The sequence below is a fragment of the Xanthomonas euroxanthea genome (assembly GCF_900476395.1).
Classification (GTDB): Bacteria; Pseudomonadota; Gammaproteobacteria; order Xanthomonadales; family Xanthomonadaceae; genus Xanthomonas; species Xanthomonas euroxanthea.
This window is the reverse complement of the sequence record NZ_UIHB01000001.1, coordinates 863,956-921,626: the sequence shown is the minus strand read 5'-3', so window position 1 is coordinate 921,626 and position 57,671 is coordinate 863,956. Positions and strand designations below refer to the sequence as shown.

Genomic DNA, 57,671 nt, shown 5'->3' with positions numbered 1-57,671 from the left:
GGTTGTTGCTCGGCCACGGGTACGGGGGCTGGGTGGGCGCGCCGTTACCGAACAACGCGTCCCAGGCAGCGCTTGCCCCATGCACACCGACCATCTCGACTGGTCCCTGTCCGCCCACCGCCGCGGGACCTTGAGCGGCATGGATGCCGCGTAAGAGCCTACAAGGACGTACTTGCGGCGTGTCCCGCGATGGTGAGCGGGCGAGGGCCCTGCAGCCAAGCCGCAGATCCGCCGCTCTCAGCGCTACGACTGAATGACCCGCATTGACCAATCGGGACCAGCTGCCGAGATTTGCATGTTGGCGTCACCTGGCATTCCAAAAACGCTGCGCGGAAATCCCACAGCAATTGATGCATGGTGTTTCGACCCGCGCACCGCATCGGGCATCATGTCGCGATGAAGATCTATCTCGTTGGCGGCGCAGTCCGCGATGCCCTGCTTGGCCAGCCCGCTGGCGACCGCGACTGGGTCGTGGTCGGTGCCGATCAGGCGCAGATGGAACGCCTGGGTTTCAAACCGGTGGGGAAAGATTTCCCGGTGTTCCTGCATCCGCGTAGCGGCGAGGAATATGCGTTGGCGCGTACCGAGCGCAAGTCCGGGCGCGGCTATCGCGGCTTTGTGGTGGATGCCGATCCGTCGGTGACGCTGGAAGAAGACCTGCTGCGCCGCGACTTCACCATCAACGCGATTGCACGCGACGAAGACACCGGCGAGTTGTTCGACCCATATGGCGGCGCGCGCGATCTGCAAGCGCGCGTGCTGCGGCACGTGGGGCCGGCCTTTGTCGAAGATCCCGTGCGTGTGTTGCGCGCTGCCCGCTTCATGGCGCGGCTGGCGCCGCTCGGTTTCACTCTTGCGCCCGAAACTGCCGCCTTGATGCGCGAGATGGCCGCCAGCGGCGAGCTGGACAGCCTGGTACCCGAACGCGTGTGGCAGGAATTACGCCGCGTGCTGGAGAGTGCGCAGCCGTCGGCCTTCCTGCGCACGCTGCACGACACCGATGCGCTGCGCGTCATCCTGCCCGAGATCGATGCGCTGTATGGCGTGCCACAACGTGCCGAGTTTCATCCGGAGGTGGATACCGGCATTCACCAGGAAATGGTCAGCGACATGGCAGCGCGACTGGCGCCCGGCGATGCGCTGGTGGGCTTTGCAGCACTGACCCACGACCTGGGCAAGGCGCTCACGCCGCCGGAGGAGTGGCCGCGCCACATCATGCACGAACAGCGCGGTGTCGCCCCGCTGCAGACAGTGTGCGAGCGCCTCAAGGTGCCGCAGGATTATCGCCAGCTCGCCATCACCGCCTGCCGCGAGCATCTGAACGTGCACCGCCTGGCCGAGCTGCGAGACCGCACCGTGCACGAGCTGCTGGTACGCTGCGATGCCTTCCGCCGCCCCGAGCGTATCGCGCAACTCGCGCTGGTGTGCGAAGCCGACAAGCGTGGCCGGCTGGGCAGCGAAGAGGCCGCGTATCCACAGCGCGACCAACTCAAACGCCTGCATGCTGCTGCGCTGGCCATCAATGCGCGCGACCTGGCCGCAGAAGGCCTGCAAGGCCCGCAAATCGGCGAGGCGTTGGCGAAGGCACGGATTGCGGCGATTGCAGCGGCGCGCAAGACCAGCGCATAGCCAGGGCGTCGCGCATACCGTCGTAGCAACGCAACAAAAATGCGAGAGCGCCAGGCAGGACGTGGCTGCACCGCTCCGGGCTGGCGACCACCCAACCCGGTCGACGTCAGGGATGCGGGGCACACGTAGGGTGTTCGCCATTCAACCAGGCGGCTGCAGAACAGCAGCCGTCTGGCCATGCGTCACAGCTTGAAGTTCAGACTCAGCATGAAGGAGCGGCCGTTCTTGTAGATGTAGTACGGCTGGTTCTTGTTGCCGATGTAGCTGAAGTAGGTTTCGTCCAGCAGATTGGTGGCTTCCAGCGCCACGCGCAGCCGCTCGGTGGCCTGGTAGCCGAACGACGCATCGACCTGGGTGAACGCATCGGTCATCTGCTGCCCGTTGAGGCGACCGATCTGGGTGAAATATTCCGAGCGCCAGCCCAGGTTCACCCGTGCGCTCCATTTGCCCTGCTCGTAGTACGGGCTGATGTTGTAGGCGTTGCGCGAGTTGTACGGCAGGCTGTAATCGCCATCGGTTTTCGAATCGGAATAGGTGTAGTTGGCCACCACGCCGAACCCGTTGCCGAAGTTGTGCTGCAGGTTGAGCGCCACGCCCTGCACCTTGGCATCGCCGGCGTTGGTCGGCACGGAGGTCTGGTAGGTGCTTGAGCCGCCGGTGGCGTTGTTGAAGAACACCCGGTCTTCCACCGTGGTGAGGATGTAGTTGGAGATATCGCGCGAGAAGAACTCGCCGCTGAGCAGGCTGCTGTCGGAGAAATACCACTCCAGCGATGCGCCCAGGTTGGTGGACTCATACGGACTCAGGCCGGGATTGCCCGTGGACGCGGTAAGCGTGGTGTCGTCGGTGGCCACGTACGGGGTCATGTTGGTGTAGCGCGGCCGCGCGATCACCTTGGAGGCAGCCAGGCGCAGCATCAGGTCATCGCGCAGGTCGTAGGCGATGTTGAAGGACGGCAGCCACTTGCCGTAGCTGTTGAGGAAGTTGACCGGTGTGTAGCCGCCACCGGGCGCGTAGCTGAAACCATCGGTGGAATCACGCGTGTGCACGTACCGCACGCCGATGTTGCCGCGATAGCGCTCGCCGGAAAAATTGCCCTGCAGGAACCAGGCGCGGTTCTGCTCCTCGATGCTGTAGTTGCCGGCGTAGCTGATCGGCAGGCCGGCATCGCCTTCCAGGCCACCGATGTAGCGACCGATCGCACCGCGGCCGATGGTGGACCAGCGTTGCATGTCGGCGCTGGTGGACAGGCCGTCCAGATAGCCGGACGGCGTGGTGCCTGGCGAGAAATCTGCGAGCGTGCTGCCGTCGTTCGGTGTCCAGGTACGGCTGTAGGACGACTGCCCGGTGGCGTGATTGGTGAGCTTGATGCCGGTCAGGATCTGCGTGAACGGCCCCCACTCCACCGCATGGTCGAAATCCAGCTGCAGGTAGCGCTCCTTGTCGTACTGCGGGCTGTGGCTGGCCGAGGCATTGTTGAGTTGCATCGCCGCCGCGTTGGTGGGGTCGGTGCTGTAGTCCATCGCGGTGCGGCGCCCGTCGATGTCGTAGCTGTAACCGGCCAGGTTGCGGAACTGGATGCCGTAGATGCGCTCGGCGCCGCCTTGCGAACTGGTATACCCCACCTGGCTGGATGCATTCCAGCCGTCGCCATGCCAGTCCGCGCGCAGATGGATGCTGCCGGTGCTGACATCGCTGTTGCGCAGGTAGCCATCCAGGAATGTGGTGGACTGATCGCCGAAGGTGCCCGAGGTCGCCACGCCGTTCTCGAAGCCCAGCGCCTGCGCATCGCCAGGGTTGGAGCCCCAGTACCCGTAGCGGCTCTGGTTGTAGTTGTCGAAACTTTCCTTGACGTACAGGCCGGTCAGGTTGAGCTCGAAATCGGCATCCGGCTTCCACTGCAATGCAGCGCTGACACCATCGCGTTTGCGCGTCTGCTGAAACAAGGCGGTGTTGATCGAGGTTGGGAACACGCCGGTGTTATTGCCGACCACGGCCGGCGGAAACGCAGCGCCGGCGACATCGTCGTAGCCGAAGATCTCCACGCCATCGCGACGCAGCACGCGCTGCGAATGCATCACCGAGGTGAGGACACCGAACGTTTCATCCTGGTTCTTCCAGCTGTACAGCGCTGACGCGTTCGGCTTGCCTTCGTCAGACCGGTCGTTGTAACCGTAGCTCACCGTACCGGTCAGCGTATTGCGTTCGAGCTCCAGCGGCTTGCGCGTGTGCACGATCACGGTGCCGCCGATCGAACCTTCGTCGATGCGCGCCTCCGGTGTCTTGTAGACCTCCATCAGGCCGACCACTTCCGGCGCCAGCGTGCTGTAGTTGAACGAGCGGCTGTCCGGGTCGTTGGGGTCGCCGCCCCAGCTGGTGGAGGCAATGGTCTGGCCGTTGAGCAGCACACGGTTGAGCGCCGGATCGGTGCCGAGGATGCTGACCTTCTCGCCTTCGCCGAACTGCCGGTCCACGGTGATGCCGGACAGGCGCGACAGTGACTCGGCGACGTTGGTATCGGGGAATTTGCCGATGTCTTCGGCGCTGATCGCATCGACGATCGCATCGGCATTGCGCTTGACGTTGAGTGCCTTGCCGAGGCTGGCCTGATAGCCGACCACCTTGACCTCGTCCAGCGTGGACACCGATGGGTTGGTCTGCGCGGGCGGCTGTTGCTGGGCGGGTTCCGCCTCCTGCGCAAACGCGGGAAGCATGCTGGCACCGGCAAGGGCAGCGCCACCCAGCAGCAGGCGACGAACGGCAACGCTCAGTCGCGAGCGACATGGCGCACGCTCGCCAGCGTTGGCGGAATCACGGGATAACTCACACACACGGGCTTGCAGCATTGCGTGGACCTCTTGGCTGATGCGTCGGGTCGCAACCGTCCGGTTGCTTGAGAACGCGCAGAGCGCGCGCCACACCCGCGATCCGTCCCCCTGTACACCGGACGGCGAGCAGCGTCTTCCCGCAGGCCGGTGGCGGCGTGCGGGGCAAGGCGCCAGGCCGATGCATGACCGGCCGGCAACGTCTTTCATGAAGTCGGAGCACGCTCCTGATCGCTGACAACGTTATCAGCGAAGGTGCCTTCCCCACGCGGCGCTGTCAACTCAACGACACAAATGCCTGCATTTGTGCCTAATGCAACGTTGGCGGCGCGGATAACGGGATGACACCGTGATCGCCATCGCGATGTGTTCCGTGCAGATGCAGACCGCCGCGCGCCGGGCGCCGGGCGCCGCTACCGTCAGGCCGTGCACGCGGATGCTGCGGTGCAGGGTGTCTTGCGTGCACGCAGGTACCGTCTGTACCGCGTGGCAAGAAACGATACGGCAACAACGATGCTTCTTACGTGCCCTGCCCGGCCACCCAGGTGCCGAGCACCTGCACATCGGCATCCACCAGCACCAGGTCGGCCTGGTAGCCCGGTGCGATGCGCCCCAGCCGGTCACCCAGGCCGATGCATTGCGCAGGATAGGTCGATGCCATGCGTGCGGCTTCGGCCAGGTCCACGCCCAGCCACTGCACGCTGTTGCGCACCGCGGTGGCCATGTCCAGCGCCGAGCCGGCCAGGGCGCCGTCGGCATTGCGCACCACGCCGTCCACCGCGGTGATGGTTTCGCCGTACAGGTCGAAGCTGGGGCTGTCGGCACCGACCATCGGCATGGCGTCGGTGACCAGCAACAGCTTGCCGCGCGGTTTGGCGGCCAGCGCCAGGCGCAGGCTGGCCGGGTGCACGTGCACGCCATCGACGATGATGCCGCACCACACAGCGGGGTCTTCCAGTGCGGCGCCCACCGCGCTGGGCTCGCGCCCGGTCAGTTGCGACATCGCGTTGTACAGATGGGTGAACCCGCTGACGCCGGCGGCAATGCCAGCGTGCGCCTGCTCGTACGTCGCTGCCGTGTGGCCGGCGAACACGATCGCGCCACCGGCGATGAAGGCGCGGATGTCGTCCAGCGGCACGCGCTCGGGCGCGAGCGTGATCAGGGTGACGCCGTTGTCCAGCGAGGTATCGACGGCAATCTCGTGCGCGTTGGGCAGGCGGAACTTGTGTGCATCGTGGGTGCCCTTGCGCGCCGGGCTCAGGTACGGGCCTTCCAGATGGATGCCGAGCACGCCGGGCACGCCTTGCGCGATGGCCTGGCGCGTGGCGTCGATCGCCTCGGCCATGACCTCGGCGGTGTCGCTGATCAGCGTCGGCAGCATGCCGGTGGTGCCGTAGCGGCGATGTGCTGCGGCAATGGTGGCAAGCGCCTGCGGGTCGCGCGCGTTGTTGAACAACACGCCGCCACCGCCATTGACCTGGATGTCGATAAACCCGGGCAGCAAGGTGCCGCCACCCAGATCCACGCGCGTGTGCGCCTGCGCAACACGCGCATCGTCGGCCGCCACGATCGCCAGGATCTGCGTGCCGGCCAGCAATACGGCCAGTCCATCCTGCAGGCCGTCGTCGGTGAGCACGCGTGCGTTGCACAACGCCTGAATCGGGGAAGCATCCATGTTCAAACGGTTTCCGTGACCTTGTTCAAATGCGGCGGCAGATCGGGATTATGGCCGCGCTGCAGGGCCAGCGCGTTGATCGCGCGGTAGAAGCTCTGCACGGTCAGCAGCGGTGCGCTGGCCGGATGCACGGCATCGACGAGCGGCAGATCGCCATCGGGCGCGGCCAGCCACACCTGCGCGCCACGGGCGCGGAATTCGGCAGCAAGCGCACGTGTGCCGGCGCCGGTCTCGTCGGGCTGGGCGAACACCAGCACCGGGAAGCCCGGCCCCACCAGCGCCATCGGGCCATGCTTGACCTCGGCCGAACTGTACGCTTCGGCATGCAGGCCGCAGGTTTCCTTGAACTTCAGCGCCGCTTCCTGCGCCGCGCCCAGGCCCAGGCCACGCCCGAGCACGAACAGGTTGTGCGCGGGCACCAGGCCGGCGGTGAGAGCGGACCAGTCGGCCTGCCAGGCGCTGCGCAACTGCTGCGGCAATGTATCCACCGCCGCGAGCAGGGCCGGGTCGTTCTTCCACACCGCGCCCAGGTGCAGCACGGCGGCCAGCGAGGCGAGATAACTCTTGGTGGCGGCGACGCTTTTTTCCGGGCCGGCGCCGAGCGGAATCACCACCTCGGCCAGTTGCGCCAGCGGCGAATCCTCCACATTGACCAGGGCGACCACGCGCGCGCCGGCCGCCTTGGCGGCCTCGGCATTGCGCAACAGGTCCGGGCTCTTGCCCGACTGCGAAATCACGATGTACAGCGCGCCGCGCAATTGCAGCGGCGCTGCATAGACCGAGCCCACCGACGGCGATGCAGAGGCCGTCACGATGCCGAGCTGGGTTTCGAACAGATACTTGGCGTAGGTTGCGGCGTGATCGGAACTGCCGCGCGCGCAGGTCACCACGAACGGCGGCGGCGTATCGCGCAGCGACTGCGCGAGTGCAGCAACGGTGTCGGCATTACGGGCGAACTGTGCGGCGACCACGTCGGCAGTCTGCGCCGCCTCGCGGAACATCAAGGTCTCGGTTTCGGTGGGAAGGCTCATCAGGCTCAGGCGGATTCGGGGGGAAAGGATTTGGCGGCCGGCGTCTGCGCCGGTGCGGTGGAACCGCGCACCACCAACTGCGGCACGAAGCCGCGGTTCTGCAGTTGCGCGGGCTGGTCGTCGTAGGCATCGCTGCGCAACTGGCTGATCAACAGGCGTGCGGCGTGCCGTGCGATGTCGTCGGTGGCCTGCTTGGCGGTGGTCAGCGCCGGCCAGGACTGGCGCGAGAACGGGCTGTCCTCGAAGCCGGCGATCGACAATTGGTACGGCACGTTCATGCCGGTGGACTTGGCCGCGGCCAGCACGCCGGCGGCGATTTCGTCGTTGCTGCCGAAGATGGCGGTCGGCGGCTCGCGCAGCGACAGCAGGCGGCGCGCGCCACGGAAGCCGTCGTCGAAGGTGTAATCGCCGGGAATCACCAGGTGCTTGTCCAGGGTGATGCCGTAGTCCTTCAACGCGGCTTCATAGCCGGCATAGCGCTCGCCACTGGAGCGGTGCTGCGGGCCGCCCCACAAAAAGCCGATGCGCTGATGGCCGAGCTGCACCAGATGCTCGGTGATCTCGTAGGCGGCAGCGCGGTCGTCGATATACACGCAGGGACCATCGCCCGGATCGTCGGTGGCGGCGATGATGCGCACGCTCTTGATGCCGCGCGCGGCCAGACCGGCCATCAGCTCGGGGCGTTCGGACATCGGTGCGGTCAGCACCACGCCGGCCAGCCGCGAGCGCTGTACCCATTCGGCCAGTTCTTCGGCCAGCAATGGCGAGGTGGAATCGCAGGGATGGATCTGCAGGCCGAAGCCGGTTTCGCGGCAGGCGGCCAGCACGCCATTCTGGATGCCGATGATGTGGTACGGGTTGGGGTTGTCGTAGACCAGGCCGATCACGAACGGCGTGCCGCTGCGCAGGTTGCGCGCGGACGGATCGGGTTCGTAGTCCAGATCGGCAATGGCGCGCAGCACGCGCGCGCGCGTGGCCTGCATCACCGAAGGTTCGTTGTTGATCACGCGCGACACGGTCTTCAACGAGACCTTGGCGCGCTCGGCGACATCTTTGATGGTGGGCCTGCGCATGGGTGTACCTTGTTCGTCGGAACGCATCATGCCGCCCGGTTCACTTGGCCTGGGCCGGCAGGCCCACACGGTAACCGCGCAGCGAATAGAACAGGATGTACAGATAGCACGGCACCATCAGCGCAGCGAACACGACCTGGAAGTCGTAGTGCTGTTTGAGAATGGCAAACAGCTGCGGAATGATCGCGCCGCCGGCAATGCCCATGACCAGCAGTGCCGAGCCGATCTCGGTGAAGCGGCCAAGCCCGCGAATGGCCAGCGGAAAGATTGCCGGCCACATCATCGCGTTGGCGAAACCGAGCGCGGCCACGAAGCCCACCGACACATAGCCGTGGGTCAGCAGCGCGCCCAGCGAGAACAGCACGCCCAGCACCGCCGACACGCTGAGGTAGCGCGCCTGCGAGATCACCCGCGGGATCAGCACCAGGCCGGCCAGATAGCCCAGCAGCATCGCGCCCAGCGTGTAGGAGGTGAAGATCTTGGTGCTGTCCAGCGGCAGATCGAAACCGTGGCCGTAGGTGCCGATCGCATCGCCGGCCATCACTTCCACGCCCACATAGACGAACAGGCACAGCACGCCCAGCCACAGATGCGGGAACTGGAAGATGCTGGACTTCTGCACGCCGGCCGCGCTGCCGGGCGTGGCATTGGCTTCGGAGGCCCGCAGCTCCGGCAGTGGCGAGAACAGCACGCCGATCGCCAGCAACAGCAGCACGCCGGACATCACCAGATACGGTGCGTGGATCTTGGCGGCGAAGGCGGTGAGCAGTTGTTCCTTGGTGCCGGCATCGGCGCTGGCCACCTGTGCAGACAGATCGCCGATGCCGTGCAGCACCAGCGAACCGATCAGGATCGGCGCCAGGATGCCGGCGATCTTGTTGCAGATACCCATCAGCGCGATCCGCCGCGCCGCGCTTTCGATCGGCCCGAGGATGCTGATGTACGGATTGATCGCCGTCTGCAGCAGCGCCAGGCCGCTGCCGATCACGAACAGGCCGCCCAAGGCGCCCGGATACCAGCGCTGGGTGGCGAACTGGCCAAAGCCGGCCGCGCCCACCGCCATCACCACCAGGCTCAGCGCCAGCCCCTTCTTCATGCCGGTGCGCTTGAGGATCCACGACGCCGGCAGCGCCAGGAAGAAGTACGACAGGTAGAACACCATCAGCACCAGGAAGGCATTGACCTCGTTGAGGTCGAACGCCAGCCGCACGAAGGTGATCAGCGGCCCGTTGATCCAGGTGAAGAAGCCGATGATGAAGAACAGCACGCCGACGATGGCGATCGAGACAACGGGATTTGCGGGCCTGGCGGTAGTCATGGATCGGCGGGCTCTTGAGTTGTCGGTTGGGGGGCGCCGCGCTGGATCAGCGACGCAGTTCGGCGACGAAATCGTAGAAATCGTTGTGGCAATAGGTGTCGGTCAATTCGATCGCACTGCCGTCGCGCGCATAGCCCACGCGCACCACGTGCAGGATCGCCTCGCCGGTCTTCATGCGCAGGTGCTCGGCCAGCCGCGCAGGCAGATTGATCGCGCGGAAATACTGCAGGGCGCGCACCACCGGGGTGCCCTGTGCATCCAGATAGCTGTAGAGCGAATCGCCGATCTGCTGCGGGTCGGCGACGATGCGTTGCGGCAGCACTGCGTGCTCGTAGGCCATGACGCGCTCGTCGGCGCTGCGCAGGCGGGTCAGCGAGGCCACCGCCGCGTCCGGCGACAGCCCCAGGCGCAGGATCTCTTCGCCATGCGCCGGGCGCAGCCGCCGCTCCAGCCAGCGGGTGCCGGGCTCGTAGCCCTTGATGCGCAGCGTCTCGCTGAAACTGGTCAGGCCGCTGAGCTGATGCTGGATCTGCGTGGTGACGAAGGTGCCGGCGCCCTGCCGACGCGAGACCAGACCCTGTTCGACCAGCACGTCCACCGCCTGGCGCAGGGTCACCCGCGAGATCTGCAGCCGCTCGCACAGCTGGCGCTCGGCCGGCAGCGCCTCGCCGGCCTTCCACTGCGCGCCGCGGATCTGCTCGTCCAGCTTGCTCGCCAGTTGCAGATACAGTGGCGTCGGCGCGGAGGCATCCAGCGTCAGCGCGTCCATCCGGGGGTCGGTGTCCGTCCTGGCTTCGGTTTTCGGTTTGGCCATTGCCTGTCCTCCGGACCGACTTGGATTCGTTAGGTCCAATATAGTACCAATTTGCCTGCGGCGCATTAGCCGCAGTCGGCCCCGGCAGCGCGGCAGGCGCTGACCCGCGTTCCCGCGGCCCGCTGACTGGACGCCGTGGTCGACGCCCGCTTCCCGTCACCGGCGCGTGCAGGCGCCCAGTGGCTGCGCCATTGCCTGGCTGGCGATGCCGTCACAGCCGCAGGTACCAACGCCGCCGGTCCATCCACCAGCCCACGCCCCAGCACAGCAGCGTGTAGCTCAGCGCGCACAGCAGCGACCCCAGGGGGCCCGGCGCGATGGTCTGGAACACGCGGATGCCGGCCCAGGCGTACAGGTCCAGGCCGGAGCTGCCGGCCGGCAGCAGCCGCAACACCACCACGAACAATTCGGAGAACAGATAGATCGCCAGCGGGTTGCGCCCCAGCACGGTGAAAAACCCGCTGCCGCCGGTCCAGCCACGCAGCTCCAGCAGGTAGACCAGCACGCCCAGCGCCAGCAGATCCAGGCCCACCGTGCAGGCGACGAAGGACCCGCTCCAGAGCTTCTTCGACAGCGGCCAGGCCGGGTGCCAGAGCAGCGCCAGCAGCACCAGCCCCGCGCCCGCCAGCAGCATGCTGCGCGTGGCGGCAGCGGTCTTGCCGTGCCGCTGCAGGAAGCGCCCGCTCAGATAACCGGCCAGCACGTTGACCGTGGCCGCCAGCGTGCCGAGCAGGCCCTCGGGGTCGAAGCCATCATCCTTGCGATACAGATGCGCGCGCCCGTACAGCCACAGATCCAGCCGGGTCCCGGCATTGCCGGTCTTACTCAACTCCGCGCCGGGCTGGCCGAACGCATACAGCGCTGCCCAGTAGCCCAGCAGCAGCGCCACGCAGACCGGCGCGATACCGCGTGGCGGCAGATAGCGCACCAGCAGCGCCGCGAGCAGATAACACAGGCCGATCCGCTGCAGCACGCCGGTCAGGCGGAGTTGATCGACCGCCGTGAACGCCCAGCCACCGTCGGGTTGCGGACGGAAGAACGGAAACCAGTACATCAGCACGCCGCATAAGAAGATCAGCGCGGCGCGCCTGCCCACGCGGCCGAGGAACTGGCAATGCGGCATGCGGGTGGCCAACGCAAAACTCATTGCGCTGCCGACGGCGAACAGGAACGAGGGAAACACCAGATCGGCCAGCGTGACGCCAAACCAGGCCGCGTGGGTCAGCTGTGCATATGGCTGCGCGCCGGGTCCTGCGGTGTTGACCAGGATCATCAGGAAGATGGTCAGGCCGCGGAACACGTCCAGCGACAGGAAGCGTTCGCGCGTTGGCGGTGTGGTTGCGGTGCCAGCTGCAGCAGGGAATGGGTGTGCGTTCATCGCAGCTCCTTGCCCAGTGACTGCCGGTGGGGACGACATGCATAGGTGCTGCCTATGCCCTGCGTCCTTGCATCGGCGCTACCGTGCTCCTGCACGAGCATCAGGTGCAATGCGGATCTGTTCATTGCGCAGTTCCTTGCGTGGCGCTGTGCGCGGCGCCGTGCGCAATTTCTTGCAGGTTGCCCTGGTCGAAGCCTTGCGTCGCGTCTTGCCTGGCGCTTCCCGCTGCGTTCTGCACGCCATCCTGCGCATCCACCTGCGCCAGCAACGTACGCAGCAAGGCCAAGGGATCGCGCGGTGGCTGTCGCTTCGGCAGCGCGTCCTGCTCGGCCCATTGGCGTTCCCAGGCTGCAAGCTGCGTGTTGACCGCCGCTGCGTCGAACGGCGTGCCGGCCTTGCGCGCGGCGCGATACGCGCGCAGAAAGCGTGTCCAGCGCTGCAGATAGAAATCCGCGTACATGCCCTGCCACGCCTTGGACGCGTAATCGGCCAGGTTGCCGTCGCCGCCCCAGATGCTGACCTGCGCACGCGCATTGCCGACATAGGCGCGACGCAATGCGGCATCGTTGCCGGCGGCCGCGGCGGCCTGGCCGGTCCAGTCGGCCAGGGTTTCATGCTGGCCGCCGACCAGTGCATCCAGCCCCTGCACCAGTTGCGTGGTGCGCGCCAGCAGCGCATCGCCACGCGCGAACTCGCCGGCGTCGTAGGCCTGCACCACCGCCTGCAATTGACGGTCGGCATGCAGGCTCAGGTAGTGCCGCGCGTCTTCGATCAGGTCATAGCGGTACAGCGGTGCATCGGCATAGCGGCCGGCCTGCTGCAGCAAGGCATCGATGGCGCGGCGCAGGCGTTGCGGGTCGCCGGGGCGGTCGTCGAAGCCGACGATGTCGGCAGTCGGACGCTTGAACAGCAGGTAGGCGCCGGCACGCTTGTTCCACCAGCGCGGCGACCAGTAGCGGGTCTGGTAGATGCCCGCTTCCAGATCCGACCAGGCCTGCAGCAAGGCCGCATCGCTGCGGCCGTAGCGCGCGCGGGTGTATTGCGCGAGCCATTGCGACCAGGACTGCCGCGGTCCTTCCCAGGCCAGCGCATAGAGATACTCGTAGACCACCGAGTTGCTGTGCAGCCCTTCCGGGAACACACCGAAGCCGCGCAGATTGCGCTTGTCCGGATCGGCCAGCAAGGCCTGCAGATCCTGCCGATAGAACGCGAAATCGCCATACAGCGGATTGCTGGCGCCATAGTTGTGCACGTAGCCGTAGATCCACTGCTTGTTGTCGAAGGCCTGCGAAGCCTTCCAGGTGCCGGGATAGCGGTCGTTGCCGATGTCCAGCACCATCAACCGCGCGTCGGGCACCTTGCCGAGAAACGCGGCGATCGCCTGCGGTTGCCAGAACGCTCTGTCGGCACCGAACAGCCAGCCCTGCATCACCCAGGTGGCCTGCGGGTTGACCTGCGCGATCGAGCGATACAACGCCTGCCCGTACTCGGCCAGGCGTGCGTCGCGTTGCGCTGGCGGCACGGCCTTGGCACGTGCAGCGTCGGAGTTGGCGATGCTGTCGCCGTACCTGGCGGCGGCCACGTCGCTGCCGTCGTCGGCCACCGGCGGCAGCATCTCGTTGAAGGCGTCGGCCAGATAGAACTCGCCTGCGCCATAGGCCTGCGTGTACAGCTCCAGGAACCGCCGCGCGACCTGGGCAAACAAGGGATCACGCGGATCCAGCCAATAGGTTTCGTGGAAGCCTTCCCAGGCACGCATGCGGTAGATGCGCGCGTTGGGATGCGCCTGCGCGAATGCCTTGGGCACGTAGCCGGCAAACGCCGGCAGCACCGGCTGCATGCCCAGCTCGCGCATGCGGGTGAGGATCTGCGTCTGCAGCACGCGCTTGCTGTCGATCCAGTGCTGCGGCAACGGTGCGCGATAGCCTTCGATATTGCCCATGCGCTGCCATGGGGTGAACGCGGGGCCGGAGAAATACTCCGCCAGCGCGTCATCGCCCACGCCGAACTCGCGCCACAGCGCCTGCCAAATCGCCTCCTGCCCTTCCATCGCCAGCGGCATGTCGATGCCGTGCAGCGCCATCCAGTCGATCTCGCGCTGCCAGCGCGGCCAGTCCCAGAACGGCGTGGTGTAGCCGTAGGTGCAGGTGTTGAGATAGGCGCGGTGGGCAAACGGCGTGCGCACCTGGCCGCTGCGGTAGGCCGGCCATTGCGCCGGCAGCGCCACGCGGTCGCCCTCCCAACTCATCGAGACCGCACCGGCCTGGCCGAGATAGGCATAGGCGCCACGCGCCAAGGCCACCTGCGAGGAGCCGGCAATGCGCACCGCATCGCCACCGGCGTCGATGCGGTACCAGTCCGCGCCATCGCCACGCGGCGCCGTCGTCATCTCGAACTGAGCGGCGCGCGGGCCGATCAGGCGTTGCAGTACCGCCTGCGCGGGCGGTGCGGCCAGCACCAGATGCGGAATGGCGAGCAACGCGCCCAGTACGGCGCCGGCGAACAGGCGCGCAGGCGACGAGGGGAAAAACGATGAAGCAATCATGGCGAGTTCCGGTAGTGCACGGTGACGACGTCGTGGAATCCAAACGGCTGATCGGCAGCGACCTGCAGGATCACCGCCAGCGTGCGCGCGCCGGTCGCGGGTGCAAGCGTCACGTGAATCGGCGTGCCGGCAGGTGCCTGGGCAACTGCACGGCCATCCAGAAATACCTGTACCGGCCCGCTGAGACGACCCAGGTCAAGCATGCCGCCGTGGGTCTGCACACCCTGCCACGGCGTGAACTCGGTGCGGTACAGCACGTAGCCGGCGCGTTCGGGTGCGGTTTCCAGCGTACCGGGCAGCGTATTGCTCCAGCTGTTGTTGTCATTGGGGCGGCGCGGCAGATCCGGCGCCGGCGGCTGCGCGAAGGCGGCGGTGTGGCGCCAGCTTTCGACCACCATCGCCGGCGCCACGATCGGCACCGTGGCTGGCAGCGGCACGGCCGCGCACGCGATCTCGAGCACCGCATCGCGCAAGCCTGCGCTGCGCGCCTGCAGCCGTAACACGCCTGCGCCACGCCCGGCCTGCACGATTGCCTGCGCCAACCCGTTGAACAAGGCCACTTGCATGCCCTGATCGGGCGTATGCGCATTCGGGTCGCCATTGCCGACACCCAGCAAGCGGCCACCGCTGATCTGCAGCGTCAGTGGTGCATTGCAATCGGGCACGTGGCGGCCTTGCGTATCCAGCGCTTCCAGGGTCACCGGTTGCGCATCGCGGCCATCGCCGCGTAGCCGGGTGCGGTCCGGCGTGAGCCGCAGCGCGACCGCCGCGCCGGTGGTTTCCACCCGCGTTCGCGCCACCTCGCGGCCATCGCGCCAGGCCACCGCTTCGAGTACGCCCGGCGCATAGTCCACCTGCCACAGATTCAGCTGCGCCCGATCCACCACCTGCTTCCCCAGCGAGCGGCCGTTGAGCCACAGCTCCACCTGCGCGGCATTGCAGAACGCCATCACCTTGATCGGCTGGCCTTCGCGGCCGGGCCAGTTCCAGTGCGGCAACAGGTGCAGCACCGGCGCATCGTCGATCCACAACGCGCGGCGCAACCAATACGCACCCTTGGCAAATCCGCATTGGTCCATGATGCCGAAGAACGACCCCACCGACGGCCATTCGAACGGGGTGGGTTCGCCGCGATAATCGAAGCCGGTCCACACGAAGCTGCCGGCGACGAACGGGCGTTCGGCAATCAGCTGCCAGGCGCGGCGATGGGTGTTGCCCCAGTCCGCGGCCAGGCTGTCGTCTTCGGCCACCACATGCGCATCCAGGTCGGTGAACCACGCCCCGCGCGTCTGGAATGCACTGGTGTCCTCGCTGGACAGCATCGGCGTGCGTGGCCGCGCGGCATGCACGCGGTCGTAGTTGGACTGGCGGTAGTTGAAGCCGAGCACGTCCACTACATCGGCCGCGCCGCGGGTGGCGAACATGCCGTCGTTCATGCCGGCAGTGATCGGACGGCTGTCGTCGAGCGCACGCACCGCGCTGGCGGCGCGCGCGATGATGGCGTAGCCGGTGGCGGTGCCCTGCAGCGGCTCTTCGTTGAGCAGCGACCACAGGAACACACTGGGATGGTTGCGCTGGCGCCGCACCATGCTGCGCAGCAGCGCCACATACTCGGGTGCGGGATTGAACAGCCGGTTCTCGGCCATCACCAGCATGCCGAGCCGGTCGCAGGCCTGCAGCAGTTCCGGTGCCACCGCATGATGCAGGCGGATGGCATTGCAACCCATCGCTTTCAGGCGCTGCAGGCGAAACGCGTGCAAGGCATCGGGCAGCGCCACACCGACGCCGGCATGGTCCTGATGCAGGCAGACGCCCTTGATCTTGAGCGGGCGGCCATTGAGGAAGAAGCCGTGGTCGGCATCGAAGCGCAGGCTGCGAAAGCCGATTTCGCACCCGGCACGGTCGCTGCGGCCGTCTGCGCCACGCACGCTGGCCTGCACGCGATACAGCACCGGCGTGTCCACGCTCCAGCGCTGCGGTTGCGCCACCGCGACGCTAACCGTCGCCTGCGCGGTGCCGAATGCAGCCACGCGCAGTTGCGTCTGGCCACTCGCCACGACAGCACCGTTCGGGTCGCGCAGCGCCACATCCACCCACGCCTCGGCAGGCTGTTCACCGCTGTTGACCAGGTCCAGCTGCACCGGCAGCTGCCAGAGATCGCCAGCGCCTTCGCGCGGCACCGCCGCCAGGCCGTCGCCGGCGATATGCAAGGGCGCACGCAGCACCAGCCAGGTGTGCCGGTAGATGCCGCCGCCCTCGTACCACCAGCCATCCATGGCCTCGGCATCGACGCGGATGGCAATGCTGTTCAAGGCATTGCCGTAGCGCGCGACCGGCGTGAGGTCGATGACCAGCCCGGTGTAGCCGCTCCAGCTGCGCGCCATCAGCATGCCGTTGACCCACACGGTGGCATGGCTGGCAATGCCGTCCAGACGCAGCTCCACCGCCTGGCCGCGCAGGGACTCGTCCAGCCGCAGCGTGCGTCGGTACCAGGCAATCCCGCGCGGGCGATACCCCTGCGCGATATTGGCGTCGGCGCGCACCGCCTGCTCCACCACGAAGTCGTGCGGCAATTGCAGTTGCCGCCAGCCGGTGTCGTCGAAGTCCGGTGCCGCCGCCCCCCAGGCGCGGCCGGCCTTGGCGTTGTCGTAGGTCTCGTCTTGCGCAAGCAGGCGCGGCAACGCCAGATCGCCGGCATGGAAGCGCCAACCTTCGTCCAGATCCAGCCATTGGCCGCCGTCATCCATGCCCGCTGGCGGTGGTGCGGGACGCGCCGTGTCGCCGCTACCAAGGCGCGTCGTTGCGGCGCTCGCTGCGCCTGGCAGCAACACCGGCACGCCTAGCAGCGACGAGGCGCAGACGCTGCCGGCAAGGAACTCACGCCTGCGCATGACAGCGACCGCTCGACTGCACTGCAGGCATGCAATGAGGGGCGCGCGGCGCAGCCACTCCCACGGCCGCGGCATAACGCGCTTTCATCACGGCGGCGGCGTTGCACTCACTCCTGGCCGCCGCCGCACGCAGCGGCGCATGGCCGCACAGCGCTTGTTCGCGCCTCATCACAGCATGTCCCACTGCATCGACAGGTAGTAACTGCGACCGGTGACACCGGTCATCTGCCAGCGGCTGGCGATGTCCTTGTACGCCTCCTCGGTGCGGTTGGTGAGATTCAGGCCACCCAGCTGGAAGCTCAGCCTGTCGTTGACCTGGTAGCCAAGCACCGCATCCAGCTGCGTGCGCGCCTTCATGGTGTGGCCTTCGCGCGCGAAGAAGCTGTCGCTGCTGTCCTGTTCGTACTCGCTGCGATGGTTGAGCGAGACGCGCGCCGAATAATGCGTGCTCTCCCAGTACGCGGTGGCGTTCCAGGTCTGTTCGGACAGGTTGCGGATCTGGAAATCGGTATCGCGCTGCGGAATCACCCGGGTGAAGTTGGTGGTCACCCCGAAGCCGTCGATCGGCAACCAGGCATCCAGCGATTGCGTCCAGCCCAGTTCGTAGCCGCGGATCTTGACCTTGCTCGGATCGTTGGTGGTGGCGGTGATCTCGTAGATATCGCCGCCGCTGTCCACGCAGTCGCCGGCCGCGTTGCTGGACAGCGCAGTGCCGTTGAAGGCGGCCGGGCAGACGATGCTGTTGAAGGTGCCGTTCTTGATGTTCTTCCAGAAGCCGGCCACGGTGAGCGCGCCGCCATTGCCGTAATACCACTCCAGGCTCAGGTCGGCCTGGTCGGCGGTCAGCGCCTTCAGATCGGTCTGGCCCTGGGTGACGACATAGGTCGTCGTGCCGCCGGTATTGGTGCCGGTGGAAATGGTCGAGGCAATGGCGGTATTGCTGTCCAGGATCGGCCGTACCAGCACCTTGGCGGCGGCAAAACGCAGCAGCAGGTCCTCGCGCATGTCCAGCACCAGGTTCAGGCTGGGCAGCCAGTTGGAATAGTCGTACGGCGCACGCGCGGTGCCGATCACCACATTGGCATCGTCGCTGGCGGCCTGCGCCTGGGTCAGGTAGGTGTCGGTGGTGCGCTTGGTGTTTTCGTAGCGCAGGCCGAGGTTGCCGCGCAGGCGCATGCTGCCGATGTCGGTGTCGATGCGCGCCATCGCATAGGCCGAGGAAATGTCGTTCTCGATGCTGTAGCTGCTTTGCGGCGCGAACAGGACCGGCACGCTGATGCCGGCGGCCGCCAGCGAGCGCGCGTAGGCGGCGATATCCGGAGTGACCCAGCTGTCCTGCGAGGCGAGCTGCCCGTCGAGGAAGTTGCTCACCGTGCTGTTGGCGGCCGACAGTTCCGGGAACATGTCGAAGCCCGATACGGCACCGGTCCTGAGCAGATACAGGAAGTCGCGCCGGCGCACATCGCGCTCGAAGGTCTCGCGGCGGTATTTGGCGCCGAAGCGCACCGCATTCAATGCACCCAGCTCCAGATACCGTTCGGCATCCAGCTGCAGCGACCATTCCTTGTTGCTGAGCGACTGGATGGAACCGTTGGGATACTCGCTACGCACCAGATTGGCCTTGTCCCAGGCGCTGGCATCGGTGGCGTCGGCATCGGTGGTCAGCGAGATCGCGTCGGGATTGGAGGTATCCAGCAATGTCGCCGAGGGAATCCGGCCCAGGATCGCGGCGCGCTCGTTTTCGTCGGTCTTGCCCTGGGTGTAATTGGCCGCGCCACTGAGCGTCCAGGCATCGCCCTTCCACTTGAAGTCGTAGCTGAGCAACTGCGTGGACAGGTCGTGTTGTTCGATCTGGCGATTGTTTTCCAGCCAGTAGTCCGATGCCGCCACCTGCGTGGCGGTCAGGCCGTTGGTCTGCAGCACCGTCAGCGGGGTGCGCTCGAACGAGTACACCAGCTGGTTCATGTCGTTGGCGGTCTTGTCCTGCGAATACAGCGCAGTGAGGTTCATCTCCAGCTGGTCGTTGGGCTTCCACTGCAGGCCGCCGTTGAACATCTTGCGGGTGGTCTCGCGCTCGATCGAGCGATAGCGCGGGCGGCGCGGGATGTACAAGGTGCCGGCGTCGATGTCCTGCGTGTACCAGCGGTCGATCCACAGATAATCGGCGCGGTCCTTGAGCTTCTGGTAGCCGGCACTGAGGAACACGCCCAGTTCGCCGCCGCCGACCTTGAACTGGTCGATATAGGTCAGCACGCCCTTGGGCGTGGGCGAGCCACCGGAAAATTCCGCATACTGGGTCTTGGCCGAGAACAGCAGCTTGGTCTGCTGGTAATCCAGCGGTTTGGTGGTGTTGATGTTGACCGTGCCGGACAGGCCACCGGCATCCATGTCCGCCGACGGCGACTTGATCACCTCGATCCCGGCGGCCACCTCCGGCTGGATGATGTCGTAGCGGAACCCATCGGTGAAGTCGGCGCTCTTGATCACCTGGCCGTTGATGGTGGTGGCCGAATACTGCGGGCCCAGGCCACGCACGCTGATGGTGGAGCCGCGCCCGTTGATGGTGGAGATCTGCACGCCGGGAATGCGCTGGATTGCCTCGGCGATGTTCTCGGCGGGAAACTTGCCGATGTCCTGCGCGGAGATGCCATCGGTCATGCGCACGTCGTCGCGCTTGTTATCCATCGCGGTGATCAGGCTCTTTTGGTAGGAGCTGGTGACCTTGACGGTGTCGAGCTGGGAAATCTGCGCCGATGCCGCCGGCGGCGATTCCTGCGCCTGCGCGTTGGCGCCGCAGGCAAGCAGCGACAGCGCAATGGCGAGGGACAGCGAGGAGGGCGAACAACAACGCAACGCGGCACGCGGGACAGGTGACATGGGAGATCCTGAGGTGGAATGGCTGGACGACGACGCGGCTGGCATTCCGATCGATCAGCGCTGACAGATCCCGGCGTTGGGCAACCCACCCACACGCGCACAGGCCACCAGTTCCGGACGTCCGGAACCGCCTGCGATCTGTTGTCTGCGAGCACCCCGTACGGCCCCCCGTGGGTGCCGATGCCGTCTCCCTCCCAGGACGGTCATCGCCTGTCATTGCTGATCAACGGCCCTGACTGGCAAATACCAATTCAGTGGATTTGATTCTTATGGTCTTTAAAAGATCCTGTCAACAGTCACTGTCGAAAGCGTTTTCCGCCCGGCCGGGATCGCGCGCCAAGGCCTGTTTTTAAAGACCTTCGACGGTGCGTGCAGGGTCATTTGGGTGCGGCGCGGGTATCGTTGTCACAGGACCAGTCACCGACCAATCGCCGGTAACCAGACCAATTCTCCAAGGATCCGGCGGCATCCGATGCACCGAAAGCATTGTGGGTGGCATCACAGTCCAGTGCCGCGCGCTTCTACGTCATCGAGGGCGGCATGCCTGCCGCGTCGCCGCAGCCACGCGCTGCAGCGATGACTGCTGGCCGCGCCAGGGCGACAACGATGTCAGCGGACTGGATAGAAGCGGCGCTGCGTTGGCCGGGACAAGGACACCGGCTGTGCCCATGCACGCGAATGGTGCAGATGGAAAATCGCGCCACGCCCGGCGAGCAAAGCTGCGCTCAGCGCAGTTGCCCCTGGTCGACGCGCAGCAAGGTGCGCTCCGGGGTGGCGGCAAAGCCCAGCAGTTGCAGGCCCACGCCCAGCACCGCGTCCTGCCCCGGATCGACACGCGACTGCAGCTGCCAGCGTCCATCGCCCCACAGCTGCAGCTGTGCATCGGCCTGTACGCCGGCAGGCAGCGCGGCGTCGGGCAGCAGGGTCAGCACGGCGGTATCGCCCATGCAGCGCGGTTGTCCGGTCAGGCGCAACGGCGGTAGCCCGGGCAGCTCGCCCGCCCCACTTGCCAGCACTTGCAGGCCAACCCGCCCAGCGGCCTGCACGCAGCCGGCGGCATTGAACAACAGATCCACCTGCTGCAGCTCCAATGCCAGATCGATCAACGCCATGCCCGCTGGCTGGCGCAACAGCAACTGGCCCTGCGCATCGCGGATGCCGTGTTGCGCGCCATCCACCAGCAGCAGTTGCAGCTGCGTGGCCTGCAGGTGCACCTGGCGCTCTCCACGCACCAGTGGCCACAGCCGCGGCCGTACCGTGACATCGCCGAAGGCGACGCCTTGCCATTGCACCTGCCGCAAGGTGCCGGCCCATACCGGCCCCTCCACGTCCAGCGCCGAGAATGGCAGGCCCTCCCGCGGCAGCACCAGGCGCAGCGGCAGCCATGCCAGCAGCGCGACACCCACCATCAGCAGGGAGATCAGGATCCAGCGCAGGCGCGTCACGGTGCAGGCTCCGCAAACCCGCAGCGTACCCGGAGTTGGCCCTGGTCGCGCACGATGCGCAGTTGGGTCGGCACCAGGCCATGCGCCTGGCGCAGCCGCTCCAGCCAGCCGAACAAGGTGACGGCACTGACCGCATCGATCTGCACCTCCACCCCACCCGCTGCACTGCGCTGCTGCAAGGTGATGCTGACGCCGGCATCGCGTGCACTGCTGGCGATGCGCTCGGCCAACGCCGCAGTGCCCGGCGCGGTGGCGGGCTCTTTTGCCGATGCCTGTGCAGAGGCGTCCAGGACCAGCTGCGCCGCAACGGCATAGCGCTCCTGCGCCTGGGCGTGCCAGTGCCGCAACGGGGTGTAGAGCGCGTACCAGCCGACAAACGCGGCCAGTGCGGCGCACATCACGCCCAGCATCAGCCGCTCGCGCGGCGCGCGCGCCTGCCACCACTGCATGCTGCGTTGCAGGTAGGCATTCATCGCGACTGCTCCAGTGCGAACGGTGTCCGCATGCGATCGTCTTCGGTCTGGCTACTGCCCGGCTGCAGCTGCCATCCTGCTTCGGCCAGCCGCGCGGACAGCTGTTGCAGGCTGGCGCCATCGCTGTGCAGCAGTGTGCCGCGCAGCGGCTGCGCAGCCTGATAATCGAGCTGGTCCAGTTCCGCCGCCGGAACGGCATCGACCGCTGCGAACAGGCTGCCGAGCTGCACGGCCAGGACATCGGCGGCCGCACCCGCGTGCCGGCGTGCCTGCAATGCGGCCGGTACCGCCGCCGCATCGCGCACGCCCAACTGCGCGGCGGCGCGCGATTGCAGCAGGCGCGCGCCGATTTCGTAGCGCAGTGTCTGCGCCAGCAACAGCACCAGCGGCGACAGCAGCACCAGCGCGGCCAGCACCGCAAGACGGCGCGGAGTGACCGTCTGTGCAGCGGCCGGCCTTGCGGCGAATGCGTGCTGCAGCAGGTTGATCGGCGCGCGCATGGCGCCTCGCGCAAAGCCGGCAATGGCTTGCGCGGCGTCAGGTGCCGGCGGCGCTGCCGGTGCGCGTTCGCCCAGCAGCATGCGCGCGGCCTCCGGCTCCAGGCTGCAGGCCAGCCCTGCGCCGCGGATCAGCCAGCGGCCATCCCAGTCCATCACTGCTGCCGCAGCGTCCGCGCCGGGTTCCAGCAACAGGCAATCGGGCACCACCGCGTCGGGAACGACACCCAGCTGCGCTGCACGCGCCAGCCACTGCTGCATCACCGCGTCGTCCACCGCAGCGACCAGACGCGTGCCATCGGCCTCGACGCGATCGGCGATCACCACATGCAGGCCCGGCGTCTCGACCGCCAGGTGCTCGGCCAGGTGCAGGCGTGCAGCCGCGACCGATTGCGCGATGCTGCGGCCGGGCAAGCACAGCCAGCGCAGGTGTACATCCACGCCCGGCACCACCAGCACGGTACGTGCGGACGGTTCCCACGGCGCGCTGGCCGGGCGCTGCGACAGCACCTGACCATGCGCATCCACACGCACGGCAATCGCCGGCGCAGTGGCATCGGCGGGCAGCAACAGCAAGCTGGTACTCATTCGTCGGAACTCCATTGACGCGCCACCAGCCGCACGCGCCCTGCAGGGTCTTGTTGCAGCAAGGCATCCAGCATCACCTGCGCGCCTGCATGGTCGACCTGGCTGTAGAGCGAGAAGTAACTGGTGCGCAGTGCGATCTGTTCCAGCACCGCATTGGAAGGCTCGGCCTGGATCAGCGCAGGCTGGCTCAGGAAGGTCCTGACGTTGCGCCATCCTGCGGCCGGCCGCGCGGCGATGACGCGGCGCGCGGCCGGCAGTTCCAGAACGCCTTCGGTCAGTGCCACCAACACCGGCGCATCTTGCGGGCGCAGCGTATTGATATTGACCGGCGACAGGCGCGCCTCCGGCAATGCACACACATACGGCCGCAACTGCGCGATCACCTGCGGCGTGTAGCCGGCAATGGCGCGCAGCTCGCCGACGCCCGCCAGCAGGGTCGCACCGGTGCGTCGCGGCACTGCCAATTGCAGATAGTGTGCGTCTTCGGCCCCCTGTATGCCGGGTTGGCTGTCGCTGTCGATCCAGTCCACCAGCGCATCGGTCAGCGCCTGTGCCTGTTGCGGTGCGATGCCCAGCACGTCCAGCAAGGCGCGGTACTGGCCTGCGCCGTCGTCGCTGCGCTGCCATTGCTCGGGCGCACCGGCGACCACGCTGTTGAGATTGAAGCAGCCGCCGCGATCGCGCAGGCGCACGCTCACCGTGCCGTCGTCCAGCGGGAAGATGATCGGCTGATCGTTCCAGCCGCCTTCCAGCGTGGTGCGCATCGGATCACGCCTGGCCAGTGCCTGCAGGCGCGCGCGTGCAACGGTTTCGGTGCCCAGCGCATACCACTGCGCCTGCGTCATCGCCTCGCCGTTGCCGCTGCGGCGCAGGCCAAAGCGCAGATCGTCCAGCACCGCGACCATCAGCAGCGTCATCACCGCGACCAGTAACAGCACCGTCAGCAGTGCGACGCCACGTTGCTGCCTGCGTGCATTCAAGGCCGTCATCCGCGCCCCTCCGGCAGCAGGAACAACTGGCGTACGCGGCCCCATTGCTCCAGGTCCAGCTCCAGCGAGATCGCATCCGGCAGCGCGTCGAGCCCCCCGCTCCAGCCATCGCTCCACTGCGCGCGATAATGGAACCCCACCACCGCCGAGCGCACGCCATGCAACACCACCTGCGGCGTGCCGGCGACCGCACCGTCGAGTGCGGGGCGCGCACTGCGCTCCAGGCGTCCGTCGACCAGGCGGTATTCCACGTATTGCAGCGACGCACGCGGTGCCTGATCCGGATTGCTCCAGCCGCGTCGCACAAAACCGAACAGCGGACCCGGCACACCGGGCGGGCTTGCGACGAACGCGGTGCGTGCAGCGCTGCCTTCGCTATTGCGCGTGCGCCGCACTGCGGCCTGCTGCAGGTCGCTGCGCAGCAGGCCATGGGCAAGCTGGAACTCGCGTACCTGCTGCAGGCGCGCACGCACGGCATCGCGCTGGTCGATGCTCTGCCGCATCACCACCACCGCCGCCACTGCCACCAGCGCGAACACCGCCAGGGCGACCAGCAGCTCGATCAAGGTGAAGCCCGCGCTGCCACGGCTGCCTGCTGCGCTGCGACGTACACGCATCATTCGGCGCTCCGCAAGACGCTGAGGCTGGCGATTTCCTGCGCCTGCGCTGCAGCGCGCACCTGCACCTGGATGCGCACGATGCCCGCAGCACCGGCCGGCATCGACTGACGCTGCCAGTCCCAGCTGCGTCCGCCCAGCGTTTCCTGCCCGTTGGCCGGTACCAGTGCTGCAGCCGTGGGCGCGAGCATCGCGTCGATCGCCTGGTTTTCCGCCACCACCGCGGCCAGCGCACGCTCTTCCAACACCACCGCGGTACGCGTGCTTTCGCCGGACACGTTCAACAGACCGACCACGGCCATGCCGAAGATCGCCAGCGCGACCATCAGTTCGAGCAGCGAAAATCCGGCGCAGGCATCGGGCTTACCGTAGGGGCGCATCGACCCGCACCACGCCGGCGGCGTCCACCACCACCTGCAGCTGTTGTTGGCCGTCGGCCAGCGCGATGCGTTGCGGCGTGGCCGCACCGGTGGGGTCGAAGCGCACGCTCACCTGCGTGCCGCCCACCGGCATCTGCGCCTGCACACCGGCAGGCCAGCGCATCGCGGCGAAAGGTCTTTCATCCAGCGGCACCCAGCGTTGCTGCGCCTGGCGGCGGAACCTGTAGCCACCTGCATCCACGGTCACCTCGACCATGCGCAGGCTCAGGATCGCCTCGTCGCGTGCATGGCCCAAGGCACCGGCCAATGCATCGGCCTGGTCGTGCAGGTCGCGCCGCGTATCCGGCAAGGTCAGCACCACCAAGGTGCTGGCGAGTGCGGTGATCACCAGGACGGCGAGCAGTTCGAGCAGGGTGAAGCCGCGCGCCTGCGCCCGCGACGCACATGTCCGTGCTTGCCTTGCGATGGCCGTTTGCGCGAACACTGCCGCACCTCAGCGCCAGTTGCCGATATCGGCATTGTCGGCGTCGCCGCCTTCGGCGCCATCGGCACCGAACGAGTACACATCGAAGCCACCGTTGCGGCCCGGGCGACGGTACTGGTAGGCGTGGCCCCACGGATCTTCGGGCAGGCGGCGGATATAGCCGCCCTGGCGGTAGCGCTCCGGCGGGGTCAGGCCGCTTGGCGCGGTGAGCAAGGCCTGCAGGCCCTGTTCGGTGCTCGGGTAGCTGAGGTTGTCCAGGCGATAGGTTTCCAGTGCCTGTTCCAGCACAGCCACGTCGGCGCGTGCTTTCTCGACCATGGCGCGGTCCTGGCTGGGCATCACGTTGATCATCACCACCGTGGCAAGCAGGCCGATGATGACGATGACCACCATCAACTCGACCAGGGTGAAGCCGCGCGTTCGCGCTTGCGAGGACAGCGAGCAAGGACGTTGGCGGTGACGGATGGACTGCATGAGGATCTCCAGAAATAGGCGGCCGCGCTCAACCAAGCGCGAGGGTGTTGAATTGCAGGATGGGCAGCAGGATCGACAGCACGATCACCGCCACCACGCCGCCGAGCAGCACGATGATGGCCGGCTCCAGCAGGCTCATCGCCGCGCTGGTAAAGGAGGCGAACTCGCGCTCCAGATAATCGGCGGCGCGCTCCAGCATCGGCGCCAGGCGCCCGCTGTTTTCGCCGCTGGAGGCCATGTACAGCAGCGTCGGTGGAAACACGCCGGCGCGCTTCATTGCCGCGGCCAGGCTGCCGCCCTCGCGGATTGCCGTGACCATGTTGTCGGTGGCCAGCCGCAAGGCGCGGTTGTCGACGGTGCGCGCGGCGATCATCAGGCCTTCCATCAGCGGCAGCCCGCTGTTGACCATGATCGCCAGCGTGCGCGCCATGCGTGCGGCATGCAGGTCGCGGATCAACCGGCCGAGCAAGGGCGCACGCAGCACGGCGCGGTCGGCCGCCAGGCGCAGCTGCGGGCGCTTGAGCAGGCGCAATGCGGCGATCACCGCAATGACCAGTGCCGCCAGCAGCGGAATGCCCGCATGCAGCAGGAAGTTCGACACGCCGATCACCGCGCGCGTCAGCAGTGGCAATGCGCGGCCCATCGAATCGAACTGGTCGACCACCTTGGGCACCACGAAGGTCATCAGCACGATGACCACCGCACCGGCGGTCAGGGCCAACGCGGCCGGATAGACCAGTGCAGACTGCAGCTTGCTGCGCACCTGTGCCTGCCGCTCCAGCAGATCGGCCAGGCGCTCGAGCACCTGCGGCAGCGCGCCGGCGCTTTCGCCGGCGGCCACCATCGCCCGATACAACGGCGGAAACGCACTGCCCTGGCGCGCCATCGCATCCGACAGGCGGAAGCCTTCGACCACCAGCCCATGCGTCTGGCTGGTGACCCGGCGCACGCCGCGACGCTCGGACTGCGTGCCGATGGTGCGCAGCGCTTCCTCCAGCGGCGCGGTCTCCACCAGCGTGGCCAGCTGGCGGGTGAACAGCACTAGATCCTTGCCGCTGAAACGCGCCGGACGCACGCTGCTGGCCGCCACCGCCGCCTCCACGCGCACCGGCACCCACTGCCGCTGCTCCAGTTGCGCGCGTGCACCCTGCGCCGAGTCGGCGGTGATCACGCCCTGGCGGCGATGCCCGTGCAGATCGAGCACGGTGTAGTCAAACCGCGGCATGCGCATCGTCCTGCTGGCGGGTCACCCGCAGCGCCTCTTCCAGTGTGGTGAGGCCTTGCAGCACCGCTGCACGCGCGGCATCGCCCAGGCGCGGGGCGCGTGCGAAGGCCACCGCCGCCAGGGCATCTTCATCGGCGTTGTCGCCGATCAGCCGACGCATCGCATCATCCACCGCAATGGCTTCGTAGACGCCCACGCGCCCGGCGTAACCGCTGTGATGGCAGGCCGCGCAGCCCACCGCGCCGTAGAGCGTTGCATCGGCCGGCGCCTCCAGCATCTGGCGGGTACCGGCATCCAGCGGGCGCGGGGCGCGGCACTGCGTGCACAGGCGCCGCACCAGCCGCTGGGCCAGGATCAGCCGCAGGCTCGATGCGAGCAGGAACGGTTCGATGCCCATGTCGCGCAGGCGCGTGACCGCGCCCACCGCATCGTTGGTGTGCACGGTGGACAGCACCAGGTGACCGGTCAGACTGGCCTGCACGGCGATCTGCGCGGTCTCGGTGTCGCGGATCTCGCCGATCATCACCACGTCCGGGTCCTGGCGCAGGATGGCGCGCAAGCCGGCCGCGAAGGTCATGCCGACACGTGCGTTGACCTGGGTCTGGCCGACGCCGTCGATGGCGTATTCCACCGGGTCCTCCACCGTGAGGATGTTGCGCGAGCCATCGTTGAGCAGGCTCAGCGCCGCATACAGCGTGGTGGTCTTGCCCGAGCCGGTCGGCCCGGTCACCAGCACGATGCCGTTGGGCACCTGCAGGGCGCGCTGCACCGTGTGCATTGCCGCCGGCGGCATGCCCAGTTGCGTCAACGACAGCGTGCCCTGCTCCTTGTCCAGGATGCGCAGCACCACGCGCTCGCTGCTGCGCGTGGGCAGCGTGGACACGCGCACGTCCAGTGCCTTGGCACCCATCACCAGCGACACGCGGCCATCCTGCGGGATGCGTTTTTCGGCGATGTCCAGCCGTGCCATCACCTTGACGCGCGACACCAGCAGCGGCGCGATGCGTCCGGGCAAGGTGGCCGCTTCGCGCATTACCCCGTCCACGCGCAGCCGCACGCGCAGCCGCGATTCGTAGGATTCCAGATGCACGTCCGAGGCGCCCAGGCGCGCGGCCTCGGCGATGATGCCGTTGATCAGGCGGATGATCGGTGCATCGTCCTGGCTGTCGAGCAGATCGGCGGTGGGGATGTCGTCGATCAACGAATCCAGGCTGCCGTGCAGGTCCAGCGCCTCGACCTGCACGCCCTGCTCCATGCCGGCATCGGCATAGATCTCCGACACGTGCCGGTCGAACACCGACGGTGCCAGGGTGCGGACCTGCAATGGCAGGCCCAGCGCACGCCGCAGCTCGATCAGGGCCTGCACATCGCCGCCTTCGCGCAGGCCGATCTGCGCGGCGCTGTCGCTGCCGAGCAGCACCACGCCGTGGCGCTTGGCGAACGCATAGGAAATGCTGGCGCGCGCAGTGTTCATGGCATCAGCGCTGCGCGGGACGCGCGCCGGGCGCAGGCGTTGTTGCCGGCGCCGGCACGGCTGGCGACGGCGCCGCCGGCAGCTGCGGCGGTTGTGCGCGCAGGTAGTCGCGCACCAGTGCATCGAGCGCGGCTTCCGGGTCGCCATCGGCCAACTGGCGATCGCGCAGGTAGTTGTAGCGCGGTGCGGTCATGCGCTGCGCATCGGCCGCGTCGCGGATGATGGTGGGGCGGATGAACACCATCAGGTTGGTCTTGTCGCGGTTGCGCGACTTGTGCCGGAACAGCGCGCCCAGCCCGGGCACATCGCCCAGCAGCGGCACCTTCTCCACGGTCTGCCGGTCGTTCTGGTCGAGCAGGCCGCCGAGCGCGACGATGGCGCCGTTTTCCACCACCACGCGGGTTTCGATCTGGCGCTTGTTGAATACCAGCTCCGACGACTGCGCGCTGACCGGCCCGGCAATGGCCGAGACTTCCTGCTTGATCGCCAGGGTGATGCCGCCGGCGGTATTGATCTGCGGGCGCACTTCCAGCTCCACGCCCACGTCCTGGCGCTGGATGGTGCGGAACGGGTTGTCGTTGGCCGCGCCCAGCACTTCGCCGGTGGTGATCGGCACTTCCTGGCCGACCAGGATGCGTGCCTGCTCGTTGTCCAGGGTCATGATCGACGGGGTGGACAACAGGTTGGAGCCGGTGTCGCTCTTGACCGCATCGATGATCATGCCGAACACCGCATCGTTGCTCTGCCCGGCCAGCCCGATCAGGCCGCCGCTCAGGCCCAGCAGCGATTGCGCGGCCACATTGCGCGCCTGTTCCAGCACCGAATCGTCGTCGCCGTTGTTGCTGCGCGTGCCGGCCGCTGCCGCGGCCAATGGCACGATGCCCGGCGACGCGCCGCTGTACTGCGTGGCGATCAACGGCACCGTGCCATTGCGGCCGGCCAACAGCAGCTGCACGCCCAGGCGCTTGGCCGCGGTGTCGGAAATCTCCACCACGATCGCTTCGACCAGCACCTGCTCGCGATGCACGTCCAGCTGACGGATCACATCCATCAAGGCGCGCTGGGTTTCCGGGTCGGCATTGATGATCAAGGCGTTGGAGCCGGGGTAGCGCACGATCACCGGGCGCTTGCCGGCGGCCGGCGTGATCACCTGCGTCTGCGCAGCGCCCGCAGCAGCGGCGGCCACATCCACCGCGCTGGAGCGCGTGTCCTGCCCAGGCTGCGCCTCGTTGCCCGGGGTCTGCCCGACCAGTTGCTGCAACACCGGCAGCAATTGCTCGGCGCTGGCGTGTTGCAGGCGCACCACGCTGACATCGCCGCGACGTTCGGCACGCCCATCCAGATCCACCGCAGTGCGCACCACGCGCTGCACCAGTGCCGGGTCGCCGCGCACGATCAGCGAGTTGCTGCTGTCCACCGGCAACACCGACAGCACGTTGCTGCGTTCGCCGGCCTGCCCGAACAGCGAGGTCAGCGTGCGCGCCAGTTCCTGCGCGGAACTATTGAGCAAGCTCACCGTGTCGATTGCCGCGCGGTCGGTGTCGATCTGCGCGACCAGGCCACGCACGCGGCGCAGGTTGTCGGCGTAGTCGGCAATCAGCAGGCTGTTGCCCTGCGGCATCGCCATGATCACGCCGCCACGGCCGATCAGCGGCTTGAGAATCTCCGCAGCGCTGCGCGCATCCACGCGTTGCAGGGTGAACACCTGCGTGGCGAACCCCAGGTTCCCGTTGGCCGCGCTGCCGGGCTGCTGCGCAGCGGTATCGTCGGGAATGATGCGATAGGTCGACGGCCCGCTGGACACCGCGATCAAGCCATTGGCACGCAGGACCGCCAGCAGCATGCCGAGCAGGTCCTGTTCCGACATCGCCTGCGCGCGCGCCACGTTGACCGTGCCCTGCACGCGCGTGTCCACGATGAAGGTGATGCCGGTGGCACGCGACACGTCCTGGATGAAGACACGCAGGTCCACGTCCTGCAGGCGCACGGCCGGTGCGTCGGCGGCATGCAGCGACACCATCGGCACCGCCGGCAGTGCGAGCAACAAGGCGGCCGAAAGCAGCCATGCGGGGCGGGCAGCAGTCATTGCGGGCGCTTCAAGGTCATGGTGTGGGTCTGGCCGTCGCGGCGGTAGGTCAGCGTGGCCGCCTGGCCATCGCGCAGTTCGTCCTGCAGCTCACGCAGGTGTTCGGCATCGAGCGTGCGGCCATTGAGCTGGGTGAGCACATCGCCTGGGGCCAGGCCGGCCTGGCGCAGCAAGGCCCCATCGCCGCGCGGCATCACGGTGAACCCGCTGCCATCCTCGCTTGCACGCAGGCCGGCGGTGGTGAGCAGCTGTTGCGGGTCGACAGCCATTGCCGTGGCCGTGCCAGCCGCTGCGCCGACATTCGACATCACCGCAGGTGCGGCGCTGGTGGCTGCTGCCGCGCTCGTTGCTGGCGAGGGCGGCGCCGACGACGCTGTGGATTCCACCAAGGCCAGACGTCGCACGCCGCTGCCGGTACGCAGCAGCACGTGATCGCTCGCGATCGCCTGCACTGTCACGCCAGCTACCACGACATCGCCAATGCGATACGCGCCTTGTCGGCCATCGCCACTGCTCAGGAACGCAGCCGCTTGCGTGCCGCCTGCGCGGACACCATGCAACACGATGCCGTCGCTGCTGGCCTCCGGAACGCTGCGATGGAACACATCGCGGCGCAGTGCGGGCAGCTCCGCATTCGCGGGCGCGGCGACCTGGGCGATGCCCAGCGGCCCGATCGGGGTGATCACCACCCACAACACGCGCGCGCATTGCAGCGCCAGCAACGCGAGCAGCACGCAGGCCACCGCGCTGCGGCCACGCGCCGACATCAGGGGTTTCAAGGAGGGCAAAACGCGCTGCAAAGCGGACATCCGTCTCAGGATTGCGGTCGGATGACAGAATGCGGCCGCAATGTGTCAGTTCGAAGAAAGCGATGACACAGGCCGACACACGGCGCCACAGCCGCAGACGAAAACGCCCGCCATGCGAGGCAGGGCGGGCGTTTGCGATACAGGCAGCGGGCGTCGGATCAGAAGCGGGCTGTCACACTCAGGTCATACGTCACGCCGGGCTGGTACTCGTACAGGTCTACCCGGTTGCTGCCCAGGCTCTGGTACTCCTGGTAGCGGGTCTTGAGCAGGTTGCGTGCGGCAAAGTTCAGCGACAGCGTATTGCCCGACCACACCAAGCCCTTCTTGATCACCAGATCCAGCGAGGTACCCGGCTTGTCGATGTAATCCGGTTGCCCGGGGCGACCACGCGCGGATACCCGCTCGCCGACATAGTTGGCGATCAAGGTGGCCTGGCTGTGGGTGCTTTCGCTTTCCACGCCGATCTGCAGGTTGGCGATGTCGTCGGACTGCCCCTGCAGGGCCGAGCCATCACGGATGAACAAGGTCGCCTGCACCGGCGCAGTGAAGCCGAACGGCTGCACGGTGTCGCCATCGCTGGCACTCACTTCCGACGTGGTGCGCGTGTAGTTGCCGGACAGGAACACCCGGTTGTCACCCCACCAGTCGGCCGCGATCGGCAAGTCCAGATACTTCTTGGCTTCCAGCTCGATGCCGTACAAGGTGGCTTCTGGCGCATTGATGAAGCTCTGCACGATGCCGCCGCCCGGTGCATCGTTGACGATGGCCTCGATCGGCTTGTCGATGCTCTTGTAGAACGCGCCGACGGTGAAATACTCACCTGGCTCGAAGAACCACTCGTAACGCGCATCCAGGTTGACCAGCTCGCTATCGACCAGGAACGGGTTGCCGAAGAACTGGCGGTCGATATCCGGGTCCAGGTACTGCTGCGGCGCCATCTCGCGGAACTGCGGGCGGGCAATGGTCTTGGACGCACCAAAGCGCAGCTGCTGGTTCTCGGCAAAATTCCAGGTCACCGTGGCCGATGGCAGCGCATAGCTGTTCTCCAGCGGCGCCACGCTGTCCTGGCGTGCGCCGGTGAAGATGTCGTACGGATGCACCGCCTGCGTGGCGTCCTCATAACGCACGCCGACGGTGGCCCGCAGCGTCGGCACGATCTCGCCTTCGGCCTGCAGATAGGCCGCCTTGACCTTCAAGGTCGCATCGTACGCGGCCGCACCGAAGCTGCCGGTGGTCTCGCGCAGGCGCAGCAGATCGTTGCTGAGGTTGTAGTCGGAGATCAGATAATCCACACGCTGGAACTGGTTGTAGAACGGCAACGGGCCGTCCAGTGCCAGGAAGCGGAATTCACGGCTCCATGCGCTGCGGTCGTTGTCCAGATAGGCCAGACCGCCCTTGAGGGTGACATCGCGCTCGATCGGCAAACGCCACGTCACATCCACCCCGCCGCTGGCCACGGTGTCGTCGACCTTGCTGAAGCGGGTGTAGTTCTGCACGCGCGAGGCATCGTGCGCCCAGTAGCCATCCAGCAGCTCGTAGCGAATGCCGGTTTCGTACGGCACATCGCGGCTGGCGTTGGCCACCGCTGCGCGCCATTCAATCTTCAAGTCGTCGTACTCGCCGAACGCGTGCGTGCCGCGTAGCTGGTTGTTGATCAGCTGGCGCTCGTACCACTCGGTGTTGTCGTCGCGCACATCGAAACCGGCCAGTTCGTCGCGGCCGGCGCGGCTGCGCGCGACCTTCAACGCATCGTGCACATACAAGGTGGTCCAGCCGATGGTGTGGCTGCCGTACTCCCAGCCCAGGCCCAGCATGCCGTTGGTGCGCACGTTGTTGCGGGTGGTGGCAAAGTCGTAGTTGGAATTGAACTCGACCTTATCGCCGACAAAGATGCCGTCCTGCTGCTTGCCGGTGCGCGTGCGCCACTCGTTGTCGTAGCTGGCCACCGCGATGATGCCCAGCTTGGCCTCGCCCACGTCCATGCTGTAACCGGCGCTGCCGCCGACATTGACGTCCGGGGCGATGCTGTCCTTTTCCTGCAGCACGTACAGGTTGGCGTTGTTCAAGCTACGGCCGATGCTACGGATGTCCTCGCGCGAAAAACTGCCCAGGTCCACGCGCCGGCCGCTCTGGATCGCATCGCGCAACGCGGCAGGCTGCTTGCGCGTGCCGTCGTCATAGCCCCACTCGTCATCGCCGGAGCCGTAGTAGGTCAGGCCTTTTTCGCCGGTGCTGACACTGTTGACGCCGCCGCCCACGGTCAGCGACAGGAACGGCTTGTCCGGCACCGCCATCGATTGCAGATCGATCACGCCGCCGCCGAATTCACCCGGATAATCGGCCGAATAGGTTTTCTGCACGGTCACGCTGTCCAGCACATCGCTGGGAAACAGGTCCAGCGGCACCACCCGCTGCATCGGCTCGGGGCTGGGCAATGGCGAACCATTGAACAACGCCGAGGAATAACGCTCGCCCAGGCCGCGTACATACACATACTTGCCGCGCGACAGGCTCAGGCCGGTGACACGCGTCAGCGCCACCGCCGCGCTGCTGTCGCCGGTGCGCTCCATGTCCTCGCGGGTGACGAACGAGGCCACCTCCGAGGTCTGCAGCATCGGTTCGGGAATGTATTCGCCACGCACCACGACCTGGTCGAGTTGCTTGGGCGCACTGGTGGTGCTGCTGGTGCCAGTGGTGGAGCCGGCATCGGTGCTGGTCGACTGTGCCAGCGCAGCGCCGGAAAACAGCAAGGTGGAAATGGAAAGAGACAGGCCCGTCCGCGAGAGACGGGCGACAGCGGAGGTTCGCATCGTGGGAGCCCTGGCAACTGAAAGATGAAGCTGGACGCATCACAAGGCAGCCGCGTGGGCTGCCTGGCGATGCTGTGCCTCAGCAGGGACGATCGGCGGTCAGGCCGCAGGTCCAGCCCTGCCACCAGGTGTCGTTGGCATCGCGCACGCCACCGATGTAGTTCACCTGCTGGAAGAAGCTGCTCACCCCGTTCAAGCCCTGGAAGGCCGGCACGGCGCTTTCGTTGGCGCCATTGACGAAGGTGTTCTGCAACGTGGATATGCCATTGGCGACATTGTTGGTGCCGGCCGCGAACTGGGTGGCCGCACGCGCATCGCTGCCGAAGGCGGTCGGGCAGGCGAAGAACACCGAATTGAAGGTCCCGAGCGTGTCGGCATCGGCCAGGTTGAAGCACACCAGGCCATCACCGGTGCCACCGGCCGGACGCGTGACGACCGAGTTGTAGAACGCGGCCTGCGTGCCCTGGTTGAGCATGATTGCCGCACCGGCACGCGCATTGCCCACGTAGGTGAAGTTGGCCACCTTCGGACGCGAATACGGCTGGCGACGCAGGCTGCTCCACTCGTTCATGCGGTCGCCACCGCCGGCGCGCTGCACCACGATGCCGAACTGCAGGGCACCGCTCCAGCCGGCGTCGGTATCCAGCGAATCGTCGTCGGCGCCGGTGATCACGATGTGGCTGCCATTGACGGTGCCACCGAACCATTCGATCCCGTCGTCGGAGCTATTGTGGATCTGCACATGATCCAGGCGCGTGCCGCTGCCCACGCCGGCCAGGGTGATGCCCTGCAGCTCGTTGTTGGGCGAAATTTCGAAGCCCGAATACATCACCCGCAGGTAGCGCAGGGAACCGCTGTTGTCGGTGGCGCTGTTACCGCCGTAAAAGGCGTTGGTGCCTTCCACCTGCGCCTGACATTCCGGCGTGCCGGAGACCGTGGTGCCCGGGCAGTTGTTGATGGCCGCGCGGCCCAGCACCACGATGCCGCCCCACAAGCCGATGGTGTTGGCGCTGACCTGGCCCTCCAGGGCCTGGCGTGCAGTGAACACGATCGGGGCAGTGGCGCTGCCTTCGGCAAAGATCTGCGAACCGCGGTTGACCACGATGTAGTCGCTACCGGCCGAACCGAACAAGGTCACGCCCGGTTCGATGGTCAGGATGCCCTGCGTGCTGCCGGCGGCCGGAGCGATGGCATTGCCGCCGCGGTCGGTGCCCACGTTGACGCGTCCGCTGATCGAATACGCCGTGCCCGCACGTGCCGCTACCACCAGATTGCCGTTGATGGTGTCCGGCAGCTGGCAGGCGCGCAGCGTGTTGTTGGCGATGGTGCCGACATTGGAAAAACCGGTCGGGCAATCGGCGGCCGGGCCGGTCGGTGCCGGAGCCGGCGTCGGTGCCGGCGTGGGCGCCGGGGTGGGTGCGGGAGCCGGCGTCGGTGCCGGCGGAAATGCGCCCTCGCCGGGCGAGGCGACACGATCGGCACCACCACCGCAGGCCGACAACGCCAGCGCGGTACCAAACGTCATGAGAAGTGTCTTGCTGCTATTGCGAACGGACATGCGGCTGATCTCCAGGTCAAAAAAGGTCCGGTATGAAGAGGAGTCGTCAAGAATTGGCTGCGTTCCGCCCACTGCAGTGGCGAGCACGTTCTAGATCCCCGTCACTTTTATAGGGGGTGTCTGTGTCATTTGTCTTACCACGACACAATTGACATATGCCTGCCACACAGTGACATGCACTGTAGCGGGATGACCTCGACCACCATCCCCGCCGCCCTGGGCGACTGGATCATTGCGCAGGCAATGGCCGGCCAGCCGCCCGAACAGGCGCTGCAGCCGCTCCTGGATCAAGGCTGGAACGAACAGGACGCCATCGACGCAGTCGAAGCCCTGCTGCGTAACCACATCCAGCACCACGCGCAGACGCATGGCCTGCCGGTGCCGGTGCGCGTGCCGGCGGTGCTACAGGACAACGATGCCTCGTTGCTGGACCTGGGCGATCGCCAGGTACGCGTGCTGGTCAGCCTGTTGCTGCCGCGCGTGGTGGTGCTGGGCGATTTTCTGTCCGATGCCGAGTGCGATGCATTGATCGCACTGGCGCAGCCACGCCTGGTGCGTTCGCGCACCGTGGACAACGACAACGGCGCGCAGATCGTGCATGCCGCGCGCACCAGCCACAGCATGTGCCTGCAGCTGGGGCAGGACGCGCTGTGCCAACGCGTCGAAGCACGCATCGCACGCCTGCTCGACTGGCCGGTCGACCACGGCGAAGGACTGCAGGTCTTGCGCTATGCCACCGGCGCCGAATATCAGCCGCACTACGATTACTTCGACCCTGCTGCCGCAGGCACACCGGTGTTGCTGCAGGCCGGCGGTCAGCGCGTCGCATCGTTGGTGATGTATCTCAACACGCCGGAACGCGGCGGCGCCACGCGCTTTCCCGATGCGCATCTGGACGTGGCCGCCGTCAAGGGCAACGCAGTGTTCTTCAGCTACGACCGCCCGCATCCGATGACACGCAGCCTGCACGCCGGCGCGCCGGTACTGGCGGGCGAAAAGTGGGTCGCGACCAAGTGGCTGCGCGAGCGTGCAGTCCGCCTGCCCGGCTGAGAGCGGCGGTCACACGCGTACGTAATCGCCTGTCGACGATCGTGATGCAACCGGATTATTCCCATGCAGATCCGCTCAGATACACGACGCACAAAGCAGCCGAGATCTGCAACGGCATGGTTCTTCAGTCGCGATCGGATGTTTGAATCAAAAGCACGGTGAGTCGAGGGCGCGGCGCCCTCACCACTTGCGGGATACGCCGTGAACCCATCCCTGGGGGCTCGGTGGCGGCATCCATGCCCCCACACGGTCCCGCAACCGGCGAGGGCACCGCACCAGACAGTTAGTCGGCCCTCATCTGAAAAGCTGCCTGTGGTGCGGCGTACATCAGACGCGGAGCCGATGCTTCATGATCGAACAAGGCACACATCCAGCACTGCTCTTCCATGCGCACCGACCATCTCCACAGGTCCTTGCCCGCTCACCGTCGCGGGACCTTACGCGGCATGGATGCCGCGTAAGAGCCTCCATGGACGGATTCACGGCGTGTCCTGCGATGGTGGGCGGGCAAGGGCCCTGCAACCAAGCGTCAGATCGACCGCTCTACCGCTGATCCATCCGCACGTTCCAAGCCCTCAGATACACGACGTACAAAGCAGCCGAGATCTGCAACGGCATGGTTCTTCAGTCGCGATCGGATGTTTGAATCAAAAGCACGGTGAGTCGAGGGCGCGGCGCCCTCACCGCTTGCGGGACACGCCGTGAACCCGTCCCTGGGGGCTCGGTGGCGGCATCCATGCCGCCACACGGTCCCGCAACCGGCGAGGGCACCGCACCAGAGGGTTAATCGGCTGCTTTCTTGAAAGCGTGTTACTGGGCTTGCGGTGAGCAGACAAGACGTTTGCAGGTTGCGTGTTGGAAGCCTGTCTGCCGCTCGGCCTGCTCGAGGAACGGATCGGACGCAACGTGATTGAAACAAGGCACGCCATGCCCTGCTTGTAACTGCGCATACCGACCATCTCCACAGGTCCTTGCCCGCTCACCGTCGCGGGACCTTACGCGGCATGGATGCCGCGTAAGAGCCTACACGGATGTACTTGCGGCGTGTCCTGCGATGGTGGGCGGGCAAGGGCCCTGCAGAAAAACCGCAGATCACCCGCTCCACAGCTGATCTATCCGCAGAGCCGTCGATCGGCCACTCCTCCTTGCAGCGTGTCCCGCGATGCTGGGCGGGCAAGGATCCTTCCAAAAAAAACGACAGATCAACCGCTCCACACGAGACCTATCCGCGCCGCCCGAACATGCGCCTGTCCATCCGTAGCATCACCCACCGCAGCGGCGTCCACGCCAGGCACAAGCCGGCGAGGATGCCCAGCGTATCGGCCAATGCATCATAAGGATCCGCGCTGCGGTTGGTGGTCAGTGCCCCTTGCGCGATCTCGATGCCGATCCCCAACAGCACCAGTCCGAATGCCGCAGACAACAGCGCGCGCCGGGTGGCGAACAGCTGCACCGCCCCCCAGCACAACAACGCGAACGTCAAGAAGTGCTCGCCCTTGTCGCTGTTGGACGGCAGTTCCGGAAATTCCGGCGGCGGCCCCATGCACACTGCAATCACCACCAGGATTGCGGCAATCCACAGGCCTACCCACAACCGTGGTCGATGGAACGGCCGCAGCGCCGGGCTTACAACCGCCATGTGAGATCGCCCGCCAGAAATGCCGGCGCAAAATCGACATCGCGCGCAAACCCCATCACCTGGAAGCGCTCGCCCATTTCGCTGGGCAAGGTCAGCCGCTTGATCTGCTCGCGCAAGCGCATGCGCCCTACTTCATCGGTGCGCGTATCGGCCTGTGCCAGCAACGCATCCAGGCCGTTGCCGAGCAGGAAGCTGGCTTGCGTGCAATAGCCAGCCAACTCGAAACCGGCCCCGGTGCCAGCCTCGGCCAACGCGGTGAAGTCCACCGACGCGGTCAGATCCTGCAGGCCCGGCCAGCGATACAGATCCTCATGCATGCGATGGCGATAGAACGCGCGCAAGGTGCCGTCTTCGCGCTGCGCACGATAGAACTCGCCACGCGGGTAACCGTAGTCGACGAACAGCATCGCACCGCGCTTCAACCCGCCGGCCACGGCCTGGATCCAGTACGGCAACTGCGGCAGCAACTCGGAGCGATAGCCATCGGCGAAGGGCTGCTCCAGATAGCGTTCCAGGTGCCGTACCGCCGCGCCCAGCAATGCGTCGGCCGGCTGCTCGCCGCGCGCGAACTGCTGCTGCGCATCCAGCACCACGGTTTCCTCATACACCTCGCCGTCGCGCAGCGTGAAGCGCGGCGTGGGCAATGCGTCGATCACCTCGTTGGCGAACAGCACCCCATCCCAATCGTCCGGGAACGGACCGTCCAGCCATTCGACCAGGTCAAAGACCGGCGGGATCAGGCTGCGTCCCAGCCGCTCGCGCTGACGCTCGCGCAGGTCCGCGCTTGGCTCCAGGATTGCGTAACGCTCCGGCAGCGCATCCAGCTCGAGCAGGCGCTTGAGCGTGACTTCGGCAAATGCGCCGCTGCCGCCGCCCACTTCCAGCACGCGCGCCTGCGGCCCGAGCTGCTGCAGCACCGGCGCCAGCGCACCGGACACGGTGGCCGCGAACAAGGGTCCCAGCTCCGGCGCGGTGACGAAATCGCCGGCCTCGCCGAACTTGCTGGAGCCGGCGCTGTAATAGCCCAGGCCCGGCGCATACAACGCCAGCTCCATGAAACGCGAAAACGGAATCGCACCACCGGCGGCGGCAATCTCGGCGCGCAGATGCGCGGCCAGCTGCTCGCTGTGCGCCAGGGCGTCCGGATCGGGAATAGGAAGGTCGGCGTGCATGCGGGCACCGGTTGCGGGGACAATGCACAGGATAGCCGAGCCCTTTGCAACGCCGAGCGAGTACGCCATGACAGACAGTTCCAAGGTGGTGTTGATCACCGGTGCAGGTCGCCGTATCGGCGCGCAGATCGCCACCACGCTGCATGCGGCCGGCTACCGCGTTGCCCTGCATGCGCACCGCTCCGGCGAGGCGCTCGGCGCGCGTGTAGCGGAGCTTTGCGCGCAGCGCGCCGGCAGTGCGCAGGCCCTGCACGCCGACCTGCGCTTGCCGGAGGCGCCGGCGCAGCTGGTTGCCGACTGCATCGCCGCGTTCGGCCGCCTGGATGGCGTGGTCAACAATGCCTCCGCGTTCTATCCCACCGCGCTTGGCGCAGCGACGGCGGCGCAATGGGACGAGTTGTTCGCCGTCAACGCACGCGCGCCGTTCTTCATCGCCCAGGCGGCCGCCGCGCAGCTGCGCCAGCACCGCGGCGCCATCGTCAACCTCACCGACCTGCATGCGCAGCAGCCGATGCGCAACCATCCGCTGTATGGCGCGTCCAAAAGCGCGCTGGAGATGCTCACCCGCTCGCTCGCGCTGGAGCTGGCCCCAGAGGTGCGCGTCAACGCGGTCGCGCCCGGTGCGATCCTGTGGCCGGAGCAAGGCAAGTCTGCAGACGCCAGGCAGGCGCTGCTGGCGCGCACGCCGCTGGCGCGCATCGGCACGCCCGAGGAAATCGCCGAGGCGGTGCGCTGGCTGCTGGACGATGCCGGCTTCGTCACCGGCCACACCCTGCATGTGGATGGCGGCCGCCAGCTCAGTTGAGCTGCAACGACGCTAGCGCGCCACATCCAGCGCCGGGGCCGGATCCAGCTGCACCGTCGTGAACGCGACGCCGTGCTGCGGATGCGCCTGCCACAGCGCGGCCAGGGTCTGCCCGCTCAGCGGGTCGACGAAGTCCGGCGCGATATCGGCCAGCGGCTTCAACACGAAGGCATGCTTGAGCTCGGGCCGCGGGATGCGCAGATGTCCGGGGCCTTGGACGATGCAATCGCCGAAGAACACCACGTCCACATCCAGGGTGCGGTCGCTGAAACGCGGGCCGCTGCGATCGCGGCCGTTCACATCTTCCAGCGCATGCAGCCACTGGTCCAGCGCCTGCAGGTCCATGTCCGTGTCCAGCGCCACGGCGTTGTTGACGAAGTCCGGCCCGTCGAAGCCCACCGCCGGCGTGCGATACGCCGGGGAGATGGCAAGTGGGCCGAAGCGCGCGCGCAAGGCGTCGACGGCCAGGCGCAGGTAGTGGGTCGGCTGGACATTGCTGCCGAGGCTGAGAAGCACGGTGGTCATGCGTTATTCGCGCATGCAGCCCGCATCAGCGTCAACTGTTGCCATCGTGCCGCATGCGCCCATGCCCGCCCGCAACGCGCCAAACCCTGGCCTCAGACCACTTCGAGCGCGTGCGCCACCGCGCGGAACACCCGGCGCATCTCCAGCGGTTTGCGCAGCACATGCACCGGGATATCCGGCGGAAAGTACGAACGTTGCAGCGGCGCGCCGACATCTTCGAGCACGATCGCCGGGCCGTGATAGCCCAGCTCCTGCATGCTCAACAATACGCTCACCGCCGACAGCTGGATGATGTCGCTGTCGATGATCACCAGGTCCGGCATCGCGTGCTGCTGCACCAGCTGCAGCGCCGCTGCGCCATCGCTGGCCAGCTGCGGTTGGTAGCCCTGGCTGGACAAGGCATTGCCCAGCAGCGACAGGCGCGTGGCCTCGCCATCCACCAGCAGCACGCGCTGCCCATGCCCCAATGCCAGCGGCGGCTCGGTGTCGGCAACCGTCACCGCGGCCGCACGCATCGGCACGATCATGTCAAAGCGCGTGCCCTCGCCCAGGCGGCTGTCGACCACGATGCTGCCGCCGTAGCTTTCCACGATGCGCTTGCAGGAAATCAGCCCCAGGCCGGTGCCATCGGCCTTGGTGGTGAAGAAGGGACTGAACAGGCGCGCGCGGGTGTCATCGCTCATGCCCACCCCGGTATCGGCCACGCTCATGCGTACCCGCGTGCCATCGTGGCGATCGGCCGACAGGGTCAACATGCCGCCACCGGGCATCGCCTGGATCGCGTTCAGGCCCAGGTTGAGCAGGCACTGCTGCAACTCGGTGTAGTTGGCCTCGATGGTCAGATCCAGCGGGATCGTGTCCATCTGCAGGCGCACGCCGTCGGGCAGGCTGCTCTTGAGCAACATCTGCACCGCCTGGAACAGGCTGGCGATCGACACCTGCTCGCGCGGCTTGTTGGAGCCACGCACGAACGAGAGCATCGACTCGGCCATCTCGTGCCCGCGCCGGCCGCATTCGGCCACCACGTTGGCCAGCTGGCGCAGCTGCGGATCGTCGGTGCGTCCGGCCAGCAGGTCGGGCACGATCAGCAACGGCTGCAGGATATTGCGCAGGTCGTGGCTCAAGCCGGCCGCCAGCATCGCCAGGCTTTCCAGCCGCTGCGCGCGCATCAGCTCGCTTTCCACGCGCTGGCGCTCCAGGTCGGCGCGCGCCTCGCGGATCGCACGGATCACCGCGCTCGGCAGGCGGGTCGGGTTGTGCTTGATGATGTAGTCGTTGGCGCCATCCTGCAGCGCCTTGACCGCAGTCTCCTCGCCCATGGTGCCGGAGACGAAAATGAAGGGCGTGGCGCCGTTCTGGCGCACCAGGCGCAGTGCCTGATGGCCGGAAAAACCGGGCATGCTCAGGTCCGACAGCACGATGTCCGGCTGGAATGCATCCAGCGCAGCGCGCAGCGACGGCTCGCTGTCCACGCGCTCGAATGCCGCATCCAGCCCGGCATCGAGCAGCTGGTCGGACAACAGCTCGGCGTCTTCCGGTGAATCTTCCACCAGAAGGATCTTCAGCTGCTCCAGTTTGCCCCCCTCATGCAGCATGGGTCAGTCCAGCTCCGGTGCCTGATTGATGACCGCCCAGAATGTGCCGAGCGTCTTGACTGCGTTGAAGAACTGATCCACGTCCACCGGCTTGACCACGTAGGCATTGACGCCCAGGTCCCAGCTGCGGGCCAGGTCGCTCTCTTCGCGCGAGGATGACAGGATCACCACCGGCAGGCGCTTGAGCGTCTCCTCGCTGCGGATCTGCTTGAGCACTTCCAGCCCGTCCAGGCGCGGCATCTTGATGTCCAGCAGCAACACGGCCGGCAGGCCTTCCTCGCGATCGGCGAAGATGCCCCGGCGCAGCAGATAGTCCATGGTTTCCACGCCGTCCTCGACGTGCACGATGGGATTGGCCAGGCGGGCTTCGCGCAAGGCATCGACGGCCATTTCCGCATCGGCCGGGCTGTCTTCTGCCAGAAGAATGGTACGGATGGCGGTCATACAGTGAACTCTTGGTTGGGCGCTTCAAGCGCAGGGGGAAGCACGAAATAGAACGTGGCGCCTTCATCGACCGCGCCCTCGGCCCAGATCCGGCCGCCGTGACGCGTCAGCACGCGCCGCACGCTGGCCAGGCCGATGCCGGTGCCGGCGTATTCGCTGGCCTTGTGCAGGCGCTGGAACACACCGAACAACTTGGCGCTGTATTCCATGTCGAAGCCGGCGCCGTTGTCGCGCACGCTGAACTGATGGCCGCCGTCGGCCATCGGCGTGTAGGTGACCTCGATCCTGGCCACCGTGCGCTTGGCGCTGTATTTCACCGCGTTGCCAAGCAGGTTCATCCACAGCTGGCGCATCATGTTTTCGTCGGCCACCAGCACCGGCAACGGCGCGATGTGCCAGTCCACCCGGTGGCCGGTGTTCTCGCTCTGCACGTTGGAATCCAGGATCGCGCGCGTTTCCGACACCAGCGACTGCATGTCCACCGCCTGCAGCCGCAGCGCGCTGCGGCCCAGGCGCGAGTACACCAGCAGATCGTCGATCAACGAGGCCATGCGCCGCGCCGAGCTGCTGATCACTTCCATGTAGTGACGCGATTTCTCGTCCGCCGCATCGCCCAGATGGCGCGCCAGCTTGTCGGAGAATCCAGCCACATGGCGCAGCGGCGCGCGCAGATCATGCGAGACCGAGTAGCTGAAGGCCTCCAGCTCGCGGTTGACCTCCGACACCTGCTCCACCTTGCCTTCCATCTGCCGGTTGAGCTCCTGGATGCGCAGCTGCGAGGCCTTCTGCAGGCTGATGTCGCTGACCGTCATCAGTACCACGTCTTCGTCGCTGGTGTCCGGCAGCGGCATGCGCCGCGCGTTGATCAGCATGGTGCGCAGCACGCCATCGGCGGCACGCTGCTCGTGTTCGTAATCCCACAACTCGCGGCCGCGCAGCAGCACGTCGGCCAGCCGCTGATGGATCTGCGCATCGCGCCACACGCCTTCGCCCACGTCGTCCAGCGCCATCGATTCGTTGCCGCGCTCCTCCAGCCCGTACAGCTCGGCAAACGCCGGGTTGTGCAGCAGGATGCGCTGACTGGAGTCCAGCAGCACGATCGGCTCGCGCACGGTCTGCAACACCGACGACGCGCGGCCGTTGGCGCGCAGGTATTCCTGCTCGGCCGCCAGGCGGCGACGGATCTGCCGCTGCAGCAACCAGGTCACCGTGCCCAGCAGCAGCAGCTGCACCACCAGCGTGGCCCAGCTCAACACCGCGTAATGCGCCCGCTCGGTCTCGGCACGCACGTTGCGCAACTCCAGCAGCTTGCCCTCGGCCTCCTGCAACTCGTCGATCAGCACGCGGATCGGGTTGTTCAGGGTCATGTCGTTGATCAGCGCGCGGATCTGCGCCGGGTCGGTGGTCACCGCAACCCGCTCGGCCAGCAAAAGGCGCCGTTCGATGGTGCTCTGGATGCGCCCCATCCGCACCTGTTGCGCGGGGTTGTCCTTGGTCAGCACGATCAACCGCTGAACGGCGTCCATTGACTCGCGCCGGCCGCGCCGCATGCGCTCCAGCAGGGCCGGGCGCTGCACGCCATGCGAGCGCATCAAGGCCGCCGATTCGGTGTCGCGCATCGCCGCTTCCAGACGCTGGGCGGTCTCCTGCACGTCCTGGCTATGCGAGACCCACACTGCGGCCTGGTTGGCGTTGTGCGCCATCTGCTGCAGCAGCAACGACGGCACCACCACAATCAGGAACACGGCAACCGCCAGTAACGGCAGGCGCCAGCGATCCCATTTGTCTGCTTGGACCGTTGTCTGCATTGCTAGGTCTGTGTCCGCTCGCTGCCAGGGCCCCGAAGGCAAGTCGGTATTGTGTCCGATCAGGCCAGAGATGAGATTAACGATTCAGCCTGGTCGCTCCGATGGCGACATAGCTGAATGGGCATATGATAAGTGCAGTAAACGTGAAAATGGCGCGAGCGCCCCGCCGCCCGTCGGCCTGCCTGCGTCGGGCGCAGACAACAAAAAAGGCGCACTCCTGGGAGTGCGCCTCGTGCTCGGATCAGCCGCCTCGCCTCGGCTGGCCCGGCATTCGCTACCGCTGCACTTACATCTTTGCAGCGACCACCTTCAGACCGGTGGACTTGACGCTCTTGACGCCTTCGATGCCCTTGGCAACTGCCACGGCCTTGTCGTGCTCGGCCTTGGTCGCAACCGTGCCGGTCAGGGTGACGATGCCGTTCTTGGTCTCGACCTTGACGTCGGTGCCCGACACGTTGTCGGTCGCCAGCAGGTCGGCCTTCACCTTGGTGGTGATCCAGGTGTCGGTGACCGGCTTCTTGGACTCGTTCATGCCGGCGGCATGGTCCTTGTGGTCGGCGTGTTCCTGCGGCGCGGCAAATGCCTGCGAGGCGCCCAGCGCCAGACCCAGCGACAGCGCCACGGCCAGCAGCTTACGTACCTGTGTGATGTTCTTCATCGGATAGTCCCTCCTGTTGAATGTGGCTGGAGTCTGCAGTGGCGCTCGTCGTGCACACGTGACTGCCGGATGCAGGGGTTGTGAACCCGGCGCACACGGGTGTGTGCAATACCATGCAGGCCTCTTCCGTCGTTGCGATGAACCGTTTTCAATGCCTAAACCGTTCAATCTGGCCGTCGTCGGCTATGGCTATGTCGGCCGCACCTTCCATGCCCCGCTGATCGCCAGCACTCCGGGCCTGACACTGCACAGCGTGGTGTCGTCCAAGCCGCAGCAGGCACAGGCCGACCTTCCCGAGGTCGCCGTGCTTGCCGATCTGGACACGGCACTGGCCGATCCCGCGCTGGATGCGGTGGTGCTGGCCACTCCCAACCAGACCCATGCGCCGTTCGCGTTGCAGGCCCTGGCAGCCGGCAAGCATGTGCTGGTCGACAAGCCCTTCGCGCTGGACGCCGCGCAGGCGCGCGCGGTGGTGGCTGCTGCCGCAGCGGCCGGACGCATCGTCAGCGTGTTCCAGAACCGGCGCTGGGATGCGGACTTCCTGACCGTGCGCCGGCTGATCGAGGAAGGCCAGTTGGGCGAGGTGGTGGAATTCCATTCGCACTTCGACCGCTTCCGGCCGCAGGTGCGCGACCGCTGGCGCGAGAGCGACATCCCCGGCGCCGGTCTCTGGTACGACCTGGGGCCGCATCTGCTCGATCAGGCGCTGCAGCTGTTCGGTACGCCGCAGGCGATCGGTGCGGATCTGCAGCGTCAACGCAACCAGGCGCGCAGCGACGACTACTTCCACGTCACCCTGCGGTATCCGCGGCTGCGCGTGATCCTGCATGCCGGCTCGCTGGTGGCCGACAGTGGCCTGCGCTTTGCCGTGCACGGCACCCGTGGCAGCTATCTCAAGCACGGGCTGGACACGCAGGAAGACCAGCTACGCGCCGGACGCCGCCCCGGAACCGCCGGTTGGGGGGTGGACCCGCTCCCGGGCACGCTGACCCGCGTGGACGACGAAGGCCGCGTGCACACCCATCAACCCGACACCACGCCGGGCGACTACCGGCAGTGCTACGCCGCCTTCCGCGATGCCCTGGCAGGCACCGGCCCGGCGCCGGTCAGTGGCGCCGACGCGGTGCAGGTGATGGAGCTGCTGGAGCTGGCGCAACGCAGTGCAGCCTCGGGCCAGGTGCAATGGCTGGAAGGCGCGAGCGCGGCTTCGCGCGGCTGATGCACGGCCGGGCGCCGGTGCAGGCGCCCAACCGATATTCGGCATCGGCAATGGCGCGCCCGCGTCCTGCGGTGCCACGTGCGGGCACCGCATCAATGCGCACCGCACTCAGTCAGTGGGCACGCCGGCAGTCGCCAGACACAGACGCGATGGAACAGACCTGCACTGCGCGCCATGCAGGCGCGCAGGCGTCGGCGCGATCGCTCAGACGTCCTTGCTGCCGATCGTCGGCGCGGCTTCCGTGGTAGTCTTGACCGCATGACCACCGAACTGGTTGCGCATTGCGGCCAGCAGCTTGTCGGTGAACGAATCCTTGTCGCGCGAGCGCAGGCGCTCCATCAGCGACAAGGTGATGATCGGCGCCGACACTTCCAGGTCGATCGCCTCGGCCACCGTCCAGCGGCCTTCGCCCGAATCGGCCACGAACGGTGCAATCCCGGCCATGGTCGGATTGTGCGCCAGCGCATCGGCGGTGAGGTCCAGCAGCCACGAACGCACCACGCTGCCATCGCGCCAGATCTCGGCGACCTGGTGCAGGTCCAGCGCAAAGTCGGTCTTGTGCTGCATCAGCGCGAAGCCCTCGGCATAGGCCTGCATCATTCCGTACTCGATGCCGTTGTGGACCATCTTGGTGAAGTGGCCGGCGCCGCTCGGACCGACCCGGCCCCAGCCCTTGTCCGCGGCAGGCGCCAACGTGGCCAGCACCGGATGCAGCGTGGTCACCGCCGCTTCGTCGCCGCCCACCATCAGGCTATAGCCTTCCTGCAGGCCCCAGACGCCGCCACTGGTGCCGCAGTCGACAAAGGCGATACCGCTGGCCTGCAACAACGCGGCGCGGCGTTGCGAATCCTTGTAGTACGAATTGCCGCCGTCAATGACGATGTCGCCAGGCTGCAACAGCGGCAGCAACTGCGCCAGGGTGTCGTCGACGATCTTGCCCGCCGGCACCATCAACCACACCACGCGCGGGCTCGGCAGCGCGGACACCAGCGCGGCCAGCGCATCAGCGGTGACAATGCCCTTGGCCTGCGCACTGCGACGCGCGCTTTCGCCCGGATCGTAGCCATGCACGCGGTGTCCGCCGTGCACCAGGCGCTCGGCCATGTTGGCGCCCATGCGGCCCAAACCCACCATACCCAGTTCCATAATCGCTCCTCATGATCTGATCAGTGCAGGGTGCCACGCCCGGCGTACGCCGGCGTGGCGGAATTCTCAATGGATTGTTCCGCGGCGGTGCCGGCGCCGCACTGCTGCAGCTGCCAGTCGATCCAGCGCCAGTACAGGGTGCTGCGCAGGTTGTGCAAGGTCAGGTCGATGGCATACGGCGTGCGCGGGTTGCGATCGAGCAGGCGCGCCACGTGGTACCCAATCGGCTTGATGCCCTTGGGATGCACGTACACCAGAAAGCCCTGGTAGAACGGGTCATCCAGCAGGCCTTGCAGCGTTTGCAGGCGTGCCTGCTGTTGCGCATCGAGCGTGGCGCGCAGCGCGGCATCGCGCTCGTACAGCAGCCGCTCGAAGCGCCGCTTGCCCGGCCCGCGCAGCTCCCTGGCCAGCTCCCAGATCTGCCGGTTGCGCGCGTCGTAATGCGCCAAGCCGCCGTGCTGGGCCAGCGCCTGCGCGGCTGCGTCGCTCACATCCACCACCACGAAGTTCTCGGCCTGGTTGTGGATGTCGTCAAGGGACGATTTGTCGAACACATGCGCAATGAACCCCGGCGCGCCGACAAATGCCTGGCGCCCCAGTTGCGCGGTCCTGACCGCCTTGCCGTCGGCGAAGAAGTCGCCGGCATGCGCACCCAGCAGGATGCTGTCGGTGTCGTGCAGGGTCAAAAAGGTGCCGATCGACAACTCGCCGGCGCTGAACACCTGATCGAATCCCGCATCGCCATACAGTTCGCGCTGCGTGGCCAATTGGGCCACCTGCCGTCCCACCCCGCATTCGGAACGCACCTGGCCGTGGTAGAACGCATCCAGCGCCTGCGCGTTGCTGCCGCGCGGTTGATAGCCGCGCCCGAAACTGCGAAAGCCGCTCCAGCCCTGCGACGCCGCGCCGCGCCAGCCGAAGCCGATCCAGCCCAGTTGCAGCGCCGAAAACCGGTAGCCCGGGTTGTCCTGCAGCCGTGTGGCGGCGCGCCGCGTGGCCGCACCGAGTTCGAACGCGTACGCGCATTGGGTCGCCGTATCGTCCAGCAAGGCCACGAGCGTGGCGGCGCGTTGTTGCGTGTTCCAGCTGGCCGGCAGCGTCAGCTGCAGATCGCCGGCCGCGCGCGCCTGCGCCAGCGACGCGCGCGTGCACGGTTCGCCGCGCTGGATCACCGGCGCACTCACCGCAGCGTTGCGGATCTCCCAACCGAGCTGGCGCAACAGGATGTCGACGCAGTCCACCGGGGCCTTGCGCGCGGCCTCGCTCGGCGTGGCCAAGGCGGACTGCAGCAGCTGCGCGGCGAGCAACGCAGCAGCGCACAGGCGCACGCCAAGGCGACCACGCCGTCCATGCGGTGCAGCCGCAGGTGCGGCTGCGAACGCAAGCCGCATGCGTCCTGCCTGCAATCGCTTGCGGGAGCTGCGTAAAACACTCATCTAGTTGCGGTGACGCGGATCGGCAGCAAGGCGCTGCACCCTCAGACGTAGAAAGCCCCGGCAGGACCGGGGCTCGCTGGATTCAATACATCATTCTCAGCGACGTTCGCAGACGCGCTCGACCTGACGATTGCCATTGGTCTGCTGGCGGTTGCCCTGGATGGTGCGGCCCGCTGCACCACCGGCGACCGCGCCAGCCACTGTGGCCAGCTTCTTGCCGTTGCCGCCGCCGACCTGATTGCCGAGCAGTCCGCCGATGGCAGCGCCGGCGACGGTGCCGCCGATCCGATTGGGATCGGTCGAGTTCTTCTGCACTTCGACATTGCGGCAGCGCACGCGCGTTCCGTCGCCGAACTTGCGACCTTCATCTGCTTCGGTATAACGCTGCTGATGCGACCGCGTCTGCGCCTGCGCCAAGGTGCTCGTCGCCATCAACGCGATCAGGGACATACCCACGAGGGAATTGCGCATCTTCATCGTCTGTCTCCATCTCGCCCCTTCGGCGAGTCATGGTTCCACTTTCGCCAGTTGGTCGAGAACGCAACGTGAAGCGTGCGGCCAGCGATTCAGGCTTTGGCACAGAGCCTGAATCACGTCCTCACGGCTGTGTTGCCGGCTCGGTTTGCGGCACCTCGGCCGGCGTCGGTGGCGGGTCTTGCGCTTCCACCGGCAGCGGTGCCACCGGCGGCTGCCCGACAGGGGGCTGAGCGACCGGCGCTGCAACCGGTGACGGCGCGGCAGCGGGCGTGTTGGTCGCCTCGCCCGTCTGAGCGGCCGCAGTCGCCGCAGGCATGGGGACCGCCGGTACCACTGGCATTGCATGCGCAGGCGATGGCGGCACCGCAGCTGCAGCCGCGGGCACCGCCTCGGTGACCTTGGGCAGATACGAATTCAGACGATCGAAGAACCGCTTGTAGAAGGCCGCGTCCTGCACCGTGGTGCTGGATACGCGCACCAGCGAATCGCCGCTGCTGCCCACCGGCAGCGACAGCGAGCCGAGCACGCCCACCCCGACGCTGGCCGAGGTCGAACTCTTTTTCAGCGCGTAACGGTCCTGCAATGCGCTGACGAACACCTGCGCCTTGCCGCCGTCCTGCGTGGCGCAGGAAATGCGCAGGTTGAGTTGTTCGCTCTGCTCGGCTTCCTTGAGCTGGAAGTTCTTGCTGCCCTCCACCGCGGCGGCATCGGCACGCGTCACCGCATAGCCCTGGCTCAACAACACCCGTCGCGCGGCCTCGCAGGCCTGCGGCGAGGTGGCTGCCACATTGCGCGAATAGGTGTCGTCGGAATTGAACGACTCGCGCATCAGCATCGTGTCGCCCTTGCTGCCGCCGCAGCCAGCCAGGGTTGCCAGCGCGCCAAGCAGGGCGCTGTGCGCAATCAGGGAAGAACGAGACATGGAGACATTCCGGCATCCAAAACCGGCACAGAGCATAGCCGCAACCCATGTGCGCGCGGCGTCGCCTGGCCGGCTCAGGGCAACGGCGGTTCATCCGCTGGCAGTTGCAGGTCCAGCTGCAGGCGGCTGCCGTCTGCACCGATGCGCTCGGCGCGCAGATAGTGGTGCGCACGCACCGCCGCCAGCGCGACCGGCGCCCGGCACGGCTCGCCCCACAGGCTCAGGGCGAATCCCTGCGCCTGCAGCCACACGGTGAGACGGTCCCAGAGCGGCTGCTCGGCCTGCAGGATCAGGTCCAGATCCGCCGGCCCCTCCGGCACCGACGCCGGCGACTCCAGCCAGCGCGCGTAGCTGCCGTGTACCTCCACCGGCAGGCCGTTTGCCCGCAACGCGTGCAGCAGCTGCGCTGCCTGCTGCAGGTCCAGCCGCGCACGGCAGTGCTGGAAGATCAGTGCGTACTCGTGGCTGCGATTGCTCTGCGTGCCTGCAGGCGCCAGCGCTGCGCCCGGCCGCCGGTAGCACAGCACCCGCTCCTCGCGCAGGGTGAACAGGCTGGCAAGGATCCGCCCCAGATCCCAGGCCTGCGGGATCACCCGCCCGCCGACGACGACGTTCTCCACCATCGCCACACCGAACCCACCCGGTCGCAACCGCTTGCGCAGCGCATGCAATACCGCGCGCATGCCGGACAGATAGCCCGCGTAATCGGCACTGGCGTACAGCTGCCCGGGCAGCGCCTCACCGTGCCAGCGGCAACCGAAATACGGCACGTTGGTCAGGCACAGGTCGATCGCCGCGGCAGGCGCGGTGTCGACCAGCGTGCCGACCACCACCGGCGCCTGCACGCCGTGCCGCTGCAGGCGCGTGCGTGCCAGTTGCGCACGTGCGGCATCGATCTCCATGCCATGCGCGCCACGCCCTTCCAGCGTCGCCGCCAGCAGCGTGCTGCCGAATCCGCAGAACGGGTCGAACACCTGCGCGCCCGGCGCGCTGAAGTGCCGCACGAACGGGCGCATCTGGTTGACCCAGCCACAGTCGCGCCCGCCAAGTGGATCGGCTGCGCGCACCGCCTCGGGCAGTGCCCAGGACGGGTCATCCGGTGTGGGCATCCACCAGCTGCGCTGATCGAGCTCATCCACCGGCCGGCTCCCACAGCACATCGGCATCCGGGTCCCAGCCCGCACACAGGCGGCCATTGGCAAAGAACACCAGCTTGTAGAGGTCGCCGGTGGCATGGCGTGCGTGCATGGCCGCGTAGTCGGCACTTTCGAACACCACGTCCAGGCCGTCTTCGCTGCGCATGCGCAGATTCCAGAAGTAATAGCCCTCGGTCATGCCATCCGCCTGCCAGCGCGACCACCACCGCTGCTGCATGCAGTCCGCCAACAGGCGCTCCATGCCGATGCGATGCTGCGCGATGTACCGCCAGGTGCCGTTGCTACGGTACGCATCGTCCAGACGCGACAGTTCGCGAAAGATCACCTGCGTGGCGCCACAGCTGCGCGCCCACGCGAGGTACTGCACCACGGCATCGGCAGTGTCCACCCCGCCCCGCTGCACGATGCAGACCAGCCGCACCGGCAGGCGCGCTGCAAGGCGTTGCGCCGTGCGCGCGAAAGTAGCTGCATCGGCAATGGGTTCGCCGGGACGAAAGCGCATGATCGCATCGTTGCCGGCCTGCAGCGGGTGGTGGCGCGACAGCTCGATCCACGACAGGCCGAACTCGACCAGGGCATCGATCAGCTGTGCCCCCTGCGCGCGCGCAAAGCCGGCGCCATTGCTGTACAGCACGCGCTGCTCCACGCGCGGGCCGTCGGGCGTCGTCGCCAGGGTCTGCAGCAGGGTCTGCAACCAGTCCGGATCGTCGGTCATCTCCAGGCCGGACAACGAATACGACAACGGCACCTCGTGCAGCAGCTGCAACGCAGCGCGCAACTGCGCAAAGTAGTCCGGCCCTGGCCGCAACATCGCTGCCGCCGCGCCACCATGATGCTGGCGCAGGTTTTCCGAGCAGAATCCGCAACGCGCCGAGCACGGCCGTACCGACGCATACGGAGTGAACGTGATCGGCAGCGCTGCCCGGTACATGCGTGCGCCGATGCGCAGTGCATGCCATCGGCCGCTCTCGCCCTGCTGCGGCACGCGCCGCCACAGGCTGGGGGAGGCGGCGCGCAACCCGGCCAGCAGCGGCGAGGCAGACAGCAACGCGTTGTCATCGATCGCGCGCATGGCGGTGCCTGCGTGGCGAACGTCAGCGGCGCGCGGCGTCGGCACGTGCGCGCACCTGTTCCAGGGTCCACTCCTGCTGCATGACGCCGTTTTCCCACACCGTCACCAGCGCATCGTCGCTGTCTGCATGCGTGCCGACGTCGTCCAGCAACGCACTGCGATAACTGCCATCGCCACGGTTGCGCAGCAAGGTCAGCCGACCGCGCTTGCTCTGCTTGCCCTTGTCGGTGACCGGGTCCTTGTAGACATCGACCCATTGTCCGTCCACGCGCACGGCCGAGCACTTCAGCGCGAACTTCTGCGTATCGCGATCCACCTTCTGCAACAGCGCACCGCCCATGCCGAAGGCGACGTTGTCGGCGGCATACCCGGCAGCGGTGATGCGTTCGAGGATCGCGCGCAGCGACTGTGGATTGATACCATCGCCCTGGATCACCCGCACATGGTTGAGCACCTTGTAGCCCTTGCCGTTGAGCCGATGGCCGAAGGCCTCGTCCAGCAGCACCAGGCAGTGCTCGACCACGTCCACCGGGTCGCCCGAATCCGGGCGGATCACCACCGTCGCACCGGAGGCGATCACCTGCTCGCGCAAGGTGGTGCCCCAATGCTCGCGGATCGCGTGGTAGATGTCGTAGCTGTCCGACACCACCGCCACCAGCGAGCCGGGACGCGCGAACTGCGTCAGCATGTTGCGGTACGCATCGGCCTCGCGCTCGCGGCCCCAGCTGGTGATGGTGCTGTGCTCGGCGGCGGGAATCGAATACCCCGCCACCGGCGTGTGGTAGTGCGCACGCGCCAGCAACAACGCCGACAAGGTATCGGTACCGAGGAAGTTCACCAGATGCGCCGCACCGCCCAGCGCGGCCGAGCCAAGACTGGAGACACCACGCGCGCCGAAGTCATGCAGCTTGAACGGCAACTGCCCTTCCGGATCGTCGCTGGTGCGCTGCAGGTAATCGCGCACGACCTGCTTCACCTGCCAGCTCACCGTTGCCACCGTCACCGGGTACCACACGCGCAACAGCAGTGTTTCCAGATACGACGGCACCCAGAACGCCTTGGCATCGGTGGATTCGATCGTCATCAACACATTGTGCGTGGGCACGACCACACCTTCGGGCACGGCGCGGATGCGGATCGGCAGTTGCCCGCCGAGACGATCGACGATGTCGCGCCAGCCGGCTTCGTTGAACGGCTCGCCATGCGCGGCCAGCAAGGCCTTCGCATCGTCGATGTCGGCATGCGTCACCGGCCGGTTGATCGCCTCCTTCAGGATCGACTGCAGGCCGAAGAACACGGTCTGGTCGTAGACGCCACCGCGCGATTCGACATAGAAAAACGCCGCATCGGTGCCAGGTGGATACTGCAGCCAGTGGCTGGCCTTGTAGCTGTCGGTGTTGAGCAGCAGGTTATCGAGGTAATGCATGACGGAAGCTCCTTCGCGTCGGGTGAACCGGCGGTCTGTCCGCCGGCGGGAGGCTACGGTTCGAGCCGATCTTGGATTGCGCGCGGATGCCTTTGGTGGACGACGGCACGCGCCCGTTGTCGCTCTCAGCCGCGACCCAGAAAGAATTCGAGGATATGCAGGTGATCTTCGTACAGGCGCGGCCCCATCGCCATCACTTCCGCAAGCGGAATCCAGCGCGCCTTGTCGGCATCGTCGCCCCCGCGCACCGCAGGCAACTCGCCGGCCGGAAACTCGAAGTGGAAGGCATGGGTGATGGTGCGCCCGCGCAAGCTGCGCTCGGGGTGATCGAACACCTGGCGCCCACGCAACGACCCCTTGAGCACCGGCACCGGCACTTTCAGCCGGGTTTCCTCGCGCAGTTCGCGCAGGCAGCCGTCCAGCAGGCCTTCGTCCTGGCCGACGAAACCGCCCGGCAACGCCCACAGACCCTTGCCCGGCTCGGCACGTCGACGCACCAGCAGCACGTGGCCCGAATGCACCACCACCGCATCAGTGGTGACGAAGGTCGGCGGATACGGGGCGTCCTTCCACGCGGCGCGATACTGCTCGATGAAGCGGTATTCGGCCACCAGCTGTGCGTAGCTCGGCGAATTGCGCCGGAACGCGTCCAGCATGTCGTACACCGGCGCCGGCACATTGCCACGCAGCATCAGCAGCCCACCGTGGAAGCCGATCTCGCCGGCCTCGAACAGGTAGCGGCGCAATTCGGTGGCCGACAGCGTGGCGGTATGTTGCACGTCTTCCAGCGGCCACTGCGGAAACTCGCGCAGGTAATAGCTGCTGGCGTCCTTGTCCATGCCGATCAGGCCGATGCGTGCATCGAGCGTGCCGCCATCGGCCTGCACGGCCTCGGCAACCTGCCGCTGCACCTCGGCAATCCACAGGCTTTCGTTGTACAGATGGTCGCGCAACGGGCGCAAGATCAGCCGCGGGCTCTCGCCCGGCAACGCGGACTCGATCATCACCGCGCGTTCGGCGACGGTCCACGGATTGCGAATGGTGCGGGGGGTGTCGGCAGAACCGATCAACACGATGAGCTTGTTCGCCTTGCCCAGCGCATGGCGGGCGACGGCGGCGTGGCCGTTATGAAAGGGCTCGAAACGCCCGATGAACACGAGATAGTCGTACTGCGATGCCATGAGAATCCCTCACGGTTGGCTAGGTAGCCAGCGGTCTATCCGCTGGCTTGGTGCAAATGCTACGCCGATGCGCGATAACGTCAAGCCGGCGCGGTGTCGCAATGACATTTCGGTCATGCAGGCCGATTAGACTCGCCGATTGGTCCTTGAGGAATCCGCCTGCATGCCACGCCTGTCCTTTCGCGCTATCTCACGTTCCTTGCTCGCCGCACTCGCGCTGCTGTGCATCGCCCTGCCTGCATTGGCCGCACCCGCGCCTGCGCCCTTGCGGGTGATGTCGTTCAACGTGCGCGTGCCGGTGGACACCGACGGTGACAAGCGCTGGGCCGTGCGCCGCACGGCGATGGTGGCATCGATCGAACAAGCGCACCCGGACGTCTTCGGAATGCAGGAACTGGTGCAGGAACAGGCGCAGTATCTGGCTGCACAGCTGCCTGATTACCGCTGGTTCGGCAAGGGCCGCGACGCCGACGGCAATGGCGAACACATGGGTGTGTTCTACGACAGCCGCACGTTGTCGGTGGTCGAATCGGGCGACTTCTGGCTATCGGAAACGCCGCAGGTGCCCGGCAGCCGCAGCTGGAATACCGACCTGCCACGCATGGTGACCTGGGCCTTGTTCGAGCGCCGCAGCGACAAGCGCCGCTTCTATCTGCTCAACACGCACTTCGCCCACCGCGACCAGGACGAGGCCGCCCGCGAGCACAGCGCGCGCGTCATCCTGTCGCGCATCGCGTCGCTGCCGGCCGACATGCCGGTGGTGCTGACCGGTGACTTCAACAGCGATCCTGACCAGGGCACCTACCGCATCCTCACCGCCACGCTTGGCGATGCACGCGCCCGCGTCTCGGCGCCGCAAGGCCCGGAAAAAACCTTCCAGGACTTCACCACGCAACCGACCCGACGCATCGACTGGATCCTGTTCCGTGGCCTGACACCAACACGCTTTTTCACGCTGGATACCCGCCCAGGCGGTGTGTTGCCCTCCGACCACTACCCGGTGCTGGCCGAATTCGCCTGGCCGCATTGATCGTGCCGGCGAGGTGACGCTGTCACGATGCCGGCCCGTCTGACGGCGCGCAGGTCAATCGCGTTGCAGCCAATCGACCAGCGCTTGCAGCATGGTCGGTGGCGCGGGCCCGTGACGCAGCACGATCGACAGTTGCCGAGGTGCCCATGCTTCATCCAGGGGCACGGTGACCAGCCGATCGCGCACGCATGAGCGTTGCACTGCGGCGTGCGGAAGAATCGCCACGCCCATGCCTTGTGCGAGCATGCGGCACAACGCGTCGATGCCTTGCACCTTTGCACGCGTGCGCAACTGCACGCCGGCGCGGTTCACGTGTACGCGCAGGTGCCGTTGCAAGGCGCTGTCGCCGGCCAGGCCCAGCGTGTCCATTCCGGCCAGCTCGTTCAATCGCAGCGTCGAGGCGCCAGCCAGTGGATGCGTGGCAGCCATCACTAGCACCAGCCGATCCTTACGGAACGGCAGCACCTGCAGGCCACTGACATCGGCATGGCCTGCGACCACGGCGATGTCGGCGCGTTCCTCGCGCACCGCATCGGCGGCTTCGTCGCTGCCCTGCTCGGTCAACGCCAGATCCAGCTGCGGGTGTGCGATGAGAAAATCCGCCAGCCGTTCGGGCAGCCATGCCGACAGCGCCGCGGTATTGGCCGCCAGCCGCAGCGTCACCTGCCCGCCGCCACCGTAGCCGCCCAGCTCCAGCTGCAACGCCTCGGTCTGCCGCTGCAACTGCCGTGCGTGCCGCAGCAACACACCGCCGGCCGGGGTCAGGCTGACACCGCGGCGCCCGCGTTCCAGCAGGACGGCGCCCACTTGCAGCTCCAGCGCACGAATCCGCGCGCTGGCAGCCGCCAACGACAACGCCGCCCGTTGCGCGCCGGCAGTGATGCTGCCTGCCTCGACCACCGCGATGAACAAGCGTAGATCGACAAATTCCAGATGCATGAGCG

Annotated in this window: 45 protein-coding genes; 5 read left to right on the top strand and 40 right to left on the bottom strand. The window is 66.9% G+C overall.

Annotation, left to right across the window (positions count from 1 at the left end):
- Positions 1-396: 396 nt before the first annotated feature.
- Entirely contained in the window at positions 397-1,629 is a 1,233-nt protein-coding gene (locus CPBF1521_RS03940; RefSeq protein ID WP_115676070.1) for a multifunctional CCA addition/repair protein, read from the top strand.
- 182 nt (positions 1,630-1,811) lie between these two features.
- Here CPBF1521_RS03940 and CPBF1521_RS03935 read toward each other — a convergent pair whose 3' ends face one another.
- The 24 genes from CPBF1521_RS03935 to CPBF1521_RS03820 all read right to left on the bottom strand — a co-directional run bounded on the left by CPBF1521_RS03935 (position 1,812) and on the right by CPBF1521_RS03820 (position 35,965).
- Positions 1,812-4,343, bottom strand: a complete 2,532-nt coding sequence (locus CPBF1521_RS03935; protein WP_104649715.1) for a TonB-dependent receptor — start codon at positions 4,341-4,343, stop codon at positions 1,812-1,814.
- 631 nt (positions 4,344-4,974) lie between these two features.
- Positions 4,975-6,129, bottom strand: coding sequence for an N-acetylglucosamine-6-phosphate deacetylase (nagA, locus tag CPBF1521_RS03930; RefSeq protein WP_115676068.1), 1,155 nt, complete (start codon positions 6,127-6,129; stop codon positions 4,975-4,977).
- A gap of 2 nt (positions 6,130-6,131) precedes the next feature.
- On the bottom strand, positions 6,132-7,160 hold the full coding sequence (locus tag CPBF1521_RS03925; protein WP_115676066.1) for an SIS domain-containing protein: 1,029 nt from the start codon (positions 7,158-7,160) through the stop codon (positions 6,132-6,134).
- Between the two features lie 5 nt (positions 7,161-7,165).
- A complete protein-coding gene (locus tag CPBF1521_RS03920; RefSeq protein WP_104583816.1) occupies positions 7,166-8,233 on the bottom strand; it encodes a LacI family DNA-binding transcriptional regulator in 1,068 nt (355 codons plus the stop codon).
- A gap of 40 nt (positions 8,234-8,273) precedes the next feature.
- The gene (locus tag CPBF1521_RS03915) at positions 8,274-9,551 is read right to left on the bottom strand and encodes a sugar MFS transporter (protein WP_104583815.1); all 1,278 of its coding nucleotides are present in this window, start codon (positions 9,549-9,551) and stop codon (positions 8,274-8,276) included.
- A gap of 46 nt (positions 9,552-9,597) precedes the next feature.
- Positions 9,598-10,320, bottom strand: a complete 723-nt coding sequence (locus CPBF1521_RS03910; RefSeq protein ID WP_164739039.1) for a GntR family transcriptional regulator — start codon at positions 10,318-10,320, stop codon at positions 9,598-9,600.
- A 256-nt stretch (positions 10,321-10,576) separates the two neighbouring features.
- Entirely contained in the window at positions 10,577-11,743 is a 1,167-nt protein-coding gene (locus CPBF1521_RS03905) for an acyltransferase family protein (protein ID WP_115676064.1), read from the bottom strand.
- Between the two features lie 121 nt (positions 11,744-11,864).
- Positions 11,865-14,288, bottom strand: coding sequence for an alpha-N-acetylglucosaminidase (locus CPBF1521_RS03900; RefSeq protein ID WP_115676062.1), 2,424 nt, complete (start codon positions 14,286-14,288; stop codon positions 11,865-11,867).
- Entirely contained in the window at positions 14,285-17,179 is a 2,895-nt protein-coding gene (gene galA, locus CPBF1521_RS03895; RefSeq protein ID WP_115676060.1) for a beta-galactosidase GalA, read from the bottom strand. The genes CPBF1521_RS03900 and galA overlap by 4 nt, the downstream gene beginning before the upstream one ends.
- Before the next feature lie 168 nt (positions 17,180-17,347).
- A complete protein-coding gene (locus tag CPBF1521_RS03890) occupies positions 17,348-20,056 on the bottom strand; it encodes a TonB-dependent receptor (RefSeq protein WP_115676059.1) in 2,709 nt (902 codons plus the stop codon).
- Positions 20,057-20,781: 725 nt separating this feature from the next.
- Positions 20,782-21,465: a type II secretion system protein N gene (gene gspN / locus CPBF1521_RS03885; protein WP_370659370.1), complete on the bottom strand. Its 684-nt coding sequence runs from the start codon at positions 21,463-21,465 to the stop codon at positions 20,782-20,784.
- Between the two features lie 32 nt (positions 21,466-21,497).
- Positions 21,498-21,974, bottom strand: coding sequence for a type II secretion system protein GspM (gspM, locus tag CPBF1521_RS03880; protein ID WP_115676057.1), 477 nt, complete (start codon positions 21,972-21,974; stop codon positions 21,498-21,500).
- The gene (gene gspL, locus CPBF1521_RS03875) at positions 21,971-23,059 is read right to left on the bottom strand and encodes a type II secretion system protein GspL (protein ID WP_115676055.1); all 1,089 of its coding nucleotides are present in this window, start codon (positions 23,057-23,059) and stop codon (positions 21,971-21,973) included. Before gspL ends, gspM begins: the two co-directional genes overlap by 4 nt.
- On the bottom strand, positions 23,056-24,048 hold the full coding sequence (gspK, locus tag CPBF1521_RS03870; RefSeq protein WP_115676053.1) for a type II secretion system minor pseudopilin GspK: 993 nt from the start codon (positions 24,046-24,048) through the stop codon (positions 23,056-23,058). Before gspK ends, gspL begins: the two co-directional genes overlap by 4 nt.
- Complete coding sequence (gene gspJ / locus CPBF1521_RS03865) at positions 24,045-24,668, bottom strand: type II secretion system minor pseudopilin GspJ (RefSeq protein WP_115676052.1); 624 nt, start codon at positions 24,666-24,668, stop codon at positions 24,045-24,047. Before gspJ ends, gspK begins: the two co-directional genes overlap by 4 nt.
- Positions 24,665-25,045, bottom strand: coding sequence for a type II secretion system minor pseudopilin GspI (gspI, locus tag CPBF1521_RS03860; protein ID WP_115676050.1), 381 nt, complete (start codon positions 25,043-25,045; stop codon positions 24,665-24,667). Before gspI ends, gspJ begins: the two co-directional genes overlap by 4 nt.
- The gene (locus tag CPBF1521_RS03855; RefSeq protein ID WP_115676517.1) at positions 25,029-25,511 is read right to left on the bottom strand and encodes a GspH/FimT family pseudopilin; all 483 of its coding nucleotides are present in this window, start codon (positions 25,509-25,511) and stop codon (positions 25,029-25,031) included. Before CPBF1521_RS03855 ends, gspI begins: the two co-directional genes overlap by 17 nt.
- Positions 25,512-25,538: 27 nt before the next feature.
- A complete protein-coding gene (gene gspG / locus CPBF1521_RS03850) occupies positions 25,539-26,003 on the bottom strand; it encodes a type II secretion system major pseudopilin GspG (protein WP_115676516.1) in 465 nt (154 codons plus the stop codon).
- Positions 26,004-26,031: 28 nt separating this feature from the next.
- Complete coding sequence (gene gspF, locus CPBF1521_RS03845; protein WP_115676515.1) at positions 26,032-27,228, bottom strand: type II secretion system inner membrane protein GspF; 1,197 nt, start codon at positions 27,226-27,228, stop codon at positions 26,032-26,034.
- Complete coding sequence (gspE, locus tag CPBF1521_RS03840) at positions 27,215-28,702, bottom strand: type II secretion system ATPase GspE (protein ID WP_235858395.1); 1,488 nt, start codon at positions 28,700-28,702, stop codon at positions 27,215-27,217. Before gspE ends, gspF begins: the two co-directional genes overlap by 14 nt.
- A 4-nt stretch (positions 28,703-28,706) precedes the next feature.
- Positions 28,707-30,788, bottom strand: coding sequence for a type II secretion system secretin GspD (gspD, locus tag CPBF1521_RS03835; protein WP_115676046.1), 2,082 nt, complete (start codon positions 30,786-30,788; stop codon positions 28,707-28,709).
- A complete protein-coding gene (locus tag CPBF1521_RS03830) occupies positions 30,785-31,597 on the bottom strand; it encodes a type II secretion system protein N (RefSeq protein ID WP_115676044.1) in 813 nt (270 codons plus the stop codon). Before CPBF1521_RS03830 ends, gspD begins: the two co-directional genes overlap by 4 nt.
- A gap of 158 nt (positions 31,598-31,755) precedes the next feature.
- The gene (locus CPBF1521_RS03825; protein ID WP_115676042.1) at positions 31,756-34,407 is read right to left on the bottom strand and encodes a TonB-dependent receptor domain-containing protein; all 2,652 of its coding nucleotides are present in this window, start codon (positions 34,405-34,407) and stop codon (positions 31,756-31,758) included.
- 79 nt (positions 34,408-34,486) lie between these two features.
- The gene (locus CPBF1521_RS03820; protein ID WP_115676040.1) at positions 34,487-35,965 is read right to left on the bottom strand and encodes a hypothetical protein; all 1,479 of its coding nucleotides are present in this window, start codon (positions 35,963-35,965) and stop codon (positions 34,487-34,489) included.
- 189 nt (positions 35,966-36,154) lie between these two features.
- Here CPBF1521_RS03820 and CPBF1521_RS03815 point away from each other — a divergent pair, with 189 nt between their 5' ends.
- Positions 36,155-37,015: a 2OG-Fe(II) oxygenase gene (locus tag CPBF1521_RS03815; protein ID WP_104649733.1), complete on the top strand. Its 861-nt coding sequence runs from the start codon at positions 36,155-36,157 to the stop codon at positions 37,013-37,015.
- A gap of 1,222 nt (positions 37,016-38,237) precedes the next feature.
- On the opposite strand, the gene CPBF1521_RS03805 is transcribed toward CPBF1521_RS03815, so the two are convergent.
- Positions 38,238-38,654, bottom strand: coding sequence for a VanZ family protein (locus tag CPBF1521_RS03805; RefSeq protein WP_115676037.1), 417 nt, complete (start codon positions 38,652-38,654; stop codon positions 38,238-38,240).
- Positions 38,642-39,895, bottom strand: coding sequence for a class I SAM-dependent methyltransferase (locus CPBF1521_RS03800; protein WP_180496884.1), 1,254 nt, complete (start codon positions 39,893-39,895; stop codon positions 38,642-38,644). Before CPBF1521_RS03800 ends, CPBF1521_RS03805 begins: the two co-directional genes overlap by 13 nt.
- On the opposite strand from CPBF1521_RS03800, the gene CPBF1521_RS03795 reads away from it, so the two are divergent.
- Entirely contained in the window at positions 39,894-40,631 is a 738-nt protein-coding gene (locus CPBF1521_RS03795; RefSeq protein ID WP_115676035.1) for a pteridine reductase, read from the top strand. The two genes, CPBF1521_RS03800 and CPBF1521_RS03795, sit on opposite strands and share 2 nt — an antisense overlap.
- 12 nt (positions 40,632-40,643) lie before the next feature.
- Here the strand turns inward: CPBF1521_RS03795 and folK are convergent, their stop codons facing one another.
- From folK to CPBF1521_RS03770, 5 genes are all read right to left on the bottom strand, one after another.
- A complete protein-coding gene (gene folK, locus CPBF1521_RS03790) occupies positions 40,644-41,156 on the bottom strand; it encodes a 2-amino-4-hydroxy-6-hydroxymethyldihydropteridine diphosphokinase (RefSeq protein ID WP_115676033.1) in 513 nt (170 codons plus the stop codon).
- A 92-nt stretch (positions 41,157-41,248) separates the two neighbouring features.
- Positions 41,249-42,751 carry an ATP-binding response regulator gene (locus tag CPBF1521_RS03785; protein WP_104649205.1) on the bottom strand — a complete coding sequence of 501 codons (1,503 nt, stop codon included), beginning with the start codon at positions 42,749-42,751 and terminating at the stop codon, positions 41,249-41,251.
- Positions 42,752-42,754: 3 nt separating this feature from the next.
- On the bottom strand, positions 42,755-43,195 hold the full coding sequence (locus tag CPBF1521_RS03780) for a response regulator (protein ID WP_104583792.1): 441 nt from the start codon (positions 43,193-43,195) through the stop codon (positions 42,755-42,757).
- On the bottom strand, positions 43,192-45,003 hold the full coding sequence (locus tag CPBF1521_RS03775; RefSeq protein WP_104583791.1) for a sensor histidine kinase: 1,812 nt from the start codon (positions 45,001-45,003) through the stop codon (positions 43,192-43,194). The genes CPBF1521_RS03780 and CPBF1521_RS03775 overlap by 4 nt, the downstream gene beginning before the upstream one ends.
- 286 nt (positions 45,004-45,289) lie before the next feature.
- On the bottom strand, positions 45,290-45,661 hold the full coding sequence (locus CPBF1521_RS03770) for a BON domain-containing protein (RefSeq protein WP_164739034.1): 372 nt from the start codon (positions 45,659-45,661) through the stop codon (positions 45,290-45,292).
- 151 nt (positions 45,662-45,812) lie between these two features.
- Here CPBF1521_RS03770 and CPBF1521_RS03765 point away from each other — a divergent pair, with 151 nt between their 5' ends.
- The gene (locus CPBF1521_RS03765; protein ID WP_115676031.1) at positions 45,813-46,880 is read left to right on the top strand and encodes an oxidoreductase; all 1,068 of its coding nucleotides are present in this window, start codon (positions 45,813-45,815) and stop codon (positions 46,878-46,880) included.
- Between the two features lie 204 nt (positions 46,881-47,084).
- Here the strand turns inward: CPBF1521_RS03765 and gnd are convergent, their stop codons facing one another.
- The 8 genes from gnd to CPBF1521_RS03725 all read right to left on the bottom strand — a co-directional run bounded on the left by gnd (position 47,085) and on the right by CPBF1521_RS03725 (position 55,697).
- A complete protein-coding gene (gene gnd / locus CPBF1521_RS03760) occupies positions 47,085-48,026 on the bottom strand; it encodes a phosphogluconate dehydrogenase (NAD(+)-dependent, decarboxylating) (protein ID WP_104649208.1) in 942 nt (313 codons plus the stop codon).
- Between the two features lie 20 nt (positions 48,027-48,046).
- Positions 48,047-49,417 (bottom strand): hypothetical protein, encoded by a 1,371-nt coding sequence (locus CPBF1521_RS03755; protein ID WP_235858394.1) that lies wholly within the window; start codon positions 49,415-49,417, stop codon positions 48,047-48,049.
- A 141-nt stretch (positions 49,418-49,558) separates the two neighbouring features.
- Complete coding sequence (locus tag CPBF1521_RS03750) at positions 49,559-49,939, bottom strand: glycine zipper 2TM domain-containing protein (RefSeq protein ID WP_104583789.1); 381 nt, start codon at positions 49,937-49,939, stop codon at positions 49,559-49,561.
- Between the two features lie 121 nt (positions 49,940-50,060).
- Positions 50,061-50,861 (bottom strand): DUF2242 domain-containing protein, encoded by an 801-nt coding sequence (locus CPBF1521_RS03745; protein ID WP_181901096.1) that lies wholly within the window; start codon positions 50,859-50,861, stop codon positions 50,061-50,063.
- Between the two features lie 74 nt (positions 50,862-50,935).
- Positions 50,936-52,000, bottom strand: coding sequence for a DNA methyltransferase (locus CPBF1521_RS03740; RefSeq protein WP_115676026.1), 1,065 nt, complete (start codon positions 51,998-52,000; stop codon positions 50,936-50,938).
- Positions 51,993-53,090: a hypothetical protein gene (locus tag CPBF1521_RS03735; protein WP_115676513.1), complete on the bottom strand. Its 1,098-nt coding sequence runs from the start codon at positions 53,088-53,090 to the stop codon at positions 51,993-51,995. The genes CPBF1521_RS03740 and CPBF1521_RS03735 overlap by 8 nt, the downstream gene beginning before the upstream one ends.
- A gap of 22 nt (positions 53,091-53,112) precedes the next feature.
- Positions 53,113-54,516 carry a nicotinate phosphoribosyltransferase gene (locus tag CPBF1521_RS03730; protein ID WP_115676024.1) on the bottom strand — a complete coding sequence of 468 codons (1,404 nt, stop codon included), beginning with the start codon at positions 54,514-54,516 and terminating at the stop codon, positions 53,113-53,115.
- A gap of 125 nt (positions 54,517-54,641) precedes the next feature.
- Positions 54,642-55,697 carry a bifunctional nicotinamide-nucleotide adenylyltransferase/Nudix hydroxylase gene (locus tag CPBF1521_RS03725; protein ID WP_115676022.1) on the bottom strand — a complete coding sequence of 352 codons (1,056 nt, stop codon included), beginning with the start codon at positions 55,695-55,697 and terminating at the stop codon, positions 54,642-54,644.
- Positions 55,698-55,860: 163 nt separating this feature from the next.
- On the opposite strand from CPBF1521_RS03725, the gene CPBF1521_RS03720 reads away from it, so the two are divergent.
- Positions 55,861-56,727 (top strand): endonuclease/exonuclease/phosphatase family protein, encoded by an 867-nt coding sequence (locus CPBF1521_RS03720; protein ID WP_115676020.1) that lies wholly within the window; start codon positions 55,861-55,863, stop codon positions 56,725-56,727.
- 54 nt (positions 56,728-56,781) lie between these two features.
- Here the strand turns inward: CPBF1521_RS03720 and CPBF1521_RS03715 are convergent, their stop codons facing one another.
- Positions 56,782-57,666 carry a LysR substrate-binding domain-containing protein gene (locus CPBF1521_RS03715; protein WP_115676018.1) on the bottom strand — a complete coding sequence of 295 codons (885 nt, stop codon included), beginning with the start codon at positions 57,664-57,666 and terminating at the stop codon, positions 56,782-56,784.
- Between the last annotated feature and the right edge of the window lie 5 nt (positions 57,667-57,671).

Coding starts and splice junctions, on each gene's coding strand:
- CPBF1521_RS03900 (WP_115676062.1), bottom strand. CDS start 14,288: ATGATTGCTTCATCGTTTTTCCCCTCGTCGCCTGCGCGCCTGTTCGCC.
- CPBF1521_RS03725 (WP_115676022.1), bottom strand. CDS start 55,697: ATGGCATCGCAGTACGACTATCTCGTGTTCATCGGGCGTTTCGAGCCC.
- CPBF1521_RS03730 (WP_115676024.1), bottom strand. CDS start 54,516: ATGCATTACCTCGATAACCTGCTGCTCAACACCGACAGCTACAAGGCC.
- folK (WP_115676033.1), bottom strand. CDS start 41,156: ATGACCACCGTGCTTCTCAGCCTCGGCAGCAATGTCCAGCCGACCCAC.
- gspE (WP_235858395.1), bottom strand. CDS start 28,702: ATGAACACTGCGCGCGCCAGCATTTCCTATGCGTTCGCCAAGCGCCAC.
- galA (WP_115676060.1), bottom strand. CDS start 17,179: ATGCGCAGGCGTGAGTTCCTTGCCGGCAGCGTCTGCGCCTCGTCGCTG.
- CPBF1521_RS03785 (WP_104649205.1), bottom strand. CDS start 42,751: ATGCTGCATGAGGGGGGCAAACTGGAGCAGCTGAAGATCCTTCTGGTG.
- CPBF1521_RS03800 (WP_180496884.1), bottom strand. CDS start 39,895: ATGGCGTACTCGCTCGGCGTTGCAAAGGGCTCGGCTATCCTGTGCATT.
- CPBF1521_RS03940 (WP_115676070.1), top strand. CDS start 397: ATGAAGATCTATCTCGTTGGCGGCGCAGTCCGCGATGCCCTGCTTGGC.
- nagA (WP_115676068.1), bottom strand. CDS start 6,129: ATGGATGCTTCCCCGATTCAGGCGTTGTGCAACGCACGCGTGCTCACC.
- gspN (WP_370659370.1), bottom strand. CDS start 21,465: ATGGTGGGTGTCGCGCTGCTGGCATGGCTGCCGCTGCGCCTGGTGCTG.
- CPBF1521_RS03815 (WP_104649733.1), top strand. CDS start 36,155: ATGACCTCGACCACCATCCCCGCCGCCCTGGGCGACTGGATCATTGCG.
- CPBF1521_RS03830 (WP_115676044.1), bottom strand. CDS start 31,597: ATGTCCGCTTTGCAGCGCGTTTTGCCCTCCTTGAAACCCCTGATGTCG.
- gspI (WP_115676050.1), bottom strand. CDS start 25,045: ATGCGCCCCTACGGTAAGCCCGATGCCTGCGCCGGATTTTCGCTGCTC.
- gspG (WP_115676516.1), bottom strand. CDS start 26,003: ATGCAGTCCATCCGTCACCGCCAACGTCCTTGCTCGCTGTCCTCGCAA.
- gspJ (WP_115676052.1), bottom strand. CDS start 24,668: ATGATGCGTGTACGTCGCAGCGCAGCAGGCAGCCGTGGCAGCGCGGGC.
- CPBF1521_RS03805 (WP_115676037.1), bottom strand. CDS start 38,654: ATGGCGGTTGTAAGCCCGGCGCTGCGGCCGTTCCATCGACCACGGTTG.
- CPBF1521_RS03915 (WP_104583815.1), bottom strand. CDS start 9,551: ATGACTACCGCCAGGCCCGCAAATCCCGTTGTCTCGATCGCCATCGTC.
- CPBF1521_RS03890 (WP_115676059.1), bottom strand. CDS start 20,056: ATGTCACCTGTCCCGCGTGCCGCGTTGCGTTGTTGTTCGCCCTCCTCG.
- gnd (WP_104649208.1), bottom strand. CDS start 48,026: ATGGAACTGGGTATGGTGGGTTTGGGCCGCATGGGCGCCAACATGGCC.
- CPBF1521_RS03920 (WP_104583816.1), bottom strand. CDS start 8,233: ATGCGCAGGCCCACCATCAAAGATGTCGCCGAGCGCGCCAAGGTCTCG.
- CPBF1521_RS03905 (WP_115676064.1), bottom strand. CDS start 11,743: ATGAACGCACACCCATTCCCTGCTGCAGCTGGCACCGCAACCACACCG.
- CPBF1521_RS03795 (WP_115676035.1), top strand. CDS start 39,894: ATGACAGACAGTTCCAAGGTGGTGTTGATCACCGGTGCAGGTCGCCGT.
- CPBF1521_RS03910 (WP_164739039.1), bottom strand. CDS start 10,320: ATGGACGCGCTGACGCTGGATGCCTCCGCGCCGACGCCACTGTATCTG.
- CPBF1521_RS03775 (WP_104583791.1), bottom strand. CDS start 45,003: ATGCAGACAACGGTCCAAGCAGACAAATGGGATCGCTGGCGCCTGCCG.
- CPBF1521_RS03935 (WP_104649715.1), bottom strand. CDS start 4,343: ATGCTTCCCGCGTTTGCGCAGGAGGCGGAACCCGCCCAGCAACAGCCG.
- CPBF1521_RS03820 (WP_115676040.1), bottom strand. CDS start 35,965: ATGTCCGTTCGCAATAGCAGCAAGACACTTCTCATGACGTTTGGTACC.
- CPBF1521_RS03755 (WP_235858394.1), bottom strand. CDS start 49,417: ATGCGGCTTGCGTTCGCAGCCGCACCTGCGGCTGCACCGCATGGACGG.
- CPBF1521_RS03750 (WP_104583789.1), bottom strand. CDS start 49,939: ATGAAGATGCGCAATTCCCTCGTGGGTATGTCCCTGATCGCGTTGATG.
- gspL (WP_115676055.1), bottom strand. CDS start 23,059: ATGAGTACCAGCTTGCTGTTGCTGCCCGCCGATGCCACTGCGCCGGCG.
- CPBF1521_RS03770 (WP_164739034.1), bottom strand. CDS start 45,661: ATGAAGAACATCACACAGGTACGTAAGCTGCTGGCCGTGGCGCTGTCG.
- gspM (WP_115676057.1), bottom strand. CDS start 21,974: ATGAATGCCTACCTGCAACGCAGCATGCAGTGGTGGCAGGCGCGCGCG.
- gspF (WP_115676515.1), bottom strand. CDS start 27,228: ATGCCGCGGTTTGACTACACCGTGCTCGATCTGCACGGGCATCGCCGC.
- gspK (WP_115676053.1), bottom strand. CDS start 24,048: ATGACGGCCTTGAATGCACGCAGGCAGCAACGTGGCGTCGCACTGCTG.
- CPBF1521_RS03715 (WP_115676018.1), bottom strand. CDS start 57,666: ATGCATCTGGAATTTGTCGATCTACGCTTGTTCATCGCGGTGGTCGAG.
- CPBF1521_RS03735 (WP_115676513.1), bottom strand. CDS start 53,090: ATGCGCGCGATCGATGACAACGCGTTGCTGTCTGCCTCGCCGCTGCTG.
- CPBF1521_RS03720 (WP_115676020.1), top strand. CDS start 55,861: ATGCCACGCCTGTCCTTTCGCGCTATCTCACGTTCCTTGCTCGCCGCA.
- CPBF1521_RS03780 (WP_104583792.1), bottom strand. CDS start 43,195: ATGACCGCCATCCGTACCATTCTTCTGGCAGAAGACAGCCCGGCCGAT.
- CPBF1521_RS03825 (WP_115676042.1), bottom strand. CDS start 34,407: ATGCGAACCTCCGCTGTCGCCCGTCTCTCGCGGACGGGCCTGTCTCTT.
- gspD (WP_115676046.1), bottom strand. CDS start 30,788: ATGACTGCTGCCCGCCCCGCATGGCTGCTTTCGGCCGCCTTGTTGCTC.
- CPBF1521_RS03765 (WP_115676031.1), top strand. CDS start 45,813: ATGCCTAAACCGTTCAATCTGGCCGTCGTCGGCTATGGCTATGTCGGC.
- CPBF1521_RS03745 (WP_181901096.1), bottom strand. CDS start 50,861: ATGTCTCGTTCTTCCCTGATTGCGCACAGCGCCCTGCTTGGCGCGCTG.
- CPBF1521_RS03925 (WP_115676066.1), bottom strand. CDS start 7,160: ATGAGCCTTCCCACCGAAACCGAGACCTTGATGTTCCGCGAGGCGGCG.